The organism is Draconibacterium orientale (genome assembly GCF_900111425.1).
Lineage (GTDB): Bacteria > Bacteroidota > Bacteroidia > Bacteroidales > Prolixibacteraceae > Draconibacterium > Draconibacterium orientale.
Genome location: NZ_FOHT01000038.1, coordinates 1 through 51,074, shown reverse-complemented (window position 1 = coordinate 51,074; position 51,074 = coordinate 1). Strand labels below are relative to the sequence as shown.

The window sequence follows — 51,074 nt, the reverse complement described above, 5'->3', positions numbered from 1 at the left end:
AAAATTTAATTCTTGTTTCAGAAACCTGAAAAAGACTTCAATGTCCCAACGTTTCTTGTAATATTGCAGAACCTCTTCAACGCCAATTTCAAATAAGTTGGTCAGAAACCAATATTCTGTACCGTCTTCCGGATGCCGCGTAATTGTTAACCTAAAAGTCTCTTCAGGGAAAACCCAATGCTCTTTCCTGTTTTTAGGTAGTTGAACCTCTAGTTCTTTGATTAATTCAAGAGAGCCAACAAGTCTGTTGTTTCCATTTTCTAATTCGCGAACCAGCTTATATTTTGCCTTGGGATTAATTCTTGTCACAAAAGAAGTTCCCTGTTGTGAAAGCCTGCAGAATGTTTCTCGTTTACCGACTCCACGGTCAAATGTAAAAATGGCACTTTTATCCTTCCTGGCATAATCAAATACTACCTGAGGAATAGTTGTGTCTTCACTAAGACACTTTCTGTTTGTAAATATTTTTGTCATGCATGGCAAATCTCCATCAAATGCCACGGTAAATTTTATTTGTTTCTTTCCATCCTTTTTGCACCCCACGTTCATGCCTTCTATAAGTTTGTTAGCTGCTTCGGCAACCATCGAAGAATCAACTCGTATCAAACGTACCTGTTCTCGCTGCAAACGGCTGTAATAAGTACTAAAATAGTTGTAAGTTAATTCGTAAGCTTGCTGGAAAAACTCAATATTTATTACACTAAGTCTCTCTGATATTGAACTGTGACGAATAGTTTGAGTAGTATCAAGGTTAAACAGAAATTTGAATTGGGCACTATTAAAAATATCTTCCATTGTACGCAAGCTATTACGTTGACATTCTACCAAAGCATAAAGTATTAAACAAAAAATGCTTTTACCATCTAATACTTTTACGTAGTAATTAACCTTTGTCCGTCTGGCAATCTTATTGAGTTCCTCATCTGGAAGCAATGACAACAGTTCAGTAATCGATATTTTTGATTGTTTGCCTGTCAATTCTATGAATCTTCGTGACAGGGCAAAAATAAATTTGAAAATTTAAGCTATACCCCAAAATTCCAGTAAGTTATTAAGGTCAACATCAAAAAAATGTTGAAACCACTTGAGTTTCAAGAAAAAATCTTCCGAACACTCCTAATTTGCAATCCGTGCCATTGCTGAAAACAATAGTATCTTATCACCCTTACATGCAACAGGCCATTTTCTCCGGCAGAATTAATTGCTCTACTATGGTACATATATATGTCAGCCTTTTAGGCTGAGGCACACATTACAAATGTGCGCCAGCGAGTGAAGCAGTGAGTTTATCGGTAAACATTTTCTCTCGAAAATACGGCATATTCAAAATCACTGATATCTTTTATCAAGGGATGTTGTGTATCTTTTTCTGATAACTGAATGTCTTTGTCCGGTATTTGCCAGTCGATGCCAATTGCAGGGTCATTCCACATTAAACCTCCATCGAATTCCGGCGCATAATAGTTGTCGCATTTGTAACTAAAAAGCGCCGTTGGGCTAAGTACGGCAAAACCATGGGCAAATCCACGGGGAATCCAAAGCTGACGTTTGTTATCTGCTGAAAGCCTCACTGGAACATGTTGCCCGTATGTAGGCGAATTCAAGCGGATATCCACAGCAACATCCAATACCTCTCCCTGCAGTACACGAACCAGTTTTCCCTGGGTATGTGGCGGACGCTGGAAATGTAATCCCCTTAAAACCCCGTATTGCGAAAAAGATTCGTTGTCTTGTACGAAGTTCACCTGACCAATATGTTCTTCTATTACTTTTTGCCGGAAGGACTCCATAAAGTACCCTCTGTTGTCACCAAAGACTTTTGGTTCGAAGATGAGTACTTCGGGGATTGTTGTATTTATTACTTGCATGTTTTTATATGTGATTTTCTGAGAACGTTTCTCCTCCTGGTCAGGAGGAGGGGACCAACGAAGTTGGTGAGGTGGTTGCTTTCATACTATTAAAATTGTTTGTTTTTAGCAGTCCGTCAGCTGACGGATGGAACTCGCAAGTATTTTACTATTCCTCTTGGACGTAATTTTTTACATGCTCGTTTCATTTTAACTCTTTTTCTCACCAAAATCAATAATATCCTGTTTTATAATCTCAGGGTACTCATATACCCAACGGTTTTCATAATGTAAAACTGTAACTCCCAGATTATTCAATTGCTCATCCCTTTCACTATCTCGTGCAATACTATTCAAATCGGCATGAACCTCGCCGTCTAATTCGATCGCGAGTATTAGTTCGTAACAAAAGAAATCAACTATGTAGTTTCCAATAGAATGTTGTCTTCTGAATTTGTATCCATTTAGCTGACGTTTCTTTAGCATTTGCCATAAAGTAGCTTCAGCGGCTGTTGAATTATTGCGTAAATGTTTTGGAATTGGTTTATAGAACTTGCGGTTGTGGAGCTCCATTTTTTTGATTAACGTTAATTTCACAAACTTTTGTATACCACCCCACCGCAGTAAACGCGGTACCCCCCTCCTCGAAGGAGGGGAAACTTTAAAATCGTGTTTATTTTACCAAACTCAACAAATACTGCCCATATTGGTTTTTGGCTAAATTTTCACCTTGAGCTATTAATTGTTCTTTGGTGATCCAGCCGCGTTGGTAGGCAATTTCTTCCAGACAGGCCACCTTTAAACCTGTACGTTTTTCAATGGTTTCAATAAACGAACTGGCTTCCATCAGCGATTCGTGAGTGCCGGTATCGAGCCAGGCATAACCCCGGCCCATCAGTTCCACTTTTAATTCGTTGCGTGTAAGGTATTCCTGGTTTACCGTGGTGATCTCCAGTTCGCCCCGGGCAGAAGGTTGAATGGTTTCGGCTACCTGAACAACCGAATTGGTATAAAAATACAAACCAACTACTGCATAATTTGATTTGGGCTGTTCGGGTTTTTCTTCGATGGTGGTAACATTACCGGCTCCATCGAAAGTGCATACCCCGTAACGTTCCGGATCGTTTACGTAGTAACCAAATACAGAGGCTTTACCTTCCTCTTCCACCGCAGTTACTGCATTTTTTAACAGCGAAGTAAATCCATGGCCATAGAAAATATTATCGCCCAATACCAGGCATACATTATCATCGCCAATAAATTCCTTTCCCAGAATAAAGGCCTGTGCCAATCCATCGGGTGAAGGTTGTATGGTGTATTGCAAATTAATGCCCCATTGACTGCCATCGCCCAAAAGCTTCATGAAGTTGCTTTGGTCATCCGGCGTGGTGATGATCAGAATATCTTTAATCCCTGCCAGCATGAGTACCGACAGCGGGTAATAGATCATGGGTTTATCGTAAACCGGTAACAACTGTTTTGAAGTTCCCAGGGTAATGGGGTGTAGGCGTGAACCGGAACCTCCGGCTAGAATTATTCCTTTCATATAGTTAGACTTTTAGTATTGATATTGTGAGTTGATTTGGAATAAGAATGTTTCTCCTCCTTTTTGAGGAGGAGGGAACCAACGAAGTTGGTGAGGTGGTGGTCTCCATAGCTTTCCTATTCTTCTGATTTTGCTATTCGTACTACTTCTATTATTCAATACGAGACGCTTAATTAAGAAAGACCACCCCGTCAGCGAGAACGAACCTTATTATTCCATAACACAACAAACATCGCTGCCACCCCTCCTGGAAGGAGGGGAAATGATTGTGCTATAATTTTACCTTTTTTGATACTGCTCCTCGTAATACTTTTCATATTCGCCGCTGGTGATGTTATTGTTTATTCACCATGCGGAGGGGATTCGCGCGACAGCGGGGTTTGTTTCTCCTCCTGCCCCCCTTTGTCTGCCCCCCATTGGCCTTACCCTGACATTTCCCCCAAATGGGGGAAACGGAGCGGAAGCTTGAATTTTTGAGGAGGAGGGGACCAACGAAGTTGGTGAGGTGGTCAATTTGCATATCATAGACACCACCCCGTCAGCGTTGGCAACTAATTTATTTCAAAATTATATTTACTTACACTGCCACCCCTCCTGGAAGGAGGGGAAATTCACAGTTTATTTATCGTTCCTGGTATTGGGCTTCGTAGTATTTTAGATAATCCCCCGAAGTTACATTATTCATCCACTCTTCATTTGCCAGATACCAGTCAATAGTCTTTTCAATACCTTCTTCGAATTGAAGTGAAGGTTCCCATCCCAATTCGTTTTTAATTTTGGTAGCATCGATGGCGTAACGCAGATCGTGGCCGGCGCGGTCTTTTACGTAGGTGATTAGTTTTTCTGATGTGCCTGCTTCGCGCCCCAGCTTTTTATCCATTTTTTTGCAGATCACTTTAATCAGGTCGATGTTGGTCCACTCGTTAAAACCTCCGATGTTATAGGTTTCGCCCAATTCGCCTTTATGGAAGATGACATCAATGGCACGGGCATGATCTACCACCCACAGCCAGTCGCGCACGTTTTCGCCTTTGCCATAAACCGGCAGCGCTTTGTTGTTGCGGATGTTATTAATAAATAGTGGAATCAGCTTTTCCGGGAACTGGAACGAACCATAGTTGTTCGAGCAGTTGGAAATCACCGTTGGTAAACCAAAGGTATCGTTGTAGGCCCGGACAAAATGATCGGAACTGGCTTTTGATGCGGAGTAGGGGCTATGCGGGTCATAGCCGGTCTCTTCGGTGAAAAAGCCTTCTTTTCCCAACGATCCGTATACTTCATCGGTAGAGATATGGTAAAAGCGTTTGCCTTCCCTATTGTCCTTCCAAATGTGTTTAGCTGCATTTAGCAGGTTTACCGTCCCGATTACATTGGTAAATACAAATTCGGTTGGGTTGGCAATGGAACGATCCACATGACTCTCAGCTGCAAGATGGATAACACCATCAAACTGTTCGGTTTCAAAAAGTTCTTGTATAAAAGCCGCATCCACAATATCACCTTTTATAAAACGGTAATTGGGTTTGTCTTCTACATCTGCCAGGTTGGCCAGGTTTCCGGCATACGTTAGTTTATCAAGATTGACAATTTCATAGTTGGGGTAGTTGTTTACGAATAAACGAACTACGTGGGAGCCGATGAACCCTGCACCACCAGTTATGAGTATCTTTTTTTTCATATGTTTCTTTGCTGAGGAATTATTTTGTTTCTGGTTGAAATCCTGTGAAATAAGATTTGAGCCTGTTCTTTAAGAACATCTTACCATAGTGTGTTTTAAAATATTTTTCTCGTTTTAAGGCATCTTCTTTAGAAAGACAAGCTTCAAAATAGATCAACTTTAATGGTCTTCTATATTTTGTTGAAGGCACATTTCCTTTACAGTGCAGCTCAAATCTTAAATTCAAATCATGTGTATAGCCAGCATAATTCTGACCATCTTTTTCACTGTAAAGAATATAGGTGTAATAGAACCCTTTCATTTGAATTTATTTCACAGGGTGAAACCTGCTCCTCCGGTGATTAATATTTTTTTCATTATCGATTGTCTTCTGGTTTATTGTCTAAATTGTTTTCTCGTCCTATGAAATAAGATTTGAGGCGATTCCCTAAAAACATCTTACCATAATATGATTTTAAGTATTTTTCTTGTTTTAGTGCGTCTTTTTGAGAGAGGCATCCTTCAAAATATATAAGTTTTAAAGGTCGTCGATGTTTTGTCGATTGAACTTCCCCCGCTGCCGCGCGAATCCTTTCGCGTGGTTTGTAGTTATTTAACTACAATTATATTCTTTAATAATCCTTTTTCTCCGGCATAATCTATCGCGCTACTATACATATAATCTTCTGCTCGAAAAACTAATCCTTCTTCTACTGGATTTTGGTGAATGTAGTTAATTTTTTCATCGATCACTTTATTGCTCCATAATTCAATCGGCCTATTGTCATGTCTCCAGAATTGATTCTTACTTACATTTGATGTCAGTGCCCCAGCTTTTTGAAAATGTTCAAGCAAAATTTCTTTTCGGCTTTCTCGTGGGTTTTCTTTTATTGCTTTTATTATTGCATTACTTGTAAACCGCTTGAAGTCTCCTAGTAACTGTTCTGGCTTAACTTCATCTTTATCACTCCTGAAAACTAAATGCACATGACTAGGCATTATACACCATGCAAATATTTCCATGCCTTTGTTTCTCTGACAAAAGCTTAAACTATCGAGTATAATATTCTTGTATTCATTCCTGATAAAAACATCCAACCAGTTGACAACTGCAAAGCTGACAAAATATACACCATCGGGATTATGGAATTTATAGTTACGGCTCATATCGTTTTTTATTTCGGGATTGTAATAGTACAATAACTCTAAGAAGATCTTAGCCTTTTGCTAAACCACGCGAAGGGATTCGCGCGGCAGCGGCGGCTAAACCACACGAAAGGATGTTGTTTGTTCAATCACCACGCGAAGGGATTCGCGCGGCAGCGGCGGTTCGGACTTATAGCTTGCATGCGCCGTAACGATACAGCCGTATTCATCGTTGATTTGTTCTTTTGTTCCAAAAGAGACACGAATCGCAGATCTGCGTCAGCGGTGCGGCATCCATTACACATGTGCACAAGTGAGAGAAGCATGGAGTTTTAAAATTGACTCCAGTCCAGCCAAAGGTCTTTTTCAAAGCGGATTTTATCGTCCAATGATTCATTAAGCGCGTAATCAGAAAATACTATGATTTGTGAGCCAGGCTCCAGCGCTTTTAAACCGTTGGCATTACCAGGAGGAACTGATAATACGTTGTTTTCAGATGCTTTTAGTATTTCATATTGAGCGTTAAGCTTGACAGAAGGATTTTTAAAATTATCAATCTCAACCCAGGCCACCACAAAGCTGCCTTTTAAACATTTAAAATATTTGTGTTCTTGCTGATGGCCTTGCCAGGCACGAACAACACGTTTATCGGGATGTTTGATTACGTAGAACCGTTTTACATTGGTCAAATCGAAATCGTTGACATACGAAAGCTCTCCTCGTTCATCGGAATATAATCCCCCCCTAATTAAAAGTGGTTGTTTATTATTCATTGTAAATTATTTCCTCCATACGTTTTGATTGATATAGTCCGTATAAGCCAATATTATTCTTACAACCTTATCAGAAACATTTGGCATAGAATAATCATATACTGGTCTGAAATTTCTTTCTTCGTCAACATGCTGGTATTGCAATTGAACCAGGCCTTGTAAAATGCGTTCAGGATTTAAGCCTACCATCATTACCGATGCTTCTTCCATGGCTTCCGGTCTTTCATGGGCTTCGCGTATATTTAATGCTCTGAAATTCATTATGGAAGATTCTTCTGAGATCGTGCCGCTGTCGGACAGTACCGCAAAGGCATTTTTTTGCAGGTGATTGTAATCGTGAAAACCCAGTGGTTTCATTAATTGAATAAGCGAATTAAATTCTGTTCCCTTTTCATTTATTTTATTCCGGGTACGTGGATGGGTGGAAACAATTATTGGGAACTGATATTTCTCCGCAACCCTATTTAGGGTGAGTACCAGTTTATCAAAGTTCGTGGAATTAATATTTTCCTCACGGTGAGCTGAAACCACGAAGTAGTTGCCCTTTTCCAGTTTTAATTTTGATAAAACATCCGATTCATCAATCTGTTTCCGATTCGCCTGTAGCACTTCAAACATCGGGCTTCCGGTTTTTATTACACGATCGGCCGGCAGTCCCTCTCGTAATAAATATTCCCTGGCAATGGAGCTATAGGTCAGGTTAATGTCGGATATATGGTCAACAATTCTACGGTTGGTTTCTTCCGGGACACGCTGATCGAAGCACCTGTTGCCTGCTTCCATATGGAAAATAGGGACTTTTCGCTTTTTGGCTGCTATGGCACATAAACAAGAATTGGTGTCGCCCAATACCAAAAATGCATCGGGTTTTTCCTCTTCCAAAACAGGATCAATGTTAATTAATATTTTTCCCGCCGTGGTTGTGGCATTTCCTCCTGCGGCATTTAGAAAGTGGTCAGGCTTTCGTAATCCCAGGTCGTTAAAGAATACTTCGTTTAGCTCGTAGTCGTAATTCTGACCGGTGTGAACTAAAATATGTTGGATGGCTTCAGATTGATCTAACTTTTTTAGTACTTCCGATAATCGGATTATTTCGGGACGTGTACCCACTACAGTTAGTACTTTTAGCTTTTTCATGATATGTTAATGGAACGCAGATGACGCTGATTTTGCGGATTTGCGCAGAGTTTTATTGTTATACTTTTAAGGATTTAAGGCTGGTAATACTGACTAAAAATTTAAACTTCTTCGAAATAAGTATCGCCATCTTCCGGATTATAATGTTCGTTTATCCAGAAAATGGTATACAATTCTTCTTCACCGATGTTGGTAATATTATGGGTAAACCAGATGGGCATATCCACGAAAGAAGGCTGACTGCCATCCAATTCGAAGGTATAGACTTCGCCGGTTCCTATTTTTCGTAGTTCAATTTTGGCTTTTCCCTTAATGACGGCAAAACGCTCTGCTTTACGGGTGTGAAAATGATTACCACGCGTAATGCCGGGCACAGTAGTTGAAAACGATACCTGCCCTCCACTGTTTAGTTTTACGGTTTCAATGAATGAACCTCTGTCATCAGTATTTAACTTAAGTTTGAACGGAAAAAAGTTTTTGTGGTCGATGTAGCACAAAAATGTATTAAAAAGGTTACGTTCGAACGGTTCGTCAAGGTTCGGAATTATTCCTTTTTCAAAGTAATTCTTTTTAAATTCACTGAGCTTGTCGAGCAGGGCTGAAACTTTTATCTGTGAGGTGTTGGGAACAAAATATTTGGTTACCGGAGATTGGGCATCGGTTACCGGCCTTTCAATTTGGCCTGTTATTTCGGCAACCAATTCAGCAACATAAATTAAATTGATTTCGCCATCAGTTTGAATGGTCGGATTTTCGTTGTGGGTTAGCTGATGACAGAAGGTTGCAACCACCGAGTTGTAATAGGGCTGACCAAATGGACCAAACACATTGGGTATTACCAGACCTGTAAATCGGGCATTGTTATTTTCTGCCCACTTTTCAAGCAATTCACGTCCTTCTTGTTTTGATTTACCGTAAAGGTTATCGCGTTCTTCCTGGGTGGAGGAAGAAAAAAGGATATGCGGAGCAGATTGAGTAGCTTCGCAAGCTTCAATCAGCTGGTTGACCAACTTAATATTGGTTTGATAAATGACCTCCGGATCCTTATGGCGGTTCATGGCGGCCAGGTGCACAATTGCGTCGCACTGCTTTACAAACTGCTGTAAGGATTCTTCTGACTTAAAAAAATCGTCTTCAAAAGGTATTCGTTCATATTTATCAGGGTACAAGCCTAGTGTGTTGTAAAGATGTGTTCCTACAAATCCGGCTTGTCCGGTAATTCCTATTTTTATTTTTGACATCTAATTTCTATTTTAGGTGATTAGCGTCTGAACGCATTTGCATGAGGTTCAGTTTTAATAGTATTCTTAAAGTACCATGTACTGTAAGGTGTAGTTGCTAATCCGGGTATTGAAAACCCTCTTCGCCCAATACATCTTTGCGGACTAAAGGCAATTTTAACAACAATTCCTGCATACCTTTAATATCGAGGCGACGGGTGTTGTGCGAGTGGTAGTCTTCCAGTTTGGAAATTTTTTCTTCCCCTTCTTCAAAATATTTGTCGTAGTTCAAGTCGCGATCATCGCAAGGGATACGGAAATAATTGCCCCGATCCACATGTTTGGCCATCTCTTCGCGGGTAACCAGTGTTTCGTACAATTTTTCTCCGTGGCGGGTGCCAATTACACGAACCGTAGTATCCTTTTTATACAGCCCTTTTAATGCTTCAGCCAATACATCCAAGGTAGCAGCCGGTGCTTTTTGCACAAACAGATCTCCGTTTTCACCATTCTGGAAGGCATATAATACCAAATCAACTGCATCTTCCAGCGTCATCATAAAACGAGTCATGTTGGGGTCTGTAATGGTAATATCGTTACCTTCTTTGATTTGTTTCACCCATAAAGGAATAACAGAACCCCGGCTGGCCATTACGTTGCCGTAACGTGTGCAGCAAATGGTCGTGGCCGCGTCTTTCCCTAAAGCACGGCCTTTGGCTATGGCCACTTTTTCCATCATGGCTTTGCTGATACCCATGGCATTAATGGGGTAGGCGGCTTTGTCGGTACTCAGCACCACCACGTTTTTTACCACATGCTGGATGGCCGAATCCAAGACGTTTTCGGTACCAAAAACATTGGTGCGTACCGCTTGCGTTGGGAAAAACTCGCACGAGGGGACTTGTTTGAGTGCCGCAGCATGGAATATGTAATCCACTCCCATCATAGCCCCATCTACACTTCTTTTATCTCTGACATCGCCAATGTAAAATTTTACTTTGGGATTATTCAGGCGATGACGCATATCGTCCTGTTTTTTCTCGTCGCGACTGAAAATACGGATTTCTTTGATATCGGTATCAAGGAAGCGGTTAAGTACGGCGTTGCCGAAAGAGCCTGTACCACCTGTGATTAAGAGTGTTTTGTTTTTAAACATGATTTATGTGGTTTTTTATTTGATCATGAAATAAGTTCATTTATTTTGTCTTTATATAATTTAATAACAATTTCTTCCGAATATTTATTTTCAGCTATTCTTCTACCTTCTTCTCCCATTTTTAATCTTTCTTCCTGAGATAAGTTTATCATTGTTTCCATTTTGTTTTGGAGGTCGTCAGCGTTTTTTACCTGACAGAGAAATCCATTCGTACCATGTTCCACAACTTCTCGACAACCTGGTACATCAGTTGTTACAATTGGAAGATTCATTGCTGCTGCTTCAATTAATGATTTTGATAAGCCTTCCCTGTATGAAGGTAAAACCATAACATCTGTTTCAGCCAGAACCTTAACCATATCATCTTGTTTACCCAAATATTTTATTTGCTTATTTTTTACCCAGTTTTTTAACTCTATTTCTGTTATTGCTGTTTTATTGGCGTAACCCAGTTCGCCAACCATTGTAAAATTTACGTTTGGATATTTTTTTGAGAGATTTTGTGAAGCTTTCAAATATTCAATAATACCTTTGTCTTTTAGCAGACGACCTACAAATAAAAAACGTTTACCGGAATTACTTTTTCTTTTTATTGAAAACTTTTGTGTATTTACACCGGACCCGGGCAAAACCGAAACCTTATCACCTTTTACCAGTTTTGCTTGTATGAAAAGCTCTTTATCGGTATTATTTTGGAAAAATACCCAGTTACTGTTTTTAAAAGAATAGTGGTACAAAAATTTACCAACTATTGAAGCAAAACTATTTTTTATAAATAAAGTACCTAAGCCACTCACATTGTTTATTACCGGAACACCAACTTTTTGGGCGGCCAGATTTCCATATATATTCGGCTTTATTGTATAACTGAGAATTATATCAGGCTGTATTTTTAAGAAGATTCTCTTATATGCTTTGACCAGTTTTATATCCTCGAAAGGGTTGGTTCCTTTATGATTTATATTGACTTTAAAGTGTTTAATCCCATGCGTTTCAAGTTTTTTTACATATTTATCCTGGGGAGACACAGCATAAACTTCATGACCATCAGCCAATAAAACTTTAATTAACCCAAGCCGGAAATTATAAATGTTCCAGGCCGTATTGATCGAAATAACAATTCTCATTACAATAGGATACGATATTTGCTGTTTGCCTTCAACAAGTTTATATTTTTTGAAGAAAACGTTCTGTTTTATCTTTGAAGTTTTGATAGGAAAAAAGTTCGGATTTAGCACAGTTTTGCTTCATTTTATTAATAGCCATTGTATCCATTTTTAAAATTTCATTCATTTTATGCAGATGTAAATCTGGTTTTGATAAATCAACAACAAATCCATTTTCCCCTTCAAAAATATAATTTTGTAGGTCGCTGGTATTGTTTGTTATTACAGGTGTTCCGCATGAAATAGACTCAACAACTTTTGTTGGAAAACCTGCTTTGGTCATTTTATTTATATCCCTAAATAAAATTGAATAATCAGACTGGGCAATTTTCTGACGTGCAATTCTATTTTCGATTGGACCATGAAATATCACTTTATCTTTTAGTTCATTTAATTTATCTTTTTGATAATCAACGACAGTAATATATTGGTCATAAGTTAATCCATAGACATCAAAAATGAAATCATGTTCTTTAAGCTTATACAGCGTATCAATTACCTTATCTAATCTGTCTTTAAAAGATTTTGGGTTTACATTAGTCGCGTTTATTGGAAATGGTTCGCCTACATAAATAATTTTTGTTGTTTTATGTGTTGAAATGTTATTATAGAGTTGGTTAAAATGAAGAGTGTTTACCAGCGGCGGGATAATTATCGTATTGTCAACTCTTTTTTTGTAATACTTTTGGAGATAAGAGCTGATAGTTATCACCCCATCTACCTGATTATTTAGATATCGTTTTTGATAATTCGTGTCAAAATATTTTACAATGCGAAATATAAGGCCTCCAGAACCGATAGCTAACCAATCAACAACATCTGTCAATATTTTAATGTTATTTTTTTTTGCAAACGATTTTAGTAGTGAACCAAATAATGATATTGTGGGGCTGCCGTATAATATAATTATATCAATGTTTAAGTCTTTAATCAATTTTGCAACCTCAATGTATCTTTGTTTGTATGCAATCCAACCTCTTACACCCTTGGGATATGGTAAGTTATAATATGCAAACCCCTCGAATTCATTCCTGGTTTCCGGAAGATTTGAATTTTCATTTAATTGTTTATCTAATCCAATAAAAAAAGTTTTGTAGCCTAATTCACGGAAAAGATAGCCATTGCCTAATACCCTGGCACCTGAGGCATTCCCGTTAGGGAACGAAAAATTTCCTACATAAAGTATTTTCTTTTGCATACTTAAAGAAATTTGGAGAATTGTTTTGTGTATTTGTATTTATTTATTTTTCCAATTAAATAAGCACCAATAGCGTAGTAGTTTAATCTTTTAACATACCAACCAAATGTTTTTTTTCCAAATTTCTTTTCTCTGAAATCTTTATCCGAAAATTGAGAAACTCTTTTGTTTTGGTAGCTGATTGGGTCTTTTATGTTTTTAATTTCATTAGATAAATTTGTGAGTTTGGAATCTATTGAGGCAACTTTTATTTGATTGTTTATTTCTTTAATGCCAATTGTTTTGTAGTTAATAATTCTATTTTCATCAATTGAAACATCAAAAATAAATGATTCTCTGTTTTCATCGTTTTGGGTAAGTTTCATACCCGTTCCTGAAATCGCCTCGCAATCGTCAAAACAGAAATTACCCTGACTGTAAGCAATTAGTGAATTATTTATTTTTTCGACTCCCTGAATTACATGAGGATGATGACCGCTAATTATAATATCGTTTTTTTTTGCCAGCAAATGAGAAAATTTAATATGCTCGTGTCTAGGATAATTCGTATGTTCATCGCCCCAATGTATGGATAAAATACTTGTTTTACCGGCAGCTTTATCTTCTTCAACCTGTTTTATAACTTCCTTGTAATCTAAAGTATTAACGCCTTTGTTTTTAGATGTTGAATTGTAGCCAATAGCATTTGTAGAATAGCAAACAAACCCTCGTATTACAGCATTGTTTATATCAATTGATTTATTGTCAATTCCAAAATAATCAATTCCATTAGAAGTCAATATCTTTACGGTATCTTCAATTCCTTTTCTTCCAAAATCGTAAGTATGGTTATTCGCTAAAGAAACGATGTTGATGTTTAAATATTTGAGTAAATTAATATTAATTGACGGTGAACGTAAATGCATTGATTTACAAACCATTGTGCTTTCCTTGTCGGTTAACGGTGATTCTAAATTTCCAATAACAAAATCATAATCTTTTAATACTTCTGCAATATCTTTAAGAGCTGATTTTGCATTTGGATTTTGAGTTAAATCGTATTTGCCAATTAGGGCTATATCTCCTAAAAATGCAATTTTCATTATTTATTTTTTGAGTAGATTTTTAATAATTTCATGAGGGGCATTAACTGGTTCGTTGTGCCATTGTAAATCCCTATCCCAATAACCGTTAGCACCTATTAGTGCCTGATGTGCAAAACCAAAGCTCATTTCTATAATTTTACCCTTTTTTGTGCTTTTATCAACTACATAGTCAAAACCAATGCATTGTAGCTTTAGTTTGTCTGATGTTTCAAATGCCGATTCTAATACATTTTTGGGAACCAATGATTTATCGTATGAGAGGTTGCCTCCCCCTGAAGCTCTGAAATCTCCTTTGCGAGTGTGTCTGGCCAAAAAGCTTATTTTATCACCAATAACATAAATTTTTAAATCGTAGCCTGCATTTGGTATAAATTCCTGAAAGCTACAATAATCTTTTTCTTTCGGCATTCGTTTGGCTCTGGAATAGGTCTGAATAAAATCGGGGATTCTTTTAATTCTCTTTTTTATTGTAGACCAATCAGGTGCGGATTTATAATTTGACGAAGCTTTAAAAAGAATACTGGGAGAGGATGACAATCCTCCATTAAACATTTTAGTCGCATACATCAACGCTTCAGATTTGGTGCGAAGAAGTTTAACGTTATTCGAACCTGCTCCGCATTTTAGTTTTGCTATAACAGGAAAATCTGCTTCCGAATTTATCCATTTTTTACATGATTCTTTTGTTGCAAAAAACCAGTGATTGGGAATAGGTGCTTTGATTGACTGTAATAAAAACATTTGGGCAACTTTGTCATCAAAATGCCATGAGGTATTATAATCCGGAAATACTTTAAGGCCCATTTGTTTTGCACTCTGAAGAATACTTCTTGCAAATAACATATCCTGCAATACATAATTCTGTATATGCCAAAGTAAAAGATCAAAATCCCTTAGTTTCTCTATAATGTTTATTGAAAAACAATCGATTATTTCATAATCAATATTTTTTTCATCGCAGTAATTTATCCATTCTGTTTCCCAAGATGTTGAATGATTAAATATTTCTTTGTTTTGATGAATGGCTATTCTCATATGTTGGTTTTTTATATAAACAAATAACCTTTTTGATTATCCGTTCTATGTCATAATTAATGTTTAACACGTCATGCTGAACTTGTTTCAGCATCTCTCACATTTACTAATTAGCTATTTGCAGGAAAGACCCTACAACAAGTTCAGGGAGAGGTTCTGGTTGTGACTAATTACGGACATTAAATTTATTTTTTAATAGTATAGAAATATATCTTAAAGATAAAAAGAACCTTTCGGGTAGCATATTTTGCAAGTATTTGATAAAACGTAGTCTTAAAGTAAGTTTCTTATTCGTAAGTGGTATGTTTCTCCAAGGAGAAAGTGATTTATAAAATAAGTATCTATTTTTCAACGGATGAGTACAGTTTTTGTCCCAGGGGCGATTATAAAAAGCTGATAAGTAATGTATGATGACGGGGCTTTTTATAGCCTCATCAATTATCTCATCGGAGTAATAATTTGATAAATATTTATTTTTAGTATAATTTGTATTTGGAATTGATATTAATCCACTCATTAAATTAAACTTTGGATGCAACGAAAGTATGGAGCCTTTGCATACGAAATTTATGGTGCCTTCCGATAACAATGGAGGATTACCATTAAACATATTGATGAAATCTAAAAATTTAAGGTCATAACGATTTTTTCTAAGTTTTTCTAAATTTAATAATACAATACCATCATTAATGAAATTATCTTCTGGTAATAGATTTAATCTTTCTTTCGATTTTACAGTGTATGTTTCAACACCTGCAACACAATAATTTGAGAGGTCAATAGACCAGAGTTCATGAATAGAGCCATTTATGATAGTGTCGCTGTCAATGTACAACATCTTATCAATGTTGCTAATTCTGGAGAAAAAAAGCTTTGAATAGATGGTTTCTATGTGTCTCCCTGTATCGCTAGGATGTAAATCATTACAAATGCTGCTGAAAGGAATTACTTCAAGCTTACGTTTATATTTGTCACAAATAGTTTGTAGTTGATTTATTGATTCTTGCCTGACACCTTTTTCAATAAAATAAATAATAATGGAGTTTATTCCTTTGTTATTTTCAAATAATGAAATTAAAGATATTCCTGTATGGTGAATATAGGCCTCATCACATGAATATGCTATATAAATTGTATTATTAGTTTGTTGCATGTTAAATTGAATAATTATTAGGAAAGGTTTATAATTCGTTAAATAACCTTTCCCTTGTTGGGTCAGTATCCTTATCGAAGATAGAATTATATGGATACCAGAGGCTATACCATCGACTGGAATCTACCTTTTCAGAAGTGTCAGAAAAATATTTATACGAATGCATAAACGCAAAAAAGAAAAGTATTAAGAACGAAATAATTTTTCTGAACTCTTTAATTTTTTTATTTCTAAAAATACTATGTACCACTTCCGTTAAAAAGACAAAAAAGATAGGTGTAAAGTAGTTTCGAAATCTAAAAAAAATATAAAAAAGAGAACAAAAGGCACCTATTAATATAAAAAAACGCAAGAAAGGATACAAACTGTTTTTAATATTTAAAAAATTGGTACTCGCATTCATAACAATAAAAGGGTATAACACATATAGAACAATAATACCAACTAAACCCCAAATGGTATAATTGTAATCTCCATAATTTTCCAGAGACATAAAAAATCCATTATTTCCAGATAATGAATTAATAAAAGAGAGAAAAAACGTATTTAAAAAAGCTCCAATGACAATTATAATTAGAATGCTAAAAAAGTTTATTGGAATCCTTTTTAAGAGTGGAAGTATAAATAATAATATAGCCGAATAATGAAATCCAAACGCAACAAACACAAGGACGTAGTATCGCAACCATTTTTTTTTCACAAAAAATTCCAATGATAAAAGAAAAACGCAAATAGCAAGAGACTCCCTCAATATTTCAAAATTGAAATAGCCATAAAAACCAATGAAATATAACAAAACTGCGGTAAATACATACTTAGTATATTTTCTGAAGAAATAAAAAATTATAGAATTTACAATTAAAGCATGAAGTAATTGAAAAACAAAAAAGTCAGGAGATATTGTTCTGGATATTGCATTTAATAAGAGCCACAAGGGTTGTAGTTTTGAAACTCCTAATTCTATTGATGATAGCTCAGGTAAAGTTGGGAGGTATTCATACATCTTAATATAGAAGTAAGAATCACCTCCAATTCTATATCTAAATCCAGATAAACTAACCAATACCATAAATACTATCAGTAGGTTCATCTTTTTCCCAATTCTCAAGTTGCCGAAATCATAAACAAATGAAAGAGTGAGAGAGTATATGAGTATTAAAAGATAAATCATAAACTACGTTTTAAAAGCGAAAGAGATTGTTCTCGGAAGAATACGAAGTTGATTCCTATAATGAATATGAATGACAATAGAGAGCTATAAATAAAATGTAAGTCGAACCAATAAATTGTAAAAAAAGAGCCTATTACTACCACAATATAACAGAGTTCATAGAACCGTTGAGTTGCAGAAATGATCTTAAAAGAGAGGGGGAATACAGTCCAAATATATATAGTAATAACAGAAGCAATTGCAATTGACGTAAGTGTTTTGAAATATAAAAATGAGCTAATGTTAAGTAGAAAACCAATTGCTAGGTATATGATAGTGTCGGTTAAAAAATCACTCTCTTTTTTTTCTATTTTGTATAAATTGGCATAGATTGATTTTATAATAAAAATTCCAGGTATGGAAGTAATAACAATAGCCGTAATGAGCAAGGCACTTGTGTATTTAGGCAAATAATTTAGGATAATGTATTTTAAGATAAAATATGAAGGAAGAGCAATAGTACTGGTTATATATAGAATTCTTCTTAATTTGGTTAGTACTTTCAAGTTATTATTGCGGTATAAGTAAGGGTAAAATGTTTTGTTTACAGCAGATACAAAAATTACAATAAATCCAATTAGAGATAAGCTAAGAGAATAAATTGCGAATTTCTCATCATCTGTAAATATTTTTGTAATCCAACGTCCCGTATTAAAAAACAGATTAAAAAGAACAGTTCCAAGCATAATGAAAAAACCTGAAATAAATATGTTTTTGTGGTTTTTTAAAACAGATATGAATACTTTAATTTTTTCTGTTAAAAATTGAGGTATGTTATTAGAAGACTGTCTAGGTTTTACCTTCTTTTCACGAAAGAATCTTATTTCCAAAATTATCATAGAGATGTAATAACTTGCAATATTTGAGAACACAAATGCTTCGAAGTTCATCACTTTGAATAAGAGTAAGGCTAAGGTGATAAATGTATTACACAAAGGGACAATAATTGTAACTAAAGAATATATTCTGAATTCACCAATGGCTTGATAGAAAAACAGGAAGAATGATTGAATATTGATTGGAATTATTGCGAGACAAATAAAAAATAAATAATTATTGTTAATGAGTACGCTTAGCACAGATAATATTCCAACAATAATTATTTGGAAAAGAATAAAAAAGGTATGATAGTCCTCAAATTCTTTAATATTTAAGTTTCTTTTATCAATTCCTCCGTATTTAACATTAATACCATCGACAAATCCAAAATGAAGGAAACCAATAAAACTTGCATATAATATATAGGTTTTATAATCAGCATATCCTTTAATTGTTAATATGGTTGGTAGTATAAAACTATTAACAAGGCTTGAGATGAGTACAATAAAATTTGAAAAGCCTACTTTTATTAAATCTTTTTTTAAACTCACTTTTTATAAAAGCTTAGATTCTACAATTAATTTAAGTGTGAATAAGGTTATTGCAGGTGTTGGATATACCACCCACAAGCCTCTCCCAACCCTTTTTTTACAGAATATTCCGGTTGGTAGCCCAAAACAGGTTTTCCTTTTGGAATAGAGGCGAACAAAGGCAAGTATTAAGCTTTTATGTTTTCAAAATACCATTCACAAGCCCTTGCAAAGCCTTCTTCGGCCGAATATTTTGGCTGATAGTTGAGTATTGTTTGGGCTTTAAAAATACTTGCTTGCGAATGAGGGATGTCGCCTGGGCGTTTATCGCGATAAATAACGTCTACTTTTGCAATATTAGGGTCGTGCTTTGCCAGGTTGTTGCGCAAGGTGTTAAAAAGCTGGTTGAGGTTGGTGTTGCCGCCAAAAGCCACATTAAACACTTCGGAGAAATGGGTGGCGTCAATATCGAGTCTCTCTCTCTTGGCTACATCTTCGTTGTAATAGGTTTCGCGGTTTTTGTAAATGGTTTCGGTGCTTTGTAGCATGGCTTGCTCGTTGGCATGTATTACGTTTTCAATATAGGTGAAATCGCGCGAATAAGAGCCATCGCCATTAATGTATGGAGATTCGTGCTTAATAAGAGATTTTACCCATAACGGGATTACGGCCGCATATGCTCCATCGGGTGTTTGTCGTTTACCAAAAACATTGAAATAACGCAGTCCAATGCACTGCATACCGTAGGTCTTGGCAAATACGTCGGCATAGAGTTCATCAACATATTTCGTAATTGCATAGGGTGAGAGAGGGCGACCAATTTCGTTTTCAATTTTAGGCAGTTTTTTAGAATCGCCGTAGGTAGAAGAACTGGCAGCATATACAAAACGCTTTACATTCGCTTCTTTTGCAGCGTGTAGCATTTTTACAAAGCCCCCGATATTTACATCGGTGCTGGTCATTGGGTCGGCTATGGAGCGCGGAACACTTCCGAGCGCTGCCTGATGCAATACGTATTGGCAGCCTTCTACAGCTTTTTGGCAACCTTCGTAATTGCGGATGTCGCCTTCAATCAGGGTAAATGCCGGATGTTGGAGTGCATTTGCCAAATTTTCCCGTTTGCCGGTGGCAAAGTTATCCAGGCAAATCACAATATTGTTTTGGGCTAACAAGCGGTCAACGAGGTTGGAGCCGATAAAACCGGCTCCACCTGTTACCAATACTTTCTTATTTTCAATTTTCATTTTTGTGTTATCGTTGTGAGTTCCCTTTATCTCCGTCAGTTGACGGATTCTAAGGAAGTAGTGCTCCTTATTCTGTTTTGGGATGCAAGGTTTGTTCTACTAAATGTTATTTTGTGCAAGGTTTCGCGTGGGAAGAATGACCGAAGCGGTCTTGCCACCCGTTTACCTTACAATCTCCCGTCAACCTGTTCTTTATCCCAAATACCTTTGATGTCGTAAATAACTGCATTGTGGCCATTGCGCAATTTCGAGAGGTCGAGGTCTTTAAATTCATTGTGGGCTACGGCCAGCACTACACCGTCGTACTTGTTTTCTGTGTAGTCATCAACTAAGTCTAAGCCGTATTCCTGTTTTACCTCTTCGTTATTAGCCCATGGATCGTATACATCCACCTTACAGCCATAGGTCTTTAGTTCGTTAATTACATCGATGGCTTTGGTATTTCGGATATCCGGACAGTTTTCCTTGAAGGTGATACCCAGAACCAATATTTTGCTGTCTTTTACCGCATGGCCTTTGTGGATCATTAGTTTCACAATTTGGGAAGCGACCCATGCGCCCATACCATCGTTCATTCGGCGGCCTGCCAATATAATTTCAGGATTGTAACCTGTTTCCTGTGCTTTTTGCGCCAGATAGTAGGGATCTACACCGATACAGTGGCCGCCAACTAGTCCAGGAGAAAAGGGGAGGAAGTTCCATTTCGTTCCGGCAGCTTCCAATACTTCTTTGGTGTCAATTCCCAATTTGCTAAAAATTTTGGCGAGTTCGTTTACAAATGCGATGTTGATATCGCGTTGTGAATTTTCGATGACTTTGGCCGCTTCAGCTACTTTTATGGAGGGAGCGAGATGGGTGCCGGCTTCGATAACCGTGCGGTATAAAGCATCTACTTTTGTTCCGGTTTCTGGGGTTGAGCCTGATGTTACTTTTTTTATTTTGGTAACGGTGTGCAATTTGTCGCCGGGATTGATCCGTTCAGGCGAATAGCCTACAAAAAAGTCGGTATTCATTTTCATGCCTGAATAGAGTTCCAAAACCGGCACACAGTCTTCCTCGGTTGCTCCCGGGTAAACTGTCGATTCATAAATAACAATATCGTCTTTTTTGAGCACCTTGCCGATGGTTTCGGAGGCTTTGATCAGTGGTGTCAATACCGGGCGGTTGTTTTTATCGGTTGGTGTAGGTACTGTTACGATGTAGTAGTTGCAGTCGGACAGTGCGGCGGGTTTAGTTGTCAGGTAAAGACCGTTGTTCCCTTCGACTTCGCTCAGGCTGACAACGGATTGAAGGTTGTCATCATCCACTTCGAGGGTGGAATCGGTTCCTGAATTTAATTCATCGACACGTGATTGGTTAATGTCGAAACCCACCACGGGAAATTTCTTAGCGAATTCTACGGCTAAAGGCAGGCCTACATAACCAAGGCCGATTACTGCGATTTTGGTTGTATTCATTTGAAAATGTTTTTATGCTTACAAATGATTATTATTTGTGTAAGTCGTTGTGTTTGTTTAATGTGTTTGTTCTAACGTTTCTCCAGGAATTTAATTGTTGGTTCTATGTCGGAGATACCAATTCCTTTGTTGTTTGTTATATGTTGATAAGCACGAATAAAAAGTTCTTTATCGCTTTTATACAGATCAATAATTTGTTCGTCCACTTCAATAAACAGCTCATTTCTATTTTCTTCCTGTTTAAATGAGTTGGCAAGTTCAAAATCTACAGTGGCGTTCTCTAGCTTCATATTGCCTAAACAATGTTGATTTGTATTTTTTTCAAGTTTGGTCTCTATTGGTTTCCCATAGATATTAATAAATCCATCAAAAAAATGGTATCCAAGCGCCGTTATCAATCCTCCTGTTTTTTTTGAATCACCTTTCCAGCTATGGGCTAGCCACTTTCCGCGGTAAGAGAAATTTTTAAGGGTGATTAAATAGTGTTTTTTGTTGTCAAAATTCTTTTTCAGTTCTATAAATGCTGGATCATGACGGTATTGAAGGAGGTTATAAATTTTATGGGCGGATTGAGATTCTATATCTTTTAACTTTTCTAATTCATTCCATGTTAAAACCAATGGACTTTCGCAGATTACATCACAATTATTTTTTAAGCCAAAACTGATATGATCAAAATGAAGGTGTGTAGGAGAACAAACTACAAAGTAATCAACAAGATTTGTCTTCATAAAAGGTTTAGCATCCTCTATTGATCTAAAATATTCTGCATTGGGAAAATAGTCATCCAAAATATCCAGATTATCAACGGGATCGATTACAGCGATGAGTTTACCCCCAATTTTTTGGATGGCATTAAAATGTTTTGGTGCGATATAACCTGCGGCTCCTATTAATACAAAAGTTTTTGGTTCCATGGTTTTAACTTATTAACAGATAAGTGAACTTTACAAAGCAAAACTATAATTATTAACTATTCAGAATGGAAAATTAATGAACTATTATTTTGATCTTCATCTTTTATGAACTTTGTTTCGACACGGGATTAAATTGTTAATTATATCCTTGGTGTTCATTTATGCTGTTGGTTCGTTCCATTTTGCTTTTATGCTGTTTAGAAACTCTTTCCCAAAAATCCATCCAACTCCAACCACAGCACCTAAAAAGATAAAGATAACAAATGTTGTAAATCCGCTGGCATTATCTTCTACGGGAACAGTAACCGGTTTCAACAGGAAAAAACGGGTGTATCTTCTTTCACCTGTATTTGGGCCTGTTCGAGCTGTTGTGCCAGTTGCGAATACACTTCAAAGGCTAGCTGGTATTCGTTTTGCAGCTGTTCTTTTATACCGATTTAACAACAAAATGTCGCATACTTTAGCTCAGTAAAATAAAAACATAATGCCTTCGCTTATTTTCAATTCACTTCGTTCAGTCTCCTCCTTTGTTGTATTATCGGCATTAACCATTGTAAACTTTCTTATTGCCATGCGTCAAAAGAAAGTACAATTGGTATTATTGGGCTGATTGGAAGGTTTTTAGCTTATCTGTTATTGTTGCTTTTATTTCGTTCCAGGTAACCTCGACCAGCATTTTAGGCATCAGCTCTTCTTCTGCGTCGTCGAAGTAGGCCAAACTTCGTAATACCATAAATACTGAACCTTCGTTATATTTTTTTAGATAAAGATTAAGCATTTCTTTCAGGCTAAATCGTTGAAGCAAAAAATACAAATCGATAAAGTCTTTCTTGCTTCCCCTACCGGTAATAGCCGCCAGTTTCATTGCTGCGATATCTTCAATTGCTGCCAGTGTCAAACCATCCTTAGTAACCGGAGCCTGCAACCAGGGGTAGGGGTAGTTCACCACATCTACCTTAATATTTTCAATGTTATAAATATGAATATTTTCGGTTTGTTGAATAATTCTATATTGAGCCAGCGACTTTAAGGTGTTATTCAATGTAATATTGTCGCATTTTAAATCTCCAAACAAATCGATATCAACAGAGATCCGATGCCCGATTTGTAAGGCCAGTGATGTGCCACCAACCAGCCTTAGATTTGAAAATAAATCTTCGGATTGCAGCTTTTTTAAAAGCCCCAATGTTTGGGCGTGGATGGTTTCGTAGAATAACATAAAAAGCTTGCTTTGGGAACCTCTCCAATTATAGCTAAAAATGAAGCCGTTCGTTTATCGAGTTCTCTTATTTTTTGAGCATTTTTTACGATAAGGTTTATGCCGTAGCATTTTACAAGAAGTTTCCAATCGGTATAATTACCATATTGAATAACCTTTGAAATGATAAATTTGGCATGTACATTTATATCCAGTTCAAAGGTGTCGATATCCCAAAACAGGTGTTTTGAAAATTGTGATAATATACCTGAATCGTGTTGCATAACAAACAAAATTACGAATTTATCTTTATACTGATGATCGTAAGACGTTTATTGTTTGGTTTTGATGCCGGATACTGAGCACTGGGACTGTGAGACATTGTGAGTTGGGACTGTAGCCTTGGTACTATTCTACAGTATCCCATTTGTCTTTTAGACCTGCCATAAACTCCTTTCCAAAGATCCATCCAACAGCAATAACTGCTCCAAGGAATGTGAAAATGATCAGGATTGTCAATCCACTGGCGTTATCTTCAAGAGGAACGGTAACCGGTTTAAGCACGGAAAATACAGGTGTATCTTCTTTTACCTGTATTTGTGCCTGTTCGAGTTGTTGCGCCAGTTGCGAATATACCTCAAAAGCCAGCTGGTATTCGTTTTGCAGCTGTTCTTCGGTGGTGCGTGCCAGGGCAGAGGTCACATTTTTATTACGGTCGCGGAACTGGGCCAACGTGGCCTGTGCGTTTTCGAATTCGTTCTTTTTTTCGTTGTAGCGTTCCTGTATAAAATCGAGTTGTGTTTTTGCTTTTTCGATTTTAAAGTCGGTAATGGTATTCTGCAACAGTGTTTGTGCTTTAGTGGTGAGCTGTGCGGCCAGTTTCGGGTCGAGTGAGGTGGCCGAGAGGGTCAGGTAGCCATCTTTGTCGTTTACTTCGAGATTTACCTTGTCGCTAAGCATTTTACGTATTTTCTCTTGCTCTTTAGAGAGGGTTATATAGTCACTGGTCATTGAGTCACTGGTCATTGGGTCACTGGTCACTTGTTCGCCTCTTATGGCTTTGATGATTACGCCGGGAAGACCAATGGTGTACTTTTTTAATCCTTCGAGGAAGCCGGTTTCTTTTACTTCAGTGTAGTAGGTGTAAATGCTGACGGGCTGTTCATTCTCAGGAAAACAGAAAGGAGTGTTCATCAGTTCGAGCTGAAAGGGTACACTTTTTACAATTTGTGGATAAACCATGGGGGAGAGTTCGCCGGAGCTTCCTGTCATATCGTTCAGGTTAAAGCCTGCCATGGCTGCCAGCGATGAGAGTCCGCCCATTTTAGTGGATCCCTTGGAAACCTGTGGCACCAGCGTGGTAGAGGCGGTATATTCCTTTGGTGTTAGCAGGGCTACGGCAACACCCAGTAACATAAAGATGGCTACTGTTATGATTATAAATTTACGGTTGTCCCAAAGGGTTTTGGCGAGGGCGATGAGGTCTATCTCGTCTTCTGCTGGCTGGTTGCTTTTTATTTCTTCGGTCATTTGTGTCTTGTTTATATTTTTGTCCACGAATTACACTTATTTCACAAATTTTATTGGATTACTTCGTCGTCCCGGTTTGTCGGGACTGCTGCCAATGACAGAAATCAGTTTACTTTACCCCTCTCCCTATCGGGAGCTCCCCTCGCGAGGGGAGCAAGTGCTGATCAAATTTAGCTTTGTTTCAAAATTTGCGGCCTTACTTTTAAACTGTTCCCCTCTTGAGGGGAAATGGCTACAGTCAAAGGGGTAAAGCCTAAAACAGTCAGTACCTCATTATTCCCAGTAAAAATGAGTAGGCTCTCGTAATTTGAGGGCAAGTTTACCGTCCGAAGCAATCTTGTTGGAACGCTGATAACGCTGGTTGTATTGATTTGCGCTGATTATTGTTAGTCGTTTTATTGTTACAGATCCCTCACTGTGTTCGGGATGACACATTGGCTGGGTTATCCTTTGCCGATACCTTTGTACGAAAATCCGATTTCCGCTAATTCTTTTGCATTTAGGATATTCCGTCCATCAAAAATAAAGGCAGGTTTATGCATGTTATTGTATATTTCTTTCCAGTCGTAGGTTTTAAACTCATCCCACTCGGTTAACACGGCAATGGCGTGAGCTTCGTCCATCGCCGGGTAGGGAGAGGTGTGGACAGTGACTCTTTGTAACAGATTCCTCATCGCTTCGCTTCCTTCGGAATGACAGTCGCCCTTTTGGGTCAGCAGGTACTCCAAATCTTTGAAAATTTGCTCTTTGGTGACTTTGGGATCATATACATGTATCTCGGCGTGATCATCAAGGAGCTCTTTGGCTACGTATATGGCAGCACTTTCGCGGGTATCGTTGGTGTCTTTTTTAAAGGCCCAGCCCAGGAAGGTGATCTTTTTCCCGGAAACGGTATTAAAGAGGGAATCAACAATGTTTTTGGCGAAACGGTGTTTCTGGTAATCGTTGAGTTTTACCACCTGCTCCCAGTAATCCGCTACCTCGGGGAGGTTAAAATGCCTGCAGAGGTACACCAGGTTGAGTATATCTTTCTGGAAACAGCTGCCTCCAAAGCCTACTGAGGCTTTTAGAAATTTTGGACCGATACGGCTGTCCATCCCAATGGCATGTGCCACTTCGTCCACATCGGCACCCGTACGTTCGCACAACGCAGAAATGGCATTGATGGAACTTACGCGTTGTGCCAGTACAGCATTTGCAGTGAGCTTGGATAACTCGGATGACCATACACGTGTCGTGATCAGTCGTTCCCTGGGAATCCAATTGGCGTAAACATTCACAAGGGCTTCAATAGCACGTTGTCCGTTCTCATCTTCTTCTCCTCCAATGAGCATCCGGTCGGCATGCTGGAGATCATCAATAGCTGTACCTTCTGCCAGAAACTCCGGATTGGAGAGTATGGCAAAGTTGTGTTCTGTGTCTTCGGCCTGTAAAATTCTTTTGATAGATTCTGCGGTACGTACAGGTAAAGTTGATTTTTCGACTACGATCTTATCTTCCTGTGCCACTTTTGCAATTTGCCGCGCACAGAGCTCCACGTATTTCAGGTCGGCCGCCATTCCTTTACCGGTACCATAGGTTTTGGTCGGGGTGTTTACCGAGATGAATATCATTTGTCCGTCGCGGATGCCCTGATCGACATCGGTGCTAAAAAAGAGGTTACGCCCACGTGCTTCGGCTACCACTTCTTTTAAACCTGGTTCGTAAATGGGAAGCTTTTCGAGGTCTGTATCGTTCCAGGCGGCTATCCGCTCCGGATTGATGTCAACCACGTTTACTCTAATGTGCGGGCAGTTTTTAGCAATTACAGCCATGGTTGGGCCGCCTACATAGCCTGCGCCGATACATGTTATGGTTTTTACTTGGTTGGGTATCATGTATTTAGTTCGTTTGTTTTTTGTATGTTTTTAGTAGTGTGAGTGAGGCTGCCGCGCCTGCGGCTCGCAGACTCGTGCAGTAAAGTATTTTTAGTGTAAAAGTGATGAGGCTGCTTCGTCGCTCGTGCCTCCCGAAGTTTGATTCGGGATTAGTTCCTCTTTCGACTTTTGGTTCACTTCGTTTCCCAATAGGCGAGAGTCACTGAATCGCAGAGTCGTATTTCAAAAAAATATTTTGGAATAGGATTTCCCGTACTCTTAACATTTTATGGTGCAGGATTCCGCGAGCCGAGGAAGGAGGCGCGGCAGTCTCATGCCCTTGTAATCTTCCCGAACGTTTTATTGTTCTTCTTTGTATATCGTAATACCGACACGATTGATATGATCGATGAGTTTTTTATTATTTATGGTTTTATAGTCAGAAATATCGAATAACCAGGGAAGGTTGAGTTGGTCGATGTCGGTATTTACTTGTTGAAGGATGGAAAAATCGAGCTGATCGCCAACTATAGTCAGGTCAATGTCCGATCCTTCGTTATAATTTCCCTTTGCCCTTGATCCGTAAAGAATAACTTCATTGATCTGAATGTATTTATCGAAAACTGCTGTCAATTGCCTGAGGATATTTTCGCTTAGTCCGTATGGCATAGCTCTTCCATCTTTTTTTCAAATTGGCGTAATAATTCAAAATAGTCGTTTACAATCCGGTTAAAAATTTGTTCAGCTATTTCTTCCTGATAGGTGTGCGAGCTAAGGTTCCGGTCTGTAATCATATTCATCCAGCCTTCTCCATTGGTAATTAAGCCACGGTTAAAAGCCAGGCGTGTAGCATCTTTTGATCCGTACAGGTTTGTTTCCCCCTGATCCTTCAGGAAATCCTGCATTACCTTCCAGCTCAATTCGTGTGTGAATTCAAATCCCTGAATAACGCCTTGTTTTTCCAGATCAGAGAGTTCTTTTTCGAAGTGTTGTTCTATACCTTGAGAAAGCGTATCCAGCGCTTTTTTGTAATTGGCAAATCGTTGTTTCCACCTTATATCTTGTTCCTGCATTTGATTATTGCTTTTGTGCTTCAAATATAGTGATTTACGCCTGATTGTATTTTCGAATGCTGATAAGGTTTTTTGTTGGAACGCGGATAACGCAGATTGTGAATAATTGTTTTCAGCCTGTTGGCTGAGGTACGGATTACAAATCCGCACCAGCGATGGGGCTGATTGTTTTATCCACGAATTCCACCAATTATAAGAGATTCCCTTGTCGTTTTTGTTTCACGCAGATTACGCTGATTGTATTTTTAGTGGTTTTATTGTTACAGATCCCCTGCCTACTGCAGGCAGGCTCACTTTGTTCGGGATGACAGTTGAATAATAATGTTATTCTTTTTCGTAAAAAACCAGGTTGATGTCCTGATCCATTTTCTTAAAACCTCTATCGGCTGTAACAATTGGTGCATTCAAGAAAAGGGAGGTGGCAGCAATTATTGCATCAGGTAATTTTACATTGCATTTTTTTCTTAATTCTATTGCTAGTTTTTTGATGTCGTAAGGAATGTCAATAACAATACAATCTTTAATAAATGACTTAATTATTTTTTTATCGTGCTCATTAATTTTATGAAAACTGAGCAATTCCATTTGAGTTATGAATGAGATGTATAATTGTTTCTCTTCCAAAACTGGGATGAGGGTTTCGTCGCCATTTAACAAGTAAAGGATGATATTGGTATCAATAACGAGGCTATTCCCACTCATCTCTCCATTTTTTTTGGATGTCAACAGGGTTTTCTTGCAGTTTTAATGCTCCGCAATATTTATTTAAATCAATATTTTTTCTGGATGATTTTTTCTTGTCAATCTGCAAAAGCAATAATTTGATTTCCTTTTTATTGGTTCCCTTTGAAATTGTTGTCATGTTTTTAATGCTTTTAATCAAAGATAGAGAAAAATGTTTGAAGTTTAATGTTGCTTATTAAATCCTCAAAAACCCTCTATTGAACAGAACCTACCTGAAAATCTCTGCTGTTCCACTCTCTTGTAATAGTCAATCTTTTGTTGGAACGCTGATAACGCAGATTATGCTGATTGAAACTGATCTGTATTTATTTTGCACCGTACTTTAGTGCGGTGACGGTCTGATTAGAAGTTTGAACGGCTTCAGCCTTTAAATGCAAAGATTAATGGCTAAAGCCTGTTACTTATCTGTTTTTTACCACCGGGCTAAAGCCGCGGTGCAAAACCTAAAAACGCCTTCGCGTTCACAAATTAATCGGATTACCTCGTCGTCCGAAGCAATCTTTTATTGGAACGCTGATAACACAGATCGTTCTGATTTGCGCTGATTATTTATCTTCAACTACGCGAATTGATTAGATTACTTCGTCGTCCGAATAGCGGACTCCTCGTGATGACTGTATTTTTAATGTTCATGGGCGGCGTTTGATGGATAATGACATTATTAACTTGTTTCTACGCCGCCGGGTAACTCCGATAAGCCTGTCATTCCGAAGGAGGTATGACTGAGGAATCTTTTTGTTCCATACTACCTAATCCTCCGCCTTCCTTCGTCAGGCACCTCCTTTAGCAAAAGGAGGATGAAGTCATGAACATTTTTAGTTGTTGTTATAAGTATTTGCTCTATTGTTATAAAATTAATTCAATGCTCTTAACAAGATATTTTATATTGTCGCTGTTACTTCTGCCGGCTGATCGTCTTTCCCAGCCTGAGGGAAAGATAAGAGATAGGGTAAAGCGAATTTTCGTCACTTACCTTATGCAATCCTCCGTCCGCCAACTGGCAGCCACCTCCTTTTAAAAAAGGAGGATGAAGTCATCAACAAGTTTTTTAGTCGTTGATTGTTTTGTACGCACTAATTTATGATGTTTTTCAATGCTCTTAAATGGATAGTTTATACCGTCTCTGTTACTTCTGCCGGCTGATCGTCTTTCCCTGCCTGGAGGGAAAGATAAGAGATAGGGTAAGAAACCACCACCAAGATCTTTTACTCCTTCGTCGCAAAAGCCCACCGCTCCTTGAGGAGGAGATTGCTTCTGCTTTATACTCGTTACTTGCAGCTAAATTATTTCGATGCGTTCATAATTGCGGCGATTGCTACGGCCATTGATGACATCGTAGATGCTATGGCCAGCCAAAGTCCCTGCTGACGTTCTTTTTCCGGTTTTTCAGGAACGACCACAATACTACCCGGTGTTACATCGGGGTAGTGTCTGAAAATAAGTCCTTTGGTAACCGCTGTTTCACCGTTGGGGTACTGTACATAGGTTTTTCGCTTATTGGCTTCAGCCTGGAATCCTCCGGTACGGTTGATATAGTATTTGGCATTACGTTTTGGTTCGAAGGTAATGGAGAACGGGTTTTGTACGCTTCCGGTAATTTTTACGGTTTGCATAAATTCCGGAATATTGAGGCGGTCGCTATTTTTTAATAACAGGTCTTTATCGCTCCGTGGGTTGTTAAGAATATTTTGCAGATTGATGGCCACACGTTCGGTGCCCAGTTCATCGGAAAAACGTTCGAGTGTAGCTCCCTGAAGATAGGCTTTCGGGGTAGTTCCCCCGGCCATTTGCAGCAGGTCGGAGATACGCATTTGTTTATTGGTAATGGCATAGGCGCCGGCATAGGTTACTTCGCCCGAAATCATTACCGTTTCGTTTTGACGGAAGTTGGGAGCCGTACGCACCGATACCTGATCCCAGGGCCGTAATTTCATTTCAGCATCGTTTTTACCCAGTTGTAATCCGCGCGAGATATTGGCAATAATAACGTGTCCGATGGTGTCGGAAAGTACGGCGGCATCGTCGTAACTCAGGCGGCGGGCAATTTCGATAAACGTACTGTCGGCGCCCTCGGTAAGGCCTCCGGCCAGGAAAATAGCATCGCCAAGTGTCATGTTCTCCGACCAGTTGAAGGGGCCGGGTTCCAGCACTTCGCCGTTAACGGTAATATAAGGTTGTTCTTTTAAATCGAAATGGGTTTTTATCAGCACTTCATCGTCGGCTTGCAGCAGGATGTTTTGTTTACCGCTGCTGATATCTTCCACATCAAAGGCAATGGCAGAAGTCGTACGGTCGCTGTTGTAGCGGGTAATCAATCCCCGTCCTTTAAATGCTTCGGGCAGCAGCTTGCCTGATTTTTCAATTAACAGGTCGAGGGTAAGCCCCTCGGTCCACTCGTACTCTCCCGGATGATAAACGGCACCTTCTATGCTTACTCTGTTTTCAAACCTGTCGGTAGTGAGGTTATTCTGAATAGTATCGCCTTTTACCAACGGTGTGGTATTTAGCAGGTCGTAAGGAACATCGATAATCTGTTGTCCCTTTTGTGTTTGCCGTACAATTTGCGTGTTGCCCAGGTAGGCTCCGGCGTTAAAACCTCCGGAAAAGCGTACCAGGTCGTTTAGCATTTCGCCTTCTTTAATTTCGAAAATACCGTTGCGTTTGAATTCGCCGTTTACCACCACCTGTTTTTCGGCAGGCGGCACCAGTACGATATCGCCGTCTTTTAAGGTAATATTGTCAGATGGATCAGCATTAACCAGTAAATTGTATATATCGATTACCTGTTCAATTTTGTTGTTGCGAATAACCTTGATGTTACGGAATGAACCAATTTCGTTAGGGCCACCCGATAGGTACAAGCCGTTAAAAACGGTTGCTGTTACGGGTAGGGTATAGGTGCCCGGTGCTACCACCTCGCCCAACAGGTTTACACGGATAGAGCGCAGCTGCCCCATGTCTAACTGGGCAAAGGTGCCGGGATTGTCGCCTCCCATATCGGCATAAATGGCAGTAAGGTTTTTTACAATTTTCTTTTCAGCCTCGTCAAACGACATGCCAGCCACATAAACCGGTCCCAGGTCGGGAATAACAATCTGTCCGTTGTTATTTACCCTTAGCTGATAGTTGTTTTGTGAGTTCCCCCAAACCTGAATAAGCAACTGATCGCCAATGCCTATTTCGTAGTTTTTTGGTGTTTGAATGTTTACCTGTGGTTCGAAAGTCAGGTTTTCGTTGTTAAATAAGTAGGCTCCAAAAACTTCCAGATCCTTCTTTAATTCAACTTTCCGTTGCGAAAGGTAAGCGTCTTTTTGTTCTTCGGGTAATATTTCGGGCTCTTCATAAAGCTCAAACATGTCTTGCTGCGTGGTGTCCTGTTCGCTTAATCGTTGACGCATTTCCATGATCTGTTGCTCGGTAGCTCCCCGCTGACGGGCCAGTTGTATCGCTTGTTCTTCCGATAACCCGGCATCCTTCATGGCTCTTTTGGCTTTGGTGATCTCGGATTGCGGCAATGATTTAACATCAACATTCTTTACATCCTGCGTCTGCGTTTGCGTCTGTGCCTGAGTGGACAGTAGTAGTGCAGCGCAAAAGAATACTGTTAACATTGATTTTAGTAAGTGCTTCATATTTGTGTTACGTTAATCTAAAAGGTTCATTATTTTTTTCGGTTTTCGACAAAAGAACAAAGCTAAACTTTATTCTCTCGACCAAATATGTAAGGCGTTTTGTTTTTGCAGGTAATCGGCCTTTTCGTTTTCAGAAAGAATGAGGTAGCGTATTTTTTTATTGACCAGTTTTTCTGCTTTCGTTACCAGTGCCACCACAAAGCGAGTGTCGATGTCGTCGCCCACCAGCAGCAGGTCGATAATACCCGATTCTTTGCCTATGGCCAGATCGCCGATAAGATAAGCCTCGTTAAGGTCGCCTACATTTTTCAGGATCTTTTCGATAACCGTATCCAGGCCCACGGTTTTTTGCAAAATGCTGTTGATTTCGCCGTAAAGCGGGTGGTTATCATTGGCACGGAAATATTTTCGGTTCCCGTTGAAATTCGAAACCAGTAAATCAGCTTTCTCCAACCTGTTCAGTTCCAGACGTATGGCATTCGAAGATTCACCAAACTCATTCTCAAGGTTTCTGAGGTAGCTGGTGGTTTCCTTATTCAGAAAAAACTTGAGTAAAAGTTTTAGCCGGGTTTTGTTTGTGATTAATGACTCTATCATTTGGCTAGTAGTGAGTTATGTGAAGTTGGAAATAGTTGGGAGTAGTGGTGGATACGCTGATTTGGGTACTGCTTCGCCTCCTCAGTTACAGGTGTTGTATGAGTAGAAAATCAATATTAGTTGAGTAGCAAAACTACTCAATTTGTTTAATTAATAAAGCCGTTTCCTGAAAAAAATACAAAAATGTTATTTGTTGATTCATGGCCGGAAAATGAGCATTATGATTTTGTTTGGTTAATTATTTGACAGTGTGTGCGTTTAGTGGTTTGGTTTTCGCACAAAAGCTGTATTGTTACTGAGCTGCAATTTTTCGCAAGAATCATCGCCCTTACGTCTTCCTGCCTTAGGCAGGGACGATGCCATAATACCGATTTGAAATTAAACTGAAGCTTTGGTTCGCTCACTCCCAAAGCCTCTTTAATTTTCTATCGGCATTAACCATTGTAATTTCAAAGGCTCACTTTGAAATACAATTGGTATAACTTGCCGGGGCTTTGCCCCTACAATGATTTACTGGAAATTTGCTGCTGATACATCTTGTAACTGTTTAGAGTGTAGGAAATATCCAATACTGAATAATCAATGTTCAAATCGTCTGCAGATTGATGCGTTTTGGCTTGTTCTGCATTGGGTATTTGTTATTGTACAAATCATCGCCCTTGCGGACGATGCTGTAACTTTCCGGGGCTTTGCCCCTGTAATGATTTATTGGAAAGTATTTGCTGCTGATGTTCATTGTAACTAGTTAGAGTATAGGAATATTCAATACTGAATAATCAATGTCCAAATCGTCTGCAGATTGATGCGTTTTAGCTTGTTCTGCATTGGGTATTTGTTATTGAATATTGATCATTTTTTCTTGTTTGTTAGAATTTGTTTTGCACCGTACTTTAGTGCGGTGAAGGTCTGATTAGAAGTTTGAATGGCTTCAGCCTTTAAATGCAAAGATTAATGGCTAAAGCCTGTTACTTATCTGTTTTTTACCACGGGGCTAAAGCCGCGGTGCAAAACTTAAACGCCTTCGCGTTCACAAATTTATCGGATTAACTCGTCGTCCGAAGCAATCTTTTGTTGGAACGCTGATAACACAGATCGTTCTGATTTGCGCTGATTATTTATCTTCAACTACGCGAATTGATTAGATTACTTCGTCGTCCGAATAGCGGACTCCTCGTAATGCCTGTATTTTTAATGTTTATGGGCGGCGTTTGATGGATAATGACATTATTAACTTGTTTCTACGCCGCCGGATAATTCCGATAAGCCTGTCATTCCGAAGGAGGTACGACTGAGGAATCTTTTTGTTCGATACTACCTAATCCTCCGTCCCGATGCTACGATCGGGACAGGCTCTTTAGCAAAAGGAGGATGAGGCTTTAAGCATGCTTAGTAGTTGTTGTTTGTATTTGCTCTATTCCTATCACTTGCAACTTGTTTATGTTCATGGGCGGCGTTTTATGGATGTTAAAACTAATAACGTATTTCTACGCCGCCGGGTAATTCCTATAAGCCTGTCATTCCGAAGGAGGTACGACTGAGGAATCTTTTTGTTCTATACTGCTTAATCCTCCGTCCCGATGCTTCGATCGGGACACCTCCTTTAGCAAAAGGAGGATGAAGTCATGAACATTTTTAGTTGTTGTTATAAGTATTTGCTCTATTCCTATCACTTGCAACTTGTTTATGTTCATGGGCGGCGTTTGATGGACATTGAAATTATTAACTTGTTTCTACGCCGCCGGTTAATTTCGATAACCCTGTCATTCCGAAGGAGGTACGACTGAGGAATCTTTTTGTTCCATACTGCTTAATCCTCCGTCCCGATGCTTCGATCGGGACACCTCCTTTTAAAAAAGGAGGATGAGCTTCGGGGCGCAGTAAGTTGTTAAACCGCGTATCCTTTTCCATAGGCATATTGGTAGGAATGGCCATATCCGTAACCAAAACGATTTAATTTGATGTCGTTTATAGACCCCCATTGTCGGCCCCCCAAATGCCTTACGCCGACATTTCCCCCTGAGAGGGGGAAACAAATCGGAAAACGACATCTTTAAACCGCGCATCCTTTACCGTAGGCATATTGGTAGGAATGGCCATATCCGTAACCAAAACGATTCAATTTGATGTCGTTTATGAAACCCCCATTGTCGGCCCCCCAAATGCCTTACGCCGACATTTCCCCCTGAGAGGGGGAAACAAATCGGAAAACGACATCTTTAAACCGCGTATCCTTTTCCATAGGCATATTGGTAGGAATGGCCATATCCGTAACCAAAACGATTTAATTTGATGTCGTTTATAGACCCCCATAGTCGGCCCCCCAAATGCCTTACGCCGACATTTCCCCCTGAGAGGGGGAAACAAATCGGAAAACGACATCTTTAAACCGCGTATCCTTTTCCATAGGCATATTGGTAGGAATGGCCATATCCGTAACCAAAACGATGTAATTTGATGTCGTTTATGATTAAGGCAGGGTTGTGCATTGTGCCTTGACGGGCGATGTCGTTAATAAATTTTAACTGGCTTTTTTTACTTACTCCATAACGTAATATGAAGAGATTCAGGTCGCTGTGCCGGCTGGTGATTAGTCCGTCGGTTACGCGCGACACAGGAGCATTGTCAATAATGATATAGTCGAATTGTGCCTTTAATTCTTCCAGCAGTTGTGAAAAAGCCGGACGTTCGATTAACTCGGCAGGATTTGGAGGAATGGGGCCGGAAGCGATGACCGACAGGTTTTCGATTTCGGTTTGTTGAAGGATTGCTTTGCTGCTGGACTGGCCGGCCAGATAATTACTTAATCCCTTTGTATTTGCAAGGTTAAAGATGTTATTTAATCGGGGTTTACGCATATCTACACCGATAATTACGGTTTTTTTATCGTTCATAGCCATAATGCAGGCCAGGTTGGTGGCATTAAAGGATTTTCCTTCGCCAGGCTGAACCGAATGTAGTCCGATAACTTTTTGTTTATCCTGTAATTTAAATTGAAGATTGGTGCGGATGGTACGGTACGACTCGGTTATAGGGGCCCGGGGGTGATGTATAACTACCAGTTCCGATTTATCGGTACTGTGTAAGACATTTCCCAATATGGGTAATGGAGTAAGCTTCTCGATATCTTCCTGCAGGTGAATACTATTGTCTAACAAATCGACAAGCAGGATGAGTACTCCCGGAAGTAACAGCCCCAGAAAAGCACCTATAAGCAAGATGAGCATTGGGCTTTTGTTAAGTGGAATGAGGCGTTCAAATTGTGCCGGATCGATTACTTGTATATCAACAATGGCAGCAGCGAGTGAAATTTCCAGTTCGGCACGGCGTTGCAGCAGGTAGGTGTATATTTCGTTGGTGAGCTCGTATTGGCGCTGTATATTAATCAGCTGTTGTTCCTGCTCGGGCATGTTGTTCAACTGATTGTTGATGCGGGTGTAGCGAAGGTTGAGTGTGTTTACCGATAGCTGGGTATTGTCGATCAGGTTAACCAGTATTTCGCGCAATTGTTGGTTTACCTGTTCAATCTCCTGGTTAAGCAGAATGAGGGACGGATTGTTTTCGTAAGCGCTAAACGCCAATACCTTGCGGCGGCTGTACAGTTCGCTGAGCTTAAGAACGAGTGCATTCAGTGTAGCATCAGTAATGCCAACCACAGAAGGTGCCACCAGTTGATCGGCACTTTGGATGTTACCGAGGTAGCGCTGAAGGTTTTTAAAATAATCGAGCTGCATTTGCATCTGCGACTTTTCCTGCTCAATCTCTTTTAGCTGTTCCATAATAAGGCTTCCCTGGCTGCTGAGATCGATGATCTGGTTTTTCGATCGGAACTCGGTAAAGGTATTTTCTGCGGCAGTCAGATCGCTGGAGATACCCGACAGCTGCGAATCGATAAACTCGAGCGAGCGTTTCTGGGTTTGTGTTTGCAGGTTGAGTTTGAGCTTCAGGTACACGCGTACCAATTCGTTCAGGTAGTGAATGTCACGCAGAGGTTCTGTGCTTTCAACCGATAGTTTGATCACTTCACTTTCCTTGCCATAGTCGGTAGTAACTCTTTTGAGGTAATCTGTAGTGAGTTTGCTTTTATTTATAAACGAAAAACGGTACCACTCGCCAGGCAGGTCGCTGGAATTTTCTTTTGGAGTAAGTGTAAAATTAAAGTATTCGTTGCGAAAAGGCTCGCCGTATTTTGCGATTTCGCTGAATTCTATTTTTACGTTCTGTCCTTCTAGCTTTATTTCTCCATCCACACTGATATCGTATTCTGTTTCTGAAAGAGGGGTGATATATATTGGTATTCCTGCCGGGTTTAAGCCTTCGCCTGATTTATTGAGGATAAAAGGCTCGTTGAGGTAAATACCGTTCCAAATAATCAGGTTCTTTTTTTGCCAAAAGGTTTGCCAGTTGAGATTGTCAACTGCCTGGTGGTTCAGGGTATAGGAACGCAGGAATTCTAATTCGTTTTGCAGGCTGGCTATACCGCTGCTACCCATCATCCCGTCCATAAATAAATTTTCCAGGTCGAAGCCTTTGCTTTCATCCGTAACCAGTAAACTGGTGTTTACCTGGTATTTGTCGGGGGTGTATTTAACAAATAAATAGGCTCCGGTTATCCCCAGAAAAAGCCCCATAACCAACCAATACCATTTGCGCAACAGAAGAAAAAGCAGTCGTTTGAGGTCTATTTCATCATCTTGCTCAATGGTGTTGTATGGCTGGTTGTTGTTATTGTTCGCTGTCATTTTGTGAAAAATCTCTTTGTTTTTATGTGCGTGTTTCTGTTGTATTGTTTTTGGCCGGGAAGCTACTTTTTGTTGTGAATTTTTCGTAGCGTATTGGTTACACGTTGTTTTGCCTGGTTTTCTCTACTTCAGGAGCCCGAATACTGCTAACAATAAGCTGGCCGACGAGATGATCATGGAAAAAACCTGGGCGTTGAGCTGGAAGTTCTTATGTGTATTGGGTTCTACAAAAATGTAATCGTTGGGGTGGAGGTAAAAGCCTTTTTGCAGCCAGGCATCCGAGGCGGCCAGATCAAGAATCATCGCTTTTTGTCCATCGGGCTGTGGACGGATAACCATTATATTGGTCAGATTTGCGTAGTCGGTATTTCCGTTGGCCATGCCAAGTGCTTCAAGCACAGTGAAGTTGTTATTGTAATTGTAATATACACCGGGGCGCTTAACCTCGCCCATAATGGTGACCTTGTAATTCAGTAGCTTAACCTTAACAATGGCTTCCTTAAGGTATTTGTTGGCATGTTTTTGTACAATCTTTTCGATGTGTGAATTGGGATGCCCGGCTACGGGGATGTCGCCCATTATGGGAAGTTGAAGGTTTCCTCTTTCATCTACCTCAAAACCATAGAGGTAAGCTCCCTGGGGAGTAGTGTACTTCTGGTGCGAACTGTAATTTTGGGCTTCCATATTCGATTCCGGATTAAACAGTGCATTTACTTCGGCATTCATCGATTTGATGCTTACGTAAAGTATATCGCCGGGTTTTATGATGTATTCAGTAATGGTATCGGTCAATGCTTTGATTACCTGGTTGTTCTGCACATCTTTCATGTAAATCAGTTCTTTGCTGCTGTGGCAGGAGAAAAGCGAAAGCGAAGCAGCTACCATTAGTAATGACATCAGACGATGGATTTGTTTTGAATTCATTGTAAGTGTATAATGTTTACTTTGTTAAATTTTTTTGCCGAAAGAGGATGCTCAGGCATTTCTGTTCCGGGCGATTAACAACAATTTGTTTGCGTGCATGCTTTTACGATGCGTCATAAAAGGTGAAAGGAAACGACCTTACCTGCTTTCTCTTTGCAGGATTTCTATCTTTTCCACCAGCTTTTCGACTTTGTTTGTTCAATGGCTACTCTTTCTTCGGGATGCAGGCTATAAAAGATATCTGTCCATTCGGGCATACCGCCATAATTTCGGTCGTCGATATAGAGGTCGGCAAGTATTTTCCGACTGATCTTATCGTTCATCTTTTCTTCCGGATAATTTTTATTTACGGCGTAAAATTCCAGGCCTTTTTCGCGGCAGAATTCAACTGCTTCGTCCAGTTCTATTTCTGAACGGTAGGTCCATAAAATTAGTTTGTGGCCTTTTTTTTGTAGGGCGCGCAGCGTTTCGATGGCGAAAGGAAGTTCATTTCCGATTTTGGGATATCTGTGTTCTACAATGGTGCCATCGAAATCAACAGCTATCGTTAGTGGTGTTCGCATAAATTATTGGTTTTTTGTGCGTTTTTGGATTGGTTTAGTTGCTTTAGGATGATCTGAGCAAAAGATTTATTCGGGCTTTGTTATCGATCAGCTATTCGGAAGCAAAAGATCACTTGAACTAAAATGAGGGATCGTTTGTTCCGGAATTCATGTTTTTTTTAGGTGTAAAGATACTGCTTCGCCTCCTCGGTTACATATTATTGTGCGAGTAGGATGTTGAGACAAAAGAATAGCAAAAGTATTTATTTAATTATGTATTTTTTATTGTGTCAGGAAAATACCCAATAAAAAAGCTATTTGTTAATTTATGTTTAACTAAAGAGTATTTGGTTTTTATTTGGTGAATTATTTGGTTTTGCGCTTGTTTTTTCTTGCTGGAAACCGCCAGCGTGAATGAGGTATTTGATAGTTGTCAGATCACATTTTCCGGTACCGCACTCAGGCAGGAGGCCGGAATTTCAACCAAAAAGGAAGTGTTGATCTGTTCAATGCGCAACGCAAATTTATTTTTTCCCCTGCACTCAATCAGCTCACCTTTTAGTCCTACCATTGGCCCTTCTATTACTTCAACCAGTTTGCCGGGTTCGAAATTCTCCATGGTAACGTTCACCTCAAAATCAAACTGGCGGAGAATGGTTTCCAGGGCCTCTATCTCGGCCTGACTAACAATAGCGGCTTTTCGTTCGAAAGTGACATAGCTTACCACGTTGTTAAGTTGCAGAACTTTGTCGTATTCTTTGCGGGTGATATTTACAAAACAATAGCCCGGGATCAGCGGGGTTTCTACCCATTTTTTGCGGTCTTTCCACTGGCGGAGTCTTTTTTGCAGCGGAAGGAAGCATTCAATGTCGTTTAAATTAAGTTCTTGTACGACCTTCTTTTCCGCCCTGGACCGGGTGTAAATTACATGCCATTGTTTTTGAGTTTGTAAAGATGCCATTAGTTTGTTGTGTAATGCAAATTCGTGGGAGACAAAAATATAAATTACTGCGTAAAAAAGAAGAAGATCGTTGGTAAAAGTAAAAAGGTAAAAGTAAAAAGACGAAAGTATGACAAAGTGAAAAGGCAAAAGTAAGGCAGAAGTAAAAAGGCAAAAGTAAAAAGTGAAAAGGTAAAAGTAAGACAAAGTGAAAATGTAAAAGTAAAAAGTTGAGCGTAGCGAATTGAAAATCAGGCACAGCAAAATTCAGGCACAGGCATTGGAGTATCGAGAATCCAGCATCGAGAATCCGGTATCCAGTATCCAGCATCCAGAATCCAGCATCCAGTACCAAGGCAAAAGTAAAAAGGTAAAAGACGGGGAGTGGTTGAGCAATAAATACTTGTAGCTTGAGACTTGTAGCTTGAGACTTGTGGCTGGTTAAAAGGTATAGACCAGTGCAAGCCCTTTTTGGTGGCCGGTTTTAAACGGAAAAATATCAAGGTTATTCAGGTGTTCGCGATCCCATTTGAATTGATGAGTGAAGTAGATGAGTTCGGTGGAGATCATTCCTACTCCTGCGCCAACCAGTACGTCGGAAGCCCAGTGTTTGCCTTTTGAAATACGCATGATTCCCACGGTGGCGGCACAGGTATAAGCACCTATGCTGTACCAGGGGTTTGTTTCGCCGTATTCGCGGTGCATCCATTGGGCTGCTGCAAATACAATGGCTGTATGTCCCGAGGGCATCGATTGTGTTTGGCCTGTGGGGCGTTCTACATCCAAAATACTTTTTAGGCTTTTGGTGATAAGGGTAGTCAATACCATACTTTTGCCCAGAATTGCGGTTTGGTTACCGATATTGTTTTTCCCCTGTATGCCCAAAGCGTTTAAGGAATAAACGGCGGCAATTGGTGCAAAACGCAGGTAATCGTCGAGGTGGCCGGTATAGTTGAAATGTTCTCTGCTCCACTCATTAATATCGTATTTCCAGTCCGAAAAATGCAATATCGTTCCACCGGCAACCAGGAGCGATGGTGCGATAAAAGGTTTGAATCCCCGTTTTTTGTCAGCATACCGAAAATTGATATGATGGATGGAATCGTTGTGAAATGCAAAGTCAGAAGTTGTCGGGAAAGTTAGCCGTGAGATCGGTTTCGGGGTTTTCCCGTCAGACGCTATCCCTTGTATGGAGAATAGTAGCAGGCCTGCGAGCAGTAAATTTGTTATGAATGCTGAATGATTTTTCACGAGGCAAAAATAGGAAAAGGTTTTGCAAGGCAAAAGGAAAAAGTGTGAAGGCAAAAGGAGGGGCATTGAGACGGTGAGAATGGTGGAGGTTGAAAGGATGAAAAGGATTAGTGATTAGGGATGAAGGATTAATGGGAGCTGAGACTATGAGATTGATGGAGATTGAAGCAGATTGATGTAGCTTGAAAGAGGATGAAAGGATTTGTGATTAAGGATGAAGGATTAATGGGAGCTGAGTTGAATAGAGATTGAAATAAAGATTGATGGAGATTGATGGAGATTGAACCAGTAAATTGGTGAATGGGAAAACGGGAAAGGAGATTGAGCGCTGAGCACTGAGATTGGAGGAGATTGACGAAGGGTAATTAGCAATTTAAAATTGCAGAACCAGGAAGGACGAAATATAATACCAATTTGATGATAAAATGCCGTATTGGATATGCCGGTTATTTTCCGTTTGTACAAGGCGATAAATTTTAGCATAGCCGAGCTACGTTATAATTTTTCAACGCAGTAGAAACGGAAAAGAACAAATTTATATGCGGTATTTTGTGGTCAATTTGGTATTATTAGTCCGGTGCTTTAGCTCCGGGGATAAAAGCCAGAATTCTACCGCGCTCCACGATGGGGCAATGATCAACGATCAAAAAGCAGTTTGGAGCAAGAGGTCCGGACAGCTGATAAAAGAATAAAGATTGACAAACGCTGATTAGCAATTTTTGATCGGAGAAGTAGGGAAAAGCAAACAGTTTACAGTTTACAGTTGAAAAATTCAGTAATAGAAAAAATGAACAGCGCCAATTCTATGCGCTTAGCGCGTAGATGCTGTACTTCAGAACTTTGTGTCTTTGCCTCTTCGTGGTTAATAATTTTTGATTGTAGAACCAGGAGGCACGAAATATCATTAGTCCGGTGCTTTAGCTCCGGGGATAAAAGCCAGAATTCTACCGCGCTCCACGATGGGGCAATGATCAACGATCAAAAAGCAGTTTGGAGCAAGAGAGCCGGACAGCTGATAAAAGAATAAAGATTGACAAATGCTGATTAGCAATTTAAGATTGCAGAAGTAGGGAAAAGCAAACAGTTTACAGTCGTAGTTTGCAGTTGGACAATTCAACAGCGCCAATTCTATGCGCTTAGCGGTTTCGAACCGCTTAGCGCGTAGATACTGTACTTCAGAACTTTGTGTCTTTGCCTCTTCGTGTTTAATGATTTTTGATTGCAGAAGAAGGGAACAGCAAACAGTTTAGGGCCGGAGTTGTAAAAAAGCATCTGATCTTTTTTTTTGTCTTTATACTTTTGCCTTTTGCCTTTTGCCTTTTTGTGCAAAAAAAAAGCACTACCTCCAAAATTGGAAGATAATGCTTTAAAATCTATGGTGGTTTTGCTTAAGCCAGGGTGGCAACCATAACGGCTTTTATGGTGTGCATGCGGTTTTCGGCTTCATCGAATACCAGCGATGCTTTGCTCTCAAAAACATCTTCGGTAACTTCCATGGCTTCCAAACCAAATTTCTGAAAAATCTGCTCGCCAATTTTTGTGTCGCGGTTATGGAAAGCAGGTAAGCAGTGCAGGAATTTTACATCCGGATTTCCGGTAAGTTCCATCACTTTTTGGTTTACCTGGTAGGGGAGCAGTAGTTTTATCCGCTCCTGCCATACTTCGTCGGGTTCGCCCATCGACACCCAAACATCGGTATATAGAAAATCGCAGTCTTTTACGGCGGTGGCAAGGTCTTCGGTAATTGTTATTTTACCACCTGTTTGAGTGGCAATTTCACGGCATTCGGCCTGTAGTTCCTCTAAAGGCTGGCAGGCTTTCGGTGCAGCAGCCCGAAAGTCCATTCCCAGTTTTGCAGCGCCAACCATAAGCGAATTACCCATATTGTTTCGGGCATCGCCCAGGTAGCAGAATTTTACTTCTGATAAAGGTTTGTTGCTGTGTTCTTTCATGGTAAGGAAATCAGCCAGAATCTGAGTCGGGTGAAATTCGTTGGTGAGGCCGTTCCATACCGGAACGCCGGCAAATTCGCCTAATTCTTCTACAATGTCCTGTCCGAATCCGCGGTATTCAATCCCGTCGTACATTCTTCCCAACACTCGGGCTGTGTCTTTCATTGTTTCTTTTTGTCCGATTTGCGAACCGGAAGGCCCCAGGTAGGTAACCCGCGCTCCCTGGTCGTAAGCTGCTACTTCAAAAGCACAACGGGTGCGGGTAGAGGCTTTTTCAAAAATCAGGGCGATGTTTTTACCGGAAAGCAGCGGTTTCTCGGTGCCTTCCTTTTTTGCTTTTTTTAAACTTGCCGCCAGATCGAGCAGTTGGTTTATTTCTTCGGGTGTAAAATCCAGTAGTTTGAGGAAGTTTTTGTTTTTCAGATTATTCGTCATTATCTTATTTGTTTTTATTAGTCGTTATTGTATCAAGGCAAAAGTAAAAAGTATCAAGGCAAAAGTACAAAGTACAAAGGCAAAAGTAAAGAACGTTTTTGCCGGGCTCCGGTCTTAGTTCTCAGTTCTCAGTCTCAGTTTGCAGTCTCAGTTTGCAGTCTCAGTGGGCAGGTGCAGTTTACAATTTATCAGTTTAACAATTTAACAGTTTTTGCAATTTATCAATCCTTTCAATTTACAAGAAGAATAGCCTGGGCCCGGCTCTCACATTCTCACATTCTCACCGTCTCAGTTCTCAGTTTCGGCTTGAAAGTATTTTTACCGCAGAGTTGCACAGAGAAGTCTCAGAGTCTCACGGAGAACAAGGCAAAAGGAAAAAGAGTAAAGTCAAAAGTTTTAATACAATTTATCAGTTTAACAATTCTTACAATTTATTAATTTATCAATTCTTCCAATTTACAAGAAGAATAGCCTGGCCCCGGTTCTCACATTCTTACCGTCTCAGTTCTCAGTTTCGGCTTGAAAGTATTTTTACCGCAGAGTTGCACAGAGAAGTCTCAGAGTTTCACGGAGAACAAGGCAAAAGGAAAAAGAGTAAAGTCAAAAGTTTTAATACAATTTATCAGTTTAACAATTCTTACAATTTATTAATTTATCAATCCTTTCAATTTACAAGAAGAATAGCCTCGGCCCGGTTCTCACATTCTCGCCGTCTCAGTTCTCCGTCTCAGCTTGAAATTATTTCTACCACAGAGTTCCACCGAGAAGTCACGGAGTTTCACGAAGAACAAGGCAAAAGGAAAAAGAGTAAAGTCAAAAGTTTTAATACAATTTATCAGTTTTACAATTTAACAATTCTTACAATTTATTAATTTAACAATTCTTCCAATTTACAAGAAGAATAGCCTGGGCCCGGTTCTTACATTCTCACCGTCTCAGTTCTCAGTTTCAGCTTGTAATTATTTCTACCACAGAGTTGCACAGAGAAGTCACGGAGTTTCACGGAGAACAAGGCAAAAGAAAAAAGAGTAAAGTCAAAAGTTTCAATACAATTTATCCGGTTCACAATTTAACAATTCTTTCAGGCTGTAAGAAGGAGATAATCTCAGTCTCAGTCTCAGTTCTCACCGTCTCACCGTCTCAGTTCTTAGTTTTACAATTCAACAATCTCTCAACAATCTCTCATCAATCTCCTATTCAATCTCCATCAATCTTCTATTCAATCTTCTATTCAATCTCAAACAATCTTGTCTTCAATATCGTATTCCATCGTAATCTTCGAGCCATAACTTTTATCGGCCAGTTTTGTGGCTTCGGTGATGATACTTTTGCTGCCGCCGTTTTTTATAAAGTTAAGGCAGGCTTTTATTTTGGGCTCCATCGTTCCTTCAGCAAATGTGCCGTTTTTAAGATGCTGTAAGGTGTCGGAATAATTTAGAAATTCAAGCTTTTCCTGCGTTTCCTCTCCAAAATCTTTGTAAATAAATGGCACGTCGGTGAGGATGTACAGCTCGTCGGCACCGATATTGGTGGCCAGCATACCCGAAGCCATATCTTTGTCGATTACAGCATCCAAAGTGCGCACATCGTTGTTCTCGTCGAAATAAACAGGAATGCCACCGCCACCGGCAGCAATAACGATATTGCCGTTTTCAAGCAGTTGTCGGATGATCTCTTTGTTTACTATGTCAACGGGAGTGGGCGAGGGGACCACCCGCCGGTAGCCATCTTTGCTTTTTGATGTGGGCTTAAAATCCCAGCCTTTTTGTTGAGCCAGCCGGTCGGCTTCTGTTTTGCTGTAAACTTTGCCAATTCGTTTCGATGGGTTTTGAAAAGCCGGATCGTTGGCGTCAATCTCCACCAGCGTAACCATTGAAATTACGTTTTTATCAATGCCGTATTTGTTCAGCACATTTCGCATCATTCGCTCAATCATAAAACCAATACCACCCTGCGAGTCGGCCACGCAAATATTCAGCGGCATAGGAGCAATGCCGTAAAGTTGTTCGCCGGCGTCGTTTCGCATTAGTATATTTCCTACCTGCGGTCCGTTGCCGTGTGTCAGTACCAGTTCGTAACCCTCGCGCAACAGTGGCACCAGGTTTTCAAGGGTGTCGGTTACATTTTTTTCCTGCTGAACGATGGTTCCTTCTTCGTTACCGCGCAGGATGGCGTTTCCGCCCAAAGCAACAACAGCTCTTTTTTTCATTGTTGGAATTAGTTAGTGCCCTGACGAAAGATCAGGCGCCTAACAAACATAGAAAAACAAAGCATAAAAAGAAATGTGTTAGCGCTTGGTTTTGTGTTGTTTGTGCTATTTTAAAACAGCTTTTTTTGATTGATTTATTAATTCGGAAAACAGGTGGGATGCTTACTTACGAATTGCAAGAAATTGAGTGAATTTTGTTAACAGTTTTTTCTTGAAATGATTACCTGAATTAGCAGGCAGGCATAACTTCTACCTAACCTGAAAAATTCGAGAAATCTTTCACACGAAGTGTTGACGATTGAAAATCTGCACGATACATGCTTTCAAAAAATATATTTATGATTTTCAATGTCAAGGTTAGCCCTGACAAATAATTGTATCTCAATTATTTCGTCAGCCCTGCGGGTAATTAATTCATTTTTATGAATTAATCAGGCTAAGTTTTTTTAGTTAAATTTGCGGGCAATTTAACCCACATTATTCAGTTTTAAGAGGGATAATGTTTTGGTTTAGCGGTTAAAGTCGGTTTTGTTGAATGATTTTTAGGATCTCAAAAATTGAACTAAAACTTAATCGTTATATTGGAAACTTGTTGTGAATAAAAATTCGGATTAAAAAGAACTCCATGGCATTTAGAGCGAAGAAAAAGCCGGCAAAATCAAAAAATAAACGTACCCAAAAAAAGCGTACACCCCTTGTTAACAGAGAGAAACTGTGGTTTTTGTTCGGGTTGTTCGTGCTTTTGGCTGCTGCTTACCTGTTGATTTCCTTTGTGTCGTTTTTATTTTACGGTGCAGCCGATCAGAGTATTATGGATTCGGGCTGGCGCGAATTTCTTTTCAATACCGAGGTGAAAGCTCAGAATAAAGGGATGAAACTTGGTGCCTATCTGTCGGAAGTTATTATGAACCGCGGATTTGGACTGGCATCGTTTGGTTTTGTTTATTTGATGGCCATTAGTGGCGCGCGGATTTTGGGACGAAAAACAGGGAATTTTCTGAAAAGTGTATGGTACACGGTTATCTGCATGATTTGGTTTTCGGTGGCGCTGGGTTTGTTCTTTAATAAAACCGATGCCGGATCGGCCATTTATTGGGGCGGCCATTACGGTTTTGTGCTCAGCAACTGGCTGCGTTCGCTTATTGGTATTGTGGGCCTGGTATTTCTGTTGTTTATTTCGGGGCTGGCCATTGTGGTGGTGCGTTTCGATGGTGCTTTTAATATGTTGAAAGGGCTGTTGAAAAGAAAGTCGCATGAAACAGAGCCGGACAATGAGGATATGGATGAAGAATCCATTTCGAATGAAGAAGTTGAAGGCGAAGAATCGATTACAAAAGTTATTGAGGGTGACGATGATGTGGTGAAAGCCATTTTTGAGTCGGACGATGAAGATGATTTGCCGATAGTAGAGCCTGAAGTGAAGATCGACGACGAAATTGAAATAGAGGAGCCGGAAGAGGAAAGTGACGATGACATTGAAGTGATTCCTGTGAAAAAAGAGGATGACCTGAATTTAACGGTTGCGCCAAAACTCGAGGAAGAGGAGTCGGATGGTAAGCATCCGGAGGAGCTGGAAGACTATGATCCAACACTCGATCTGGCAAGTTTTAAATTTCCTACACTGGAATTGCTGGAAGATCATAAATTTGGTAATGCCGAAGTTAAAAATGAAGAGCTGGTAGCCAACAAAAATAAAATTGTTGAAACGCTGCGTCATTATAAAATCGAGATCACAAAAATTCGGGCTACCATCGGGCCAACAATTACACTATACGAAATTGTGCCGGCTCCGGGTGTTCGGATCTCGAAGATCAAAAACCTGGAAGACGACATTGCCTTGAGTTTAGCGGCGCTGGGGATTCGTATTATTGCTCCGATTCCGGGGCGAGGAACCATCGGTATAGAGGTGCCTAATCAAAATCCTGAAACGGTGTCGATGCACTCCATAATTCGCTCGAAGCGCTTCCAGGAAAGCAAAGCCGAATTGCCGGTGGCTTTGGGGAAAACCATTTCGAACGAGACTTTTATATTCGATCTGGTAAAAATGCCGCATATTTTGGTTGCCGGTGCCACAGGGCAGGGTAAATCGGTGGGTATTAACGTCATTATTACTTCGTTGTTGTACAAAAAACACCCGTCGCAACTGAAGTTTGTTTTTATCGACCCGAAAAAGGTGGAGCTGAATATTTATTCGGTGTTGGAGAAACATTACCTGGCAAAACTGCCTGATGCGGAGGAGCCGGTGATCACCGATATTCAGAAAGTGAAAAATACGCTGAATTCGATTAACGTGGAAATGGATGCTCGTTACGATTTACTGAAAGCTGCCCAGGCACGTAATATTAAAGAGTATAACAAGAAGTTTATATCGCGCCGACTGAATCCGGAGAAAGGACACCGTTTTATGCCCTATATTGTGGTGATTATCGATGAGTTTGCCGACCTGATTATGACTGCCGGAAAAGAGATTGAGTTGCCGATTGCACGGATTGCTCAGCTGGCAAGGGCAGTGGGTATTCATATGATTATTGCCACACAGCGCCCATCAACCAATATTATTACGGGTGTGATTAAGGCGAACTTCCCGGCGCGTATTGCGTTTAAAGTGGCATCGATGATCGACTCGCGTACCATTCTCGATTCGCCGGGTGCGAACCAGCTGATCGGGCGTGGAGATATGCTCATTTCGCAGGGAAGTGAAATGACGCGTGTGCAGTGTGCTTTTGTTGATACGCCTGAAGTGGAAAATATTGTTGGATTTATTGGCGATCAGCGCGGATATCCGACCGCATTTTTGTTACCCGAGTATGCGGGCGACGAGGAACCCGGACCGGGAGAAGTGGATTTGCGCAACCGCGATGAGTTGTTCGACGATGCTGCGCGCGTTGTGGTAATGAACCAAATGGGATCTACATCGATGATTCAACGGAAATTCTCCATCGGGTATAACCGTGCAGGGCGTTTAATGGATCAATTGGAGGCTGCCGGAATAGTAGGGCCAAGCGAAGGAAGTAAAGCCCGACAGGTTTTATTGCAGGATGAGTATAGTTTGGAACAGTTATTGAATAGTTTGTAGAATTAATTTTTGAGGGTGATACGGGATCGGGATTCACGCATTGCGGAGAGAAAATCGTAGCGTTTTCATTTTCTGACATACGAATAGTACAATAGTAAAACGAATGAAAAGGATAGTGTTGATGGTTGCGCTGGTTATGGTAGCAACTTTGGGGTGGTCGCAAAGCGATGCAAAAGCAAAAAAAATTCTGGATGAGGTAAGTGCCAAAACGAAAGAGATCAAATCGATGTCGGCCAGTTTTGTGTTCTCGATGGTGAATGAAGAAATGGATATTGACGAAACCAACGCCGGTACCATAAAAATTAAAGGGCAGAAATATTGTGTGCAACTACCCGATTTGGGTGTTGAAGTGTTTTCAAATGGCGAAACCATCTGGAATTACATGAAAGACGGTAACCAGGTAACCATTTCGAATATCGACGATGAAAGCAGCGAATTAATGGATCCGTCATCGTTATTCAGTATCTACGAGCGCGGTTTCCGTTCGGAGTTTGTAGAGGAAAAAACAGAGGGTGGTAAAACGCTTTATCATATCAATCTTTTTCCTGATTCGGATAGCTACGATGTAACAAAAATTGAAGTGGCTATCGACAAGGCTAAAATGATGATCCATTCGGCAACATTACACAGCACCGATGGAAACCAATATGGAATACTGGTAAAAGAAATGGATACCAATGCGGGTTTTAATGACTCGGAATTTGTTTTTAATGCCGCTAACCACGCTGATGTGGAAATTATTGATTTCCGTTAGTTATTGTTCGATACAAAAGAAAAAGCCTTGTTTCAATGAAGAAGCAAGGCTTTTTTTCTGAACGTCACTTTGGTAAAAACAAAAAAGTTCACGCAGAGTAGATCACTAAGTTTTCCCAAAGCACGCAAAACAGATTCTATACCTTTGCGAATTTTGCGCTTCTTCTTTTCTTTGCGTGAAACAATATTAATGTCCTTTCATCCCTGTTGGTGTTTCCATAAATCATGAATGTTTTTTCTGAAAGTCCCCCATTATTCTTATCTGTATTGCCTTTTGTGTTTCGTCCGGGAGAACGGTCTGGCTTCGATTTGCTTTCTTCGCCGGACGATTTCGCTTTGGTCATTTCATCCCGGCGCTAGGCACCGGGTTATTCACATTAGACGCTTCCAGCGTCATGAATAATTTGCAATTCCGACATAGCTGGGCAATAAAGTCGTCTTAACTTTGTAATCCAATTCAATATCCCGAAGGGATAAAATGTGACTAACCTCGGGTGAAACCCGGGGGTGATGAGAACGTAAATCAAAGGCGCAAATAATTAGTTGTTCAACGCACAACTGCTGTATGCGCCTCGTAATCTGATTTTTTTAATGAAATGCTGTCGTTAGATCGCGCTTTCATCCCTGTTGGTGATTTCTGGGAATCATGAATGTTATTTCTGAAAGTCCCCATCTTTTTATGTGTATTGCCTTTTGTGTTTCGTCCGGGAGAACGGTCTGGCTTCGATTTGCTTTCTTCGCCGGACGATTTCGCTTTGGTCATTTCATCCCGGCGCTAGGCACCGGGTTATTCACATTAGACGCTTCCAGCGTCATGAATAATTTGCAATTCCGACATAGCTGGGCAATAAAGTCGTCTTAACTTTGTAATCCAATTCAATATCCCGAAGGGATAAAATGTGACTAACCTCGGGTGAAACCCGGGGTGATGAGAACGTAAATCAAAGGCGCAAATAATTAGTTGTTCAACGCACAACTGCTGTATGCGCCTCGTAATCTGATTTTTTTAATGAAATGCTGTCGTTAGATCGCGCTTTCATCCCTGTTGGTGATTCCATAAATCATGAATGTTTTTTATAATAAAATGCTGAATAACCAATATTGAATAACCAATTTTGAATATTTAATCATTGTTGTCCGGGAAACCGGATCTAGTTTAAATTCATATCTCTAACTTCTTGATATTCAAATCAGGTGTTTTTATTTTTCAAAAGTAAGCCCCCTGTACTTCAGGGAATAGCGAATGTTGGTATTTGTATTTGTCTTGCTTTATCAATATGAGCCAGCTTTTCTCAGGATTTTCCAGGAAAGCATATATGTTAATGTA

Annotated in this window: 42 protein-coding genes; 2 read left to right on the top strand and 40 right to left on the bottom strand. The window is 39.8% G+C overall.

What is annotated here, in order from left to right; all coding sequences use genetic code 11:
* From BMW53_RS17745 to BMW53_RS17545, 40 genes are all read right to left on the bottom strand, one after another.
* On the bottom strand, window positions 1-978 hold a 978-nt coding region (locus BMW53_RS17745), incomplete at its 3' end, for an IS4 family transposase (protein WP_074781079.1).
* 308 nt (window positions 979-1,286) lie between these two features.
* The gene (rfbC, locus tag BMW53_RS17740; RefSeq protein WP_038563105.1) at window positions 1,287-1,868 is read right to left on the bottom strand and encodes a dTDP-4-dehydrorhamnose 3,5-epimerase; all 582 of its coding nucleotides are present in this window, start codon (window positions 1,866-1,868) and stop codon (window positions 1,287-1,289) included.
* A gap of 189 nt (window positions 1,869-2,057) precedes the next feature.
* A complete protein-coding gene (locus BMW53_RS17735; protein ID WP_038563101.1) occupies window positions 2,058-2,420 on the bottom strand; it encodes an endonuclease domain-containing protein in 363 nt (120 codons plus the stop codon).
* A 100-nt stretch (window positions 2,421-2,520) separates the two neighbouring features.
* Window positions 2,521-3,393: a glucose-1-phosphate thymidylyltransferase RfbA gene (rfbA, locus tag BMW53_RS17730; protein WP_038563098.1), complete on the bottom strand. Its 873-nt coding sequence runs from the start codon at window positions 3,391-3,393 to the stop codon at window positions 2,521-2,523.
* Window positions 3,394-4,015: 622 nt separating this feature from the next.
* Window positions 4,016-5,071 carry a dTDP-glucose 4,6-dehydratase gene (rfbB, locus tag BMW53_RS17725; RefSeq protein WP_038563096.1) on the bottom strand — a complete coding sequence of 352 codons (1,056 nt, stop codon included), beginning with the start codon at window positions 5,069-5,071 and terminating at the stop codon, window positions 4,016-4,018.
* A 19-nt stretch (window positions 5,072-5,090) separates the two neighbouring features.
* On the bottom strand, window positions 5,091-5,372 hold the full coding sequence (locus BMW53_RS17720; protein WP_038563093.1) for a GIY-YIG nuclease family protein: 282 nt from the start codon (window positions 5,370-5,372) through the stop codon (window positions 5,091-5,093).
* Window positions 5,373-5,659: 287 nt separating this feature from the next.
* Window positions 5,660-6,217 carry an REP-associated tyrosine transposase gene (locus BMW53_RS17710; RefSeq protein WP_038563090.1) on the bottom strand — a complete coding sequence of 186 codons (558 nt, stop codon included), beginning with the start codon at window positions 6,215-6,217 and terminating at the stop codon, window positions 5,660-5,662.
* A 311-nt stretch (window positions 6,218-6,528) separates the two neighbouring features.
* Window positions 6,529-6,969 carry a WxcM-like domain-containing protein gene (locus BMW53_RS17705; protein ID WP_038563087.1) on the bottom strand — a complete coding sequence of 147 codons (441 nt, stop codon included), beginning with the start codon at window positions 6,967-6,969 and terminating at the stop codon, window positions 6,529-6,531.
* A gap of 6 nt (window positions 6,970-6,975) precedes the next feature.
* Window positions 6,976-8,106 (bottom strand): non-hydrolyzing UDP-N-acetylglucosamine 2-epimerase, encoded by a 1,131-nt coding sequence (gene wecB / locus BMW53_RS17700; RefSeq protein ID WP_038563084.1) that lies wholly within the window; start codon window positions 8,104-8,106, stop codon window positions 6,976-6,978.
* A 101-nt stretch (window positions 8,107-8,207) separates the two neighbouring features.
* Complete coding sequence (locus BMW53_RS17695) at window positions 8,208-9,347, bottom strand: polysaccharide biosynthesis C-terminal domain-containing protein (RefSeq protein WP_038563081.1); 1,140 nt, start codon at window positions 9,345-9,347, stop codon at window positions 8,208-8,210.
* A 97-nt stretch (window positions 9,348-9,444) separates the two neighbouring features.
* Entirely contained in the window at window positions 9,445-10,482 is a 1,038-nt protein-coding gene (locus BMW53_RS17690; protein WP_038563078.1) for a polysaccharide biosynthesis protein, read from the bottom strand.
* A gap of 23 nt (window positions 10,483-10,505) precedes the next feature.
* The gene (locus BMW53_RS17685) at window positions 10,506-11,609 is read right to left on the bottom strand and encodes a glycosyltransferase family 4 protein (protein ID WP_038565661.1); all 1,104 of its coding nucleotides are present in this window, start codon (window positions 11,607-11,609) and stop codon (window positions 10,506-10,508) included.
* Window positions 11,610-11,649: 40 nt separating this feature from the next.
* A complete protein-coding gene (locus BMW53_RS17680; RefSeq protein WP_074781077.1) occupies window positions 11,650-12,846 on the bottom strand; it encodes a glycosyltransferase in 1,197 nt (398 codons plus the stop codon).
* A gap of 2 nt (window positions 12,847-12,848) precedes the next feature.
* On the bottom strand, window positions 12,849-13,928 hold the full coding sequence (locus BMW53_RS17675) for a CapA family protein (protein ID WP_038563067.1): 1,080 nt from the start codon (window positions 13,926-13,928) through the stop codon (window positions 12,849-12,851).
* A gap of 3 nt (window positions 13,929-13,931) precedes the next feature.
* The gene (locus BMW53_RS17670) at window positions 13,932-14,966 is read right to left on the bottom strand and encodes an ATP-grasp domain-containing protein (protein ID WP_217642983.1); all 1,035 of its coding nucleotides are present in this window, start codon (window positions 14,964-14,966) and stop codon (window positions 13,932-13,934) included.
* Window positions 14,967-15,132: 166 nt separating this feature from the next.
* Complete coding sequence (locus BMW53_RS17665; RefSeq protein ID WP_051568100.1) at window positions 15,133-16,119, bottom strand: glycosyltransferase family 8 protein; 987 nt, start codon at window positions 16,117-16,119, stop codon at window positions 15,133-15,135.
* A 28-nt stretch (window positions 16,120-16,147) separates the two neighbouring features.
* A complete protein-coding gene (locus BMW53_RS21550) occupies window positions 16,148-17,209 on the bottom strand; it encodes an EpsG family protein (protein WP_175463518.1) in 1,062 nt (353 codons plus the stop codon).
* Window positions 17,210-17,286: 77 nt separating this feature from the next.
* Entirely contained in the window at window positions 17,287-18,699 is a 1,413-nt protein-coding gene (locus tag BMW53_RS17655; RefSeq protein WP_038563061.1) for an MATE family efflux transporter, read from the bottom strand.
* Between the two features lie 167 nt (window positions 18,700-18,866).
* Entirely contained in the window at window positions 18,867-19,922 is a 1,056-nt protein-coding gene (locus BMW53_RS17650; protein ID WP_074781071.1) for an SDR family oxidoreductase, read from the bottom strand.
* A gap of 167 nt (window positions 19,923-20,089) precedes the next feature.
* The gene (locus BMW53_RS17645; protein WP_074781069.1) at window positions 20,090-21,379 is read right to left on the bottom strand and encodes a nucleotide sugar dehydrogenase; all 1,290 of its coding nucleotides are present in this window, start codon (window positions 21,377-21,379) and stop codon (window positions 20,090-20,092) included.
* A gap of 71 nt (window positions 21,380-21,450) precedes the next feature.
* Window positions 21,451-22,296, bottom strand: a complete 846-nt coding sequence (locus tag BMW53_RS17640; RefSeq protein ID WP_051568099.1) for a Gfo/Idh/MocA family protein — start codon at window positions 22,294-22,296, stop codon at window positions 21,451-21,453.
* Between the two features lie 159 nt (window positions 22,297-22,455).
* A complete protein-coding gene (locus BMW53_RS21030) occupies window positions 22,456-22,611 on the bottom strand; it encodes a hypothetical protein (protein WP_168136455.1) in 156 nt (51 codons plus the stop codon).
* Between the two features lie 283 nt (window positions 22,612-22,894).
* Window positions 22,895-23,515, bottom strand: a complete 621-nt coding sequence (locus BMW53_RS17635; protein ID WP_038563055.1) for a nucleotidyl transferase AbiEii/AbiGii toxin family protein — start codon at window positions 23,513-23,515, stop codon at window positions 22,895-22,897.
* A complete protein-coding gene (locus BMW53_RS21545; RefSeq protein ID WP_038563053.1) occupies window positions 23,470-23,778 on the bottom strand; it encodes a DUF6922 domain-containing protein in 309 nt (102 codons plus the stop codon). Before BMW53_RS21545 ends, BMW53_RS17635 begins: the two co-directional genes overlap by 46 nt.
* Window positions 23,779-23,902: 124 nt before the next feature.
* Window positions 23,903-25,024: a Wzz/FepE/Etk N-terminal domain-containing protein gene (locus BMW53_RS17625; RefSeq protein ID WP_038563050.1), complete on the bottom strand. Its 1,122-nt coding sequence runs from the start codon at window positions 25,022-25,024 to the stop codon at window positions 23,903-23,905.
* Window positions 25,025-25,467: 443 nt separating this feature from the next.
* Window positions 25,468-26,901: a UDP-glucose 6-dehydrogenase gene (locus BMW53_RS17620; RefSeq protein WP_038563048.1), complete on the bottom strand. Its 1,434-nt coding sequence runs from the start codon at window positions 26,899-26,901 to the stop codon at window positions 25,468-25,470.
* Between the two features lie 339 nt (window positions 26,902-27,240).
* Complete coding sequence (locus BMW53_RS17615) at window positions 27,241-27,549, bottom strand: nucleotidyltransferase domain-containing protein (RefSeq protein ID WP_038563045.1); 309 nt, start codon at window positions 27,547-27,549, stop codon at window positions 27,241-27,243.
* The gene (locus BMW53_RS17610) at window positions 27,534-27,953 is read right to left on the bottom strand and encodes a nucleotidyltransferase substrate binding protein (RefSeq protein ID WP_038563044.1); all 420 of its coding nucleotides are present in this window, start codon (window positions 27,951-27,953) and stop codon (window positions 27,534-27,536) included. The genes BMW53_RS17615 and BMW53_RS17610 overlap by 16 nt, the downstream gene beginning before the upstream one ends.
* Window positions 27,954-28,277: 324 nt before the next feature.
* Window positions 28,278-28,655 (bottom strand): type II toxin-antitoxin system VapC family toxin, encoded by a 378-nt coding sequence (locus BMW53_RS17605; protein WP_038563041.1) that lies wholly within the window; start codon window positions 28,653-28,655, stop codon window positions 28,278-28,280.
* Window positions 28,642-28,815, bottom strand: a complete 174-nt coding sequence (locus tag BMW53_RS21025; RefSeq protein ID WP_157470899.1) for a hypothetical protein — start codon at window positions 28,813-28,815, stop codon at window positions 28,642-28,644. Before BMW53_RS21025 ends, BMW53_RS17605 begins: the two co-directional genes overlap by 14 nt.
* Window positions 28,816-29,980: 1,165 nt before the next feature.
* Window positions 29,981-32,308 (bottom strand): SLBB domain-containing protein, encoded by a 2,328-nt coding sequence (locus tag BMW53_RS17600; RefSeq protein WP_168136454.1) that lies wholly within the window; start codon window positions 32,306-32,308, stop codon window positions 29,981-29,983.
* Between the two features lie 90 nt (window positions 32,309-32,398).
* Window positions 32,399-32,926, bottom strand: coding sequence for a transcriptional regulator (locus tag BMW53_RS17595; protein ID WP_074781065.1), 528 nt, complete (start codon window positions 32,924-32,926; stop codon window positions 32,399-32,401).
* Between the two features lie 1,719 nt (window positions 32,927-34,645).
* On the bottom strand, window positions 34,646-34,870 hold the full coding sequence (locus tag BMW53_RS17585) for a hypothetical protein (protein ID WP_139178233.1): 225 nt from the start codon (window positions 34,868-34,870) through the stop codon (window positions 34,646-34,648).
* Between the two features lie 437 nt (window positions 34,871-35,307).
* Window positions 35,308-37,665: a GumC family protein gene (locus tag BMW53_RS17580; RefSeq protein WP_074781063.1), complete on the bottom strand. Its 2,358-nt coding sequence runs from the start codon at window positions 37,663-37,665 to the stop codon at window positions 35,308-35,310.
* A gap of 123 nt (window positions 37,666-37,788) precedes the next feature.
* Window positions 37,789-38,562 (bottom strand): polysaccharide biosynthesis/export family protein, encoded by a 774-nt coding sequence (locus tag BMW53_RS17575; RefSeq protein WP_168136453.1) that lies wholly within the window; start codon window positions 38,560-38,562, stop codon window positions 37,789-37,791.
* A 191-nt stretch (window positions 38,563-38,753) separates the two neighbouring features.
* Window positions 38,754-39,152, bottom strand: a complete 399-nt coding sequence (locus tag BMW53_RS17570) for a BT0820 family HAD-type phosphatase (RefSeq protein WP_038563030.1) — start codon at window positions 39,150-39,152, stop codon at window positions 38,754-38,756.
* A 412-nt stretch (window positions 39,153-39,564) separates the two neighbouring features.
* On the bottom strand, window positions 39,565-40,092 hold the full coding sequence (locus BMW53_RS17565; protein WP_038563028.1) for a UpxY family transcription antiterminator: 528 nt from the start codon (window positions 40,090-40,092) through the stop codon (window positions 39,565-39,567).
* 420 nt (window positions 40,093-40,512) lie between these two features.
* Window positions 40,513-41,322 carry a phosphatase PAP2 family protein gene (locus BMW53_RS20700; protein ID WP_168136452.1) on the bottom strand — a complete coding sequence of 270 codons (810 nt, stop codon included), beginning with the start codon at window positions 41,320-41,322 and terminating at the stop codon, window positions 40,513-40,515.
* A 1,388-nt stretch (window positions 41,323-42,710) separates the two neighbouring features.
* Window positions 42,711-43,709 (bottom strand): ornithine carbamoyltransferase, encoded by a 999-nt coding sequence (gene argF, locus BMW53_RS17555; protein ID WP_038563026.1) that lies wholly within the window; start codon window positions 43,707-43,709, stop codon window positions 42,711-42,713.
* Window positions 43,710-44,946: 1,237 nt separating this feature from the next.
* Window positions 44,947-45,918, bottom strand: coding sequence for a carbamate kinase (locus BMW53_RS17545; RefSeq protein ID WP_038563024.1), 972 nt, complete (start codon window positions 45,916-45,918; stop codon window positions 44,947-44,949).
* Window positions 45,919-46,543: 625 nt separating this feature from the next.
* Between BMW53_RS17545 and BMW53_RS17535 the strand changes: the two genes are divergently transcribed.
* Both BMW53_RS17535 and lolA1 read left to right on the top strand, forming a co-directional pair.
* Entirely contained in the window at window positions 46,544-48,994 is a 2,451-nt protein-coding gene (locus BMW53_RS17535) for an FtsK/SpoIIIE family DNA translocase (protein WP_038563017.1), read from the top strand.
* A gap of 103 nt (window positions 48,995-49,097) precedes the next feature.
* Complete coding sequence (gene lolA1, locus BMW53_RS17530; protein ID WP_038563011.1) at window positions 49,098-49,748, top strand: outer membrane lipoprotein periplasmic chaperone LolA1; 651 nt, start codon at window positions 49,098-49,100, stop codon at window positions 49,746-49,748.
* Window positions 49,749-51,074 lie beyond the last annotated feature (1,326 nt).

Coding starts and splice junctions, on each gene's coding strand:
- rfbC (WP_038563105.1), bottom strand. CDS start 1,868: ATGCAAGTAATAAATACAACAATCCCCGAAGTACTCATCTTCGAACCA.
- BMW53_RS17735 (WP_038563101.1), bottom strand. CDS start 2,420: ATGGAGCTCCACAACCGCAAGTTCTATAAACCAATTCCAAAACATTTA.
- rfbA (WP_038563098.1), bottom strand. CDS start 3,393: ATGAAAGGAATAATTCTAGCCGGAGGTTCCGGTTCACGCCTACACCCC.
- rfbB (WP_038563096.1), bottom strand. CDS start 5,071: ATGAAAAAAAAGATACTCATAACTGGTGGTGCAGGGTTCATCGGCTCC.
- BMW53_RS17720 (WP_038563093.1), bottom strand. CDS start 5,372: ATGAAAGGGTTCTATTACACCTATATTCTTTACAGTGAAAAAGATGGT.
- BMW53_RS17710 (WP_038563090.1), bottom strand. CDS start 6,217: ATGAGCCGTAACTATAAATTCCATAATCCCGATGGTGTATATTTTGTC.
- BMW53_RS17705 (WP_038563087.1), bottom strand. CDS start 6,969: ATGAATAATAAACAACCACTTTTAATTAGGGGGGGATTATATTCCGAT.
- wecB (WP_038563084.1), bottom strand. CDS start 8,106: ATGAAAAAGCTAAAAGTACTAACTGTAGTGGGTACACGTCCCGAAATA.
- BMW53_RS17695 (WP_038563081.1), bottom strand. CDS start 9,347: ATGTCAAAAATAAAAATAGGAATTACCGGACAAGCCGGATTTGTAGGA.
- BMW53_RS17690 (WP_038563078.1), bottom strand. CDS start 10,482: ATGTTTAAAAACAAAACACTCTTAATCACAGGTGGTACAGGCTCTTTC.
- BMW53_RS17685 (WP_038565661.1), bottom strand. CDS start 11,609: ATGAGAATTGTTATTTCGATCAATACGGCCTGGAACATTTATAATTTC.
- BMW53_RS17680 (WP_074781077.1), bottom strand. CDS start 12,846: ATGCAAAAGAAAATACTTTATGTAGGAAATTTTTCGTTCCCTAACGGG.
- BMW53_RS17675 (WP_038563067.1), bottom strand. CDS start 13,928: ATGAAAATTGCATTTTTAGGAGATATAGCCCTAATTGGCAAATACGAT.
- BMW53_RS17670 (WP_217642983.1), bottom strand. CDS start 14,966: ATGAGAATAGCCATTCATCAAAACAAAGAAATATTTAATCATTCAACA.
- BMW53_RS17665 (WP_051568100.1), bottom strand. CDS start 16,119: ATGCAACAAACTAATAATACAATTTATATAGCATATTCATGTGATGAG.
- BMW53_RS21550 (WP_175463518.1), bottom strand. CDS start 17,209: ATGAACCTACTGATAGTATTTATGGTATTGGTTAGTTTATCTGGATTT.
- BMW53_RS17650 (WP_074781071.1), bottom strand. CDS start 19,922: ATGAAAATTGAAAATAAGAAAGTATTGGTAACAGGTGGAGCCGGTTTT.
- BMW53_RS17645 (WP_074781069.1), bottom strand. CDS start 21,379: ATGAATACAACCAAAATCGCAGTAATCGGCCTTGGTTATGTAGGCCTG.
- BMW53_RS17640 (WP_051568099.1), bottom strand. CDS start 22,296: ATGGAACCAAAAACTTTTGTATTAATAGGAGCCGCAGGTTATATCGCA.
- BMW53_RS17635 (WP_038563055.1), bottom strand. CDS start 23,515: ATGTTATTCTACGAAACCATCCACGCCCAAACATTGGGGCTTTTAAAA.
- BMW53_RS21545 (WP_038563053.1), bottom strand. CDS start 23,778: ATGCAACACGATTCAGGTATATTATCACAATTTTCAAAACACCTGTTT.
- BMW53_RS17625 (WP_038563050.1), bottom strand. CDS start 25,024: ATGACCGAAGAAATAAAAAGCAACCAGCCAGCAGAAGACGAGATAGAC.
- BMW53_RS17620 (WP_038563048.1), bottom strand. CDS start 26,901: ATGATACCCAACCAAGTAAAAACCATAACATGTATCGGCGCAGGCTAT.
- BMW53_RS17615 (WP_038563045.1), bottom strand. CDS start 27,549: ATGCCATACGGACTAAGCGAAAATATCCTCAGGCAATTGACAGCAGTT.
- BMW53_RS17610 (WP_038563044.1), bottom strand. CDS start 27,953: ATGCAGGAACAAGATATAAGGTGGAAACAACGATTTGCCAATTACAAA.
- BMW53_RS17605 (WP_038563041.1), bottom strand. CDS start 28,655: ATGAGTGGGAATAGCCTCGTTATTGATACCAATATCATCCTTTACTTG.
- BMW53_RS21025 (WP_157470899.1), bottom strand. CDS start 28,815: ATGACAACAATTTCAAAGGGAACCAATAAAAAGGAAATCAAATTATTG.
- BMW53_RS17600 (WP_168136454.1), bottom strand. CDS start 32,308: ATGTTAACAGTATTCTTTTGCGCTGCACTACTACTGTCCACTCAGGCA.
- BMW53_RS17595 (WP_074781065.1), bottom strand. CDS start 32,926: ATGATAGAGTCATTAATCACAAACAAAACCCGGCTAAAACTTTTACTC.
- BMW53_RS17580 (WP_074781063.1), bottom strand. CDS start 37,665: ATGACAGCGAACAATAACAACAACCAGCCATACAACACCATTGAGCAA.
- BMW53_RS17575 (WP_168136453.1), bottom strand. CDS start 38,562: ATGTCATTACTAATGGTAGCTGCTTCGCTTTCGCTTTTCTCCTGCCAC.
- BMW53_RS17570 (WP_038563030.1), bottom strand. CDS start 39,152: ATGCGAACACCACTAACGATAGCTGTTGATTTCGATGGCACCATTGTA.
- BMW53_RS17565 (WP_038563028.1), bottom strand. CDS start 40,092: ATGGCATCTTTACAAACTCAAAAACAATGGCATGTAATTTACACCCGG.
- argF (WP_038563026.1), bottom strand. CDS start 43,709: ATGACGAATAATCTGAAAAACAAAAACTTCCTCAAACTACTGGATTTT.
- BMW53_RS17545 (WP_038563024.1), bottom strand. CDS start 45,918: ATGAAAAAAAGAGCTGTTGTTGCTTTGGGCGGAAACGCCATCCTGCGC.
- BMW53_RS17535 (WP_038563017.1), top strand. CDS start 46,544: ATGGCATTTAGAGCGAAGAAAAAGCCGGCAAAATCAAAAAATAAACGT.
- lolA1 (WP_038563011.1), top strand. CDS start 49,098: ATGAAAAGGATAGTGTTGATGGTTGCGCTGGTTATGGTAGCAACTTTG.